A 57,671-nucleotide genomic window follows, 5' to 3' on the forward strand; every position below is an offset into this window, starting at 1 on the left:
TGCGGCATGGGTATGGTTGGCTGAAGCTCGCATGCTGGCCCGTCGGCTTACTACTTGATTTTGTCTACACCCTCTTAGATGAAGAAGTACTCCTCGATTCTCTTGTTGTCCCTCGGCCTGCTCAGTGGCGTTGCCTCGGCAGGCGGCACCACCGAAGCCGGTATTGGCGGCGCATTGGGTGGGGTATTGGGTTCGGTCGTCGGCCAGTCGATTGGCGGCAGCACCGGCTCTGCGATCGGTGCGGGCCTCGGTGGTGCAGCCGGTGGTGCTGTTGGCGCGAACAAACACAGCCGTGGCGAAGCCGCCATCGGGGGCGCACTGGGCGCTGCCGGCGGTAACGTGGTGGGTCGCAGCATGGGCGGCACCACAGGCAGCCTGATCGGTGCAGCCGCCGGTGGCGGTGCCGGTGGCGCGCTGGGTAACTACATGGGCAGAGAAGCCGACGAAGAAGACCGTGACTACCGTGGACGTGGTTACCGCGGACGCGACTACGACGACCGTCGTTACTACCGTGACCGCGGCCATCACTACGGCCACCGCAAGCACCGTCACTGGCGCCACGACGACTGATAGCCGCCGCGACAACGGCCTAAAAGCACACCGCTATCACGTCACTGGCTTAAGCCAAATACCTAACGGTTCGCTCCCCTGGCGATCCGCTGGCATCCACCCGGAGCTCACGCTCCGGGTGCGTTGCAGAAGAGCCGCCAAGCGGCCGGAACACCCCAATCCACCGCATACCCCTCTGGCCCGACCTTGCCCGATGCCAACGGCTTAAGGGGAGTCCTGATATGGGCAAACAGGGCTGGGCGCTATCATCCAACGTCCTCAGATCAGGCAGGACGCAAGGAATGCGGATAGGTAATGACGCTGAAAGCCGAACGCTTGTCGCCACTAAAGGGTTGGCAAACTTCAAACCGGCGTTACCCGACCCTACCGAGTTCCAGCAGTTGCAGACACTCGTGCATCAAAGCTGCGGCGTCGTCATCACCGACGACAAGCGCGCACTGATCGCCGCCCGCCTGAATCAGCGCCTGCGCCACCACCGCCTGGACACCTACCGCGACTACCTTCAGTTACTCGAACAGCCTCATTATCAGGCTGAGCGCAGCCTGGCCATCGACCTGCTGGTTGCCAAGGAAACCTACTTCTTTCGCGAGCACCGTCACTTCGAGTACCTCGGCCAATGGTTAGCGAAACACCAAGGCCCGGTGCGCCTCTGGAGTGCCGCCTGCTCGTCCGGTGAAGAGGCCTACAGCCTGGCCATGGTTGCCAGCGAACATGCCGCCACCGATCACTGGGAAGTACTGGCCAGCGATGTGAGTACACGCATGCTGTCGCTTGCCCAAGCAGGTATCTACGATATTGCCCAGGCCCGCTATTTTCCTGAAGGCTGGCTAGAGCGTCATGGCCTGTGTGGCATTGGTCAGATGGTCGGGCGCCTGCGCATGAGTGCATGCTTGCGCCAACGGCTAACCCTCAAGACCATCAACCTGATCCACCCATTGCCCGACGACCTGGGCCATTTCCACGCCATCTTTCTGCGCAACCTGTTGATGTACGTCGACAGCGAGCACAAGCCGAGCCTGCTCAAGGACATAGTGGCTCGCCTGCACCCTGGTGGCCTGCTGTTTATCGGACACGCTGAAAGCATCCACGAACTGGCGCTTCCCCTTCGCCCGATACTACCTTCCGTATTCGAACGCTTATGACTGCACACTCACGGCAGGCCACCCAGGCGCGACACCGACACTGATGGCGCAGCACCGCGACAGCGCTCACATGGACCGAGCAAACCTGTCGCTCCTCATCCCTTGCGAAACAGGCTCGAACCCATGCTTTGCCGAATACTCCTTGTCGATGACTCGCCCCTCTTCAGAGCAGGTCTGAGGGCATTGCTCGAACAAAAAAAAGACTATGTCATCGTTGGGGAGGCTGGCGACGGCCTGAAGGCCATCACGTTGGCTGAACAACTGAAGCCGAACATCATCGTGCTGGACATGCTCCAGCACGCACTCGACAGCGAGGAGGTTCTGGGCGAACTGCAACTGCGCGTACCGTCGAGCCGCGTACTGATCCTATCGTCCCGCTCAGAGCTGGAGTTCGTGATGAAATGCCTGCAACACGGCGCCCACGGCTTCCTGCTCAAGAGCGCAACCGTGCCGGAACTTGAGTCGGCACTGCATGCCCTAAGAAGCGGCAGTCAGTACCTGTCCGCCACCGTACTGCCGCTGGTGATCGAACAGGCGGTGAAACACAGCCGCAAGCGCCCGACGATAGGCACCACGACACAACTGACCACCCGCCAACTGGAAATCCTTCGGCTGATTGCCCGTGGTGAGTCGACCCGCTCGATTGCCGAAGGCCTGGGCCTGAGCATCAAGACCATCGAGGCCCATCGCTCGCAGATCATGCACCGCCTGCAGATCCACGACGTGCCGGGCTTGGTGCTGTTTGCCGTGCGCGAAGGCATCATTCGCCTGAACGACTGAGCCTACTGGAGCGCCTGCAAGGCCGCCTGCAAGCGCTCCGGCAGGCTTGCCGGGCGACCTGTAGCACGCTCAACGAACACCTGTACCACGCGCCCTACTGCGCAGGCTTGCGAGTCATTGGCCTTGAACAATGCCACTGCGTATTCGACGCTACTACCGGCCAGGCGGCTAACCCGCACGCCAACCGCCAACGCCTCGGGGAACGCTGCCGAAGCGAAGAAATCGCAGGACGAACTCACGACAAAACCCACCACTTCGCCGTCTTGTGGGTCCAGTTCGGCACGTTCGATCAAGTACGCCTGCAGCGCACTGTCGAAGAACGCATAAACCATTGCACCGGCGATATGACCCTGTGCATCAGTGTCCTGCCAGCGCGTCTGAACAGGGTGAAAATGAGGGTAATGATCACGCTGAACCGTCTCGGACATACGATCCCTCCTGATGATGGCATCGACAAAGTGTCAGAGAGTGCGCGGTGCCCGCATCGTTGGCAAGCCAACTCCCACAGGGGTCCGCGCAGAACGCCGCATTTCCTGTAGGAACAAGCTTGCCTGCAATGGCATCAACTCGGTGCCAGCAAGTACGCGGCGCCTGCATCGTTGGCAAGCCAACTCCCACAGGGGGCCGCGCAGCACACTGCTTTTCTGTGGGAGCAGGCTTGCCTGCGATGGTATCGGCGCGGTGTCAGTGGGTACGCAGCGCCCGCATCGTTGGCAAGCCAACTCCCACAGGGGTCCGCGCAGTAGACTGCTTTTCTGTGGGATGCAGGCTTGCCTGCGATGGTATCGGCGCAGTGTCAGTGGGTACGCAGCGCCCGCATCGTTGGCAAGCCAACTCCCACAGGGGGCCGCGCAGTAGACTGCTTTTCTGTGGGAGCTGGCTTGCCTGCGATGGTATCGGCGCAGTGTCAGTGGGTAAGCGGCGCCTGCATCGTCGGCAAGCCAACTCCCACAGGGGGCCGCGCAGTACACTGCTTTTCTGTGGGATGCAGGCTTGCCTGCGATGGTATCGGCGCGGTGTCAGTGGGTACGCAGCGCCTGCATCGTTGGCAAGTCAACTCCCACAGGGGGCCTCGCAGTACACTGCTTTTCTGTGGGAGCTGGCTTGCCTGCGATGGTATCGGCGCGGTGTCAGTGGGTACGCAGCGCCTGCATCATTGGCAAGCCAACACACAGCGATCAACGCCAGAATGTTTTGGGCCTAAAAAACAAACCCCCGCTAAATAGCGGGGGTTCGTCAGTGCGCTGGCGACAACTTACAGTTGTGGGCCGGCGTTCTTGATGGCATCGGAAACGTCGAACTTCTTGAAGTTCTCGATGAACAGCTTGGCCAGGCCTTTGGCTGCTTCATCGTACGCTGCCTTGTCAGCCCAGGTGTTACGTGGGTTGAGCAGAACGGTTTCAACGCCTTCAACGGCCTTCGGCACGTCCAGGTTGATGATGTCCAGGTGTTCGGTTTCAGCACCGATCAGCGCACCGCTCTGGATCGCTGCGATCACCGCACGGGTGGTCGGGATGTTGAAACGCTTGCCAACGCCGTAGCCACCACCGGTCCAGCCAGTGTTGACCAGGTAGACCTTGGAGTTGAAGCCACGGATACGCTTGATCAGCAGCTCAGCGTATTCACCGGCAGGACGCGGGAAGAACGGAGCGCCGAAGCAGGTGGAGAAGGTCGACTTGATGCCGGAACCCGAACCCATTTCGGTGGAGCCAACCAGTGCGGTGTAACCCGACAGGAAGTGGTAGGCCGCCTGCTCTTCGCTGAGGATCGACACTGGCGGCAGTACGCCGGTCAGGTCGCAGGTCAGGAAGATGACCGCGTTTGGCTCGCCGCCGAGGTTTTTCGGTGCACGCTTCTCGATCAGTTCGCGCGGGTAGGCCGCACGGCTGTTCTGGGTCAGGCTGTCGTCCGCGTAGTCGGCTTTCTTGGTGACCGGGTCGATGACCACGTTCTCCAGAACAGCACCGTGCTGGATCGCTTTCCAGATGACCGGCTCGTTCTTCTCGGACAGGTCGATGCACTTGGCATAGCAACCGCCTTCGATGTTGAACACCACGCCTTCGCCCCAGCCGTGCTCGTCGTCACCGATCAGGTAACGGCTTTCGTCAGCAGACAGGGTGGTTTTACCAGTGCCGGACAGGCCGAAGAACAGGGTCACGTCGCCCTCTTCGCCCATGTTGGCAGCGCAGTGCATTGGCAGCACGTCGGCCGCTGGCAGCAGGAAGTTCTGTACCGAGAACATCGCTTTCTTCATCTCGCCGGCGTAACGCATGCCTGCGATCAGCACCTTTTTGGCGGCGAAGTTGATGATCACGGTGCCGTCGGAGTTGGTGCCATCACGCTCAGGTTCGCAGACGAAGTTCGGCGCGTTGATGATCTGCCATTCCTGCTTGGCGCCCGGATTGTAGGTTTCCGGGTTGATGAACAGGCAACGGCCAAACAGGTTGTGCCAAGCCGTCTCGGTGGTCATCTTGACCGCCAGGTAGTGGGCTTCGTCGGAACCGACATGCACGTGGGAAACGAAATGCTCGCGCTCGTTGACGTAGGCCTCGACGCGGTTCCAGAGGGCATCGAACTTGTCGGCCGGGAACTTGCGGTTGATCGGGCCCCAGGCAATAGCGTCCTGAGTGGTTGGTTCTTCTACGATGAAACGGTCAACCGGCGAACGACCGGTGCGATGACCGGTTTTCACGACGAGGGCGCCAGTATCGGCCAGCTCACCTTCACCGCGGTTCAGGGCTTCTTGTACCAGCTCGTCGACACTCAGATCGGTGTACACGGCGTTGTTGGCTTGCGTCATGAGATTCCCCATCCGGCCTGAGGCCGAGTGCTCCAAACGTTTTGTAGTAGAACTTTTTAAACTACTACAGCGAAAAAAGTGGCCGGATTATGCCAGAAACGCCCAAAAAAAGTAGAGCCCTCCTGTCAGAACGGCGCTTTTCCGCCATTCGACAGGAGATTTACCTGAGGCTAAACGTTTCAGTGACGAGTATCTGACGGTGCCTCAACACCCGCGCCCACGAACAATTGCGCCACATCAGTGGCATCGAACAGGTAGCGTTCGTTGCAGAACTGGCAATCGATCTCGATATGACCGCCATGCTCGGCCAGCAGTTGCTGCGCATCTTCCTGACCCAGGCTGACCAGTGCATTCCCCGAACGTTCGCGCGAGCAACTGCAACGGAAGCGCAGCGGCTGGATGTCGAACAGGCGCACAGCCTCTTCGTGGTAGAGGCGGTGAAGGATGGTTTCGTTGTTCAGGCCAAGCAGTTCTTCATCACTCAGGGTGCTGGCCAGGGCAGTGACGTGCTGCCAGCTGGCGGCGCGATCGTCTTCATCTTTCTGGCGATCGGCAGGCAGTTGTTGAAGCAACATGCCACGGGCGTTTTTGCCATCGGCCTTGAGCCAGAAGCGCGTGCCAACCTGCTGGGACATGACGAAGTAGTTGGTGAAGCACTGCGACAGGTCCTCCCCGTCCAGGTCTACCAGGCCCTGGTAACGCTGGCCGTTGGTAGGGTCGACGGTCAGTGCGAGTACGCCGTCCGGCATTAGTTCGCTCAGCGTCGCCGTATCGCCTATCTGGCCTGCATCGTAACGCGCCAGCCCGCGGATTTCGCGCTCGCTGGAGCACTCAACCATCAACAATGGAACCGGGCCTTCAGAGCGTGCCTGAAGAATCAGCAGGCCATCAAATTTCAGCGTGCCAACCAGCAGCGCCGCTGCCGCCATCAGTTCCCCGAGCAGTTGCGCGACGGGCTCCGGATAGGTGTGCTTGGCCAGCACTTCGGCGTAACTACGCTCGAGCGCAACCAGCTCACCGCGAACATCGCTTTCGTCGAAGATGAAGCGTTGGGTGTAGTCGGTATCGGGCAAATCGTGCATGAGTTCTGGCTTTCTAAGAGGTGACAAAATAAATGGGCTGGCCATCAAGGGCCGCGTCAGGGCACCTGCGGGTACCACGGTGTGCTGCTTGAACCGGGTATTTTATGGGCAATCGGCCACTGATCCAAGCGAAGCAAGGCGGGTTCACACAGACACACTGCAACCCCACCTACTCTGTTTCCGCTTATGGCCTTTTGACCAGTGCCTCTGCCGGCCTTTCGACGAATGGCAATGCCGACCACGCAAACGCTCAATGACCCGTGTCGTGGAACTGGTGAAGCTGGCGCCGCTGCTTCTTGGTCGGCCGCCCATCGGTGGTCACACCCAGCGCGCCCGCTTTGCGCATGGCCGCCTGTTCACGGCGGGCAATACTCTGCGCTGTTTCCTCGTACAGCGCCTGGGCTTCGGGGGCACCACGGCGCACCACCGACAATGCCTTGACCACGACAGTGCGCTCGTCGAAACCGGTGCGCAAGACGAACTCATCGCCTATCCGCGGCTCCTTGCCCGGCTTGCAGCGCTCACCTCGGCAATGCACCTTGCCACTCTCGATGGCCGCCTTGGCCAACGCTCGGGTCTTGTAGAAACGTGCCGCCCACAACCATTTGTCCAGGCGAACCTTGTCGTCTTCTTCGGGCTTTTGTGCCATCTCATGTCCTCGATCGCAATCTGCAATCGAACTGTACTACCGTAACTGGCGGATGCAAAAAGTACGCGGCGTGCTTACAGTTCACCGATCATTTGAGCAGGTTTAGCAATTTGAAGACTTTTGACCATTTAACCGTGATCGGTCTACGCGAGTGGGTGGCGCTACCCGACCTCGGGGTAGCCGGCCTGCGTGCGAAAATCGACACCGGTGCCAGCACTTCAAGCCTGCATGCTACCGAAATCGAACCGTTCGAACGCGACGGCCAGCGCTGGGTCCGTTTCAACGCCCACCTGGGTTCGGTGGTGCAGTTGCGCCATCGACGCTGTGAAGCGCCATTGGTGGCGATGAAAACCATTAAAAGCTCCAACGGTCAGGCCCAGATCCGCTATGTGATCCGCACAACCCTGGCACTCGGCGACCGAGTCTGGGAGGTGGAGTTCACCCTGGCGTGCCGCAAGGCGATGCGCTATCGCCTGCTGCTGGGTTCCAAGGCCCTGGTTGACGGCCAATTGGTGGTCAACCCCGGGCTCAAGTATGTTCAGGACAAGCCGGCCTTCCCGGCCTCCCCCACCCCTTCCACAGGTGTTGCATGAAGATCGCTGTGCTGTCGCGAAACCCGCGTCTGTATTCCACTCGTCGTCTGGTCGAAGCCGGTACCCAACGCGGCCATGAGATGGTCGTGATCGACACGCTGCGCGCCTACATGAATATCGCCAGCCACAAACCGCAGATCCACTACCGTGGCAAACCACTTGAAGGCTTCGATGCGGTCATTCCACGCATCGGGGCCTCGGTGACCTTCTACGGCTGCGCGGTGCTGCGTCAGTTTGAAATGATGGGCGTGTTTCCGCTCAATGAGTCGGTGGCCATCGCCCGCTCGCGGGACAAGCTGCGCTCGCTACAGTTGCTGTCGCGGCGTGGTGTCGGCCTGCCCATCACCGGTTTCGCCCACTCGCCGGATGACATTCCCGACCTGATCCAGATGGTCAATGGCGCGCCACTGGTGATCAAGGTCCTCGAGGGCACCCAAGGCATTGGCGTGGTGTTGTGCGAAACCACCAAGGCCGCCGAATCGGTGATCGAGGCCTTCATGGGCCTGAAGCAGAACATCATGGTCCAGGAGTACATCAAGGAGGCCGGCGGTGCCGACATCCGTTGCTTCGTGGTCGGCGACAAGGTCATCGCCTCGATGAAACGCCAGGCCAAGCCGGGGGAGTTCCGCTCGAACCTGCATCGCGGAGGTACCGCCAGCCTGATCAAGATCACCCCGGAAGAGCGCATGACCGCCATCCGTGCCGCCAAGGTGATGGGCCTGTCGGTAGCCGGTGTGGATATCCTGCGCTCCAACCATGGCCCGCTGGTGATGGAGGTGAACTCCTCGCCCGGCCTGGAAGGCATTGAGGTCACCACCGGCAAGGACGTTGCCGGGATGATCATCGAACACCTGGAGAAGAATGGCGGGCCGCACCTGACCCGCACCAAGGGTAAGGGCTAAACCGCGTCCCTGGGCAGCAACAAGCCCAGGGGCAGACGCACCCGTGCTTCAAGGCCGCCACCGGAACGGTTGCGCAGCTCGACATTGCCACCGTGCTGGGCCGCGATGCGCTTGACGATCGCCAGGCCCAGCCCGGTGCCTTTGCCACTGCGGGCACGGTCGCCGCGAATGAACGGGTTGAAGATGCCCTCCAGCTCGCTTGGATCAATACCCGTACCACGGTCCAGCACGCTCAGCACCACATAGGGCGCACTGCTGTCACCCGAGACATAGGCAGCCACTTCGACGCCCTTGCCGGCGTGATACAGCGCGTTGCCAATCAGGTTGTTCAACATGCGCTTGAGCGAAACCCGACGCAGCGGGAACGGCGGAATCGGCTCCAGGCACAGGCGCACCCGCTCTTCCGGCTGATTGAAGGGTGCCACCACCTCACGCACCAGATCGCTGAGGTCGACCTCCTCCACGGGCTCGTCACGGCCATCACGGATAAAGGCCAGGAACTGGTCGAGAATGGCGTCCATGTCCTCGATGTCGCGCACCATGCCGTCAGTCAGCTCACTGTCATTGCTCATCAACGACAGTGACAGGCGCAGCCGGGTCAAGGGCGTACGCAAGTCATGGGAAACACCGGCCAGCATCAACTCACGCTCGCGCCCGGCCTGCTCGACATCCTCGGCCATCTGGTTGAACGCCCGATACACTTCGGTCATCTCGCTGGGCGTATCACTGATCGGCAAACGCACGCTACGCCCCTGCCCCAACTGCCGGGCCGCGAACACCAGACGTTTGAGCGGCTGATTGAGCTGACGCACGAAGATCCAGGCCGAGGCCGTGGACAGCAAGCCAATGGCCAGGAACCACCCCAGCACGCTCCAGATTTTCTGGCCGCGCAGCGGGTGCGGGTACAGCGGCACTTTCAGCCAGCCATCGCCCAGGCTCGGTGCGCGCACCCACAGGGCCGGAGGGGCATGGATACGCAAGCGAACCTCGGTGTCGGCGCCCAGTTCGGCCTGCATCTGCCGCTGATAAATCTCACTGTAGGGCCAATGCTGCTCACCCTCAGGCACACCGGTACCGACCACCCGGATCAGGCCAGCGGCTTCGGCGATTTTTTCACGGTCCGCCTCGTCGGCGGCCCAATAGGCGCGCAAGGTCAAGGCCACGCCATGGCTGTACTGGCGATCGACAAGCACATCTTCGTTCATCAGCAGGTAAACCAAGGTCAGCGCCTTGGAAAACAGCACAACGATCAGCACCAGCCAAAGGGTGCGGGCGAAGAAGCTTTGCGGGAACCACAGCGGCGTTTTCATGGACAACAGCTACACACCTTGCAGGAGCGAGCATGGCTCGCAGGCTTTGCGGACCTCGACACAAGCAAAAAGCAGGGCACCGTTAAGGTAGCCCCGCTTCCTGTGACGCACGTCTACAACCGAAACGTTACTTGCCGGCGTTGCCGTCCGGTACGAACACATAACCAACACCCCAAACGGTCTGGATGTAGCGCGGTTTGGACGGGTCGGGCTCGATCATGCGCCGCAGACGCGAAATCTGTACGTCGATGGAGCGCTCCAGCGCATCCCATTCACGCCCTCGGGCCAGGTTCATCAGCTTGTCACGGGTGAGCGGCTCACGGGCGTGCATGACCAGTGCCTTGAGTACGGCGAATTCACCGGTGGTGAGCATGTGTACTTCGTCGCCACGCTTGAGCTCGCGGGTGGCCAGCGACAGTTCGTAGTCGCCAAAAGTGACGGTCTCGTCTTCAGTGCCCGGCGCACCTGGCACCGAAGGCGCCTGGCGGCGCAGCACGGCCTTGACCCGTGCCACCAGTTCGTCGGGGTTGAACGGCTTGGCCAGGTAATCGTCGGCGCCCAGTTCCAGTCCCTTGATCCGGCTCAGCTCGTCACCCTTGGCGGTCAGCATGATGATCGGGACCTGGTTGTTCGCCGCCCGCAGACGGCGACAGGCCGAGAGGCCATCCTCTCCCGGCAGCATCAGATCAAGCACGACCAGATTGAAGACTTCACGGGCCAGCAGGCGGTCCATCTGTTCGACATTCGGTACAGCGCGGGCACGGAAGCCCTTGCTGGTGAAAAAACGCTCCAGCAGGCTGCTCAGCCCCGGATCGTCATCGACGATGAGGATTTTCTCGCCTTCAGCGGTTTGTGCAGTGCTGCTCATAGGTCGCTCCTTTAATCTCGGCAAGCATTATGGCCTAGCCGCCACGGGCCGTGACGTGTGCATTGTTAGCAGATTTTTCCCCCGATGCCAGTCGGACCCGGCGCCAGGCTGGCCTGCTGCTATCACCGCAAGCCGGATGTGGCGGGTATAATGCGCGCCTTTGATCCACTGCCGCCCGCGCCCCGCGTCGGCCTGCGGCCCCCGCATTCACAATTTGTCAGGTGGTTTTATGGACAGCATCAACAGCCGCATTGCCGAAGAACTCGGCGTCCGCCCGCAGCAGGTCGAGGCGGCCGTGACCCTGCTTGATGAAGGCTCCACGGTGCCTTTTATCGCCCGTTACCGCAAGGAAGTCACCGGTAGCCTGGACGACACCCAACTGCGTCACCTGGAAGAGCGCCTGCGCTACCTGCGCGAACTCGACGAACGGCGCGTGAGCATCCTGGCGAGCATCGAGGAACAAGGCAAGCTGACACCCGAACTGGCCCGCGAGATCAAGCTGGCCGACACCAAGACCCGCCTTGAAGACCTTTACCTGCCTTATAAGCAGAAGCGCCGCACCAAGGGCCAGATCGCCCTGGAAGCCGGCTTGGGCGAGCTGGCCGACGGCCTGCTGAACGACCCGCAACTGAACCCGGAAACCGAAGCCGCGCGCTTCGTCGACGCCGAGAAAGGTGTTGCCGACGTCAAGGCGGCACTGGAAGGCGCCAAGTACATCCTGATGGAACGCTTCGCCGAAGACGCCAGCCTGCTCGCCAAGCTGCGCAGTTTCCTCAAGCAGGAAGCCGTGCTCAGCGCCCGCCTGGTGGCAGGCAAGGAAGAAGAAGGGGCCAAGTTCCGCGACTATTTCGAACACGATGAACTGCTCAAGAGCGTGCCATCGCACCGCGCATTGGCCATTTTCCGCGGCCGCAACGAAGGCGTGCTGGCCGCCTCGCTGAAAATTGGCGAAGAACTGCCGGGCACCCTGCACCCATGCGAGCTGATGATCGGTGAGCACTTCGGCCTGCGTAACCAGAACCGTCCTGCCGACAAGTGGCTGGGCGAAGTGGTGCGCTGGACCTGGAAGGTCAAGCTCTACACCCACCTGGAAACCGACCTGTTCGGTGAGCTGCGCGACAACGCCGAAAGCGAGGCCATCAACGTCTTCGCCCACAACCTGCATGACCTGCTGCTGGCCGCGCCCGCCGGCCCGCGCGCGACCCTGGGCCTCGACCCGGGCCTGCGCACCGGCTGCAAGGTAGCGGTGGTCGATGCCACCGGCAAGCTGCTCGACACCGCCACGGTGTACCCGCATGTACCCAAAAACCAGTGGGACCAGACCATCGCCGTGCTGGCCGCGCTGTGCGCCAAGCACTCGGTTGAACTGATCGCCATCGGCAACGGTACTGCCAGCCGCGAAACCGACAAACTGGCCGCCGAACTGATCAAGAAGTATCCCGCCCTGAAAATGACCAAGATCATGGTCTCCGAAGCCGGCGCGTCGGTGTACTCGGCTTCGGAACTGGCTGCCCGCGAGTTCCCCGAGCTGGACGTATCCCTGCGCGGTGCGGTGTCCATTGCCCGTCGCCTGCAGGACCCGCTGGCCGAACTGGTGAAGATCGATCCGAAGTCCATCGGGGTCGGCCAGTACCAGCATGACGTGTCGCAGCTCAAGCTGGCACGTGGCCTGGATGCCGTGGTCGAGGACTGCGTGAACGCCGTCGGCGTTGACGTCAACACCGCGTCGGTAGCACTGCTGTCGCGCATTTCCGGCCTGAACAGCACCCTGGCACAGAACATTGTCGCGCACCGCGATGCCAACGGTGCCTTCAAGACCCGCGCCGCGCTGAAGAAAGTCAGCCGCCTGGGCGAGAAGACCTTCGAGCAAGCGGCAGGCTTCCTGCGCGTGATGAACGGCGACAACCCGCTGGACGCCTCGGCTGTTCACCCGGAAGCCTACCCGCTGGTACAGCGTATCGCCGCCGAGACCGATCGCGACATTCGCTCGCTGATTGGTGACAGTGGCTTCCTCAAGCGCCTGGACCCGAAAAAGTTCACCGACGAAACCTTCGGCCTGCCAACTGTCACCGACATCCTCCAGGAACTGGACAAACCAGGCCGTGACCCGCGTCCGGAATTCAAGACCGCCGAGTTCCAGGAAGGCGTCGAAGACCTCAAGGACCTGCAACCCGGCATGATTCTCGAAGGCGTCGTGACCAACGTCACCAACTTCGGTGCCTTCGTCGACATCGGCGTGCATCAGGACGGCCTGGTGCATATTTCCGCGCTGTCGGAGAAGTTCATCAAGGACCCGCGTGAAGCCGTCAAGGCCGGTGACGTGGTCAAGGTCAAGGTCATGGAAGTGGACATCCCGCGCAAACGCGTTGGCCTGTCGATGCGCATGGGTGACACACCCGGCGAGAAAGTCGACGGCGCCCGTGGCAGCCGCCCAGGCTCGGCACCTCGCCAACAGAGCGCGCCGGCACGGGCCAAGGAAACCGCCGCCCCGGCAAACAACGCCATGGCCTCGCTGTTCGCCAACGCCAAACAGCTGAAGAAACGTTGATGGAAGCACCTGAAGGTATCGTCCAGAGCGCATTCAGCCAATTGCTCGGCTGCCGCCTGCAACGCCTGGACAACGGCGTTGCGGAGGTTGCCCTGTCGCTGCAGGAGCACCTGCGCAACCGTGGCGGCAAACTGCATGGCGGCGCGCTGTTCAGCCTGGTCGACATCGCCATGGGCCTGGCCTGTTCCAGCGCCCACGGTTTCGACCAGCAAAGCGTTACCCTGGAATGCAAGATCAACTACCTGCGTGCTGTCAGCGAAGGCGACGTGCTGTGTATCGCTCGTGTACTGCATGCCGGGCGACGCACGCTGGTGGTCGACGCCGACGTGCTTCAGGGCGACAAATTGGTCGCCAAGGCACAGGGGACCTTTTCGGTCCTCTAGCCGACGCTTGCTGTTTCAGGCTATTTTCGCCAGTGCGCAGGTACTGCCGAAACCGTCTTTTGTGCCCCGAAAATCGGGGCATGAGCCTGCAGGCCCGGCCTGCGATAACCAGGCGACAACGCCAGTTCCTCTCTTCACCCTTGTAGACCGTCATCTCTACCCCCATATTGGGGCGACTGACCGTGAAGGAATCCATCTTGAGCGAACTTCTCAACCGCCGCCTGAGCCTGCTCGGCCAGCGTGACAACCTCTCCCTGCTCGAGCAGTGCCTGCATGGTATTGAGCGCGAATGCCTGCGCGTGACCGAGGACGGTCGCCTGGCACAGACCCCGCACCCCGAGGCGCTGGGCTCGGCCCTGACCCATGAACAGATCACCACGGACTATTCGGAGTCGCTGCTGGAGTTCATTACCCCAGCCCTGACCGACCCGGCAAAAACCCTGGAGAGCCTGGAGAATATCCACCGTTTCGCCTACGCCAAACTGGGCGACGAATACCTGTGGAGCCCGTCGATGCCCTGCCCGCTGCCCGCCGAGGAGGACATCCCGATCGCCTGGTATGGCACCTCCAACATCGGTCAGCTCAAGTACGTCTACCGCAAGGGCCTGGCCCTGCGCTATGGCCGCACCATGCAGTGCATCGCCGGTATTCATTACAATTTCTCGCTGCCGGAAAAACTCTGGCCACTGCTGATGCAGGCCGAAGGTGCCGAAGGCAGCGAGCGCGATTATCAGTCCGCCGCCTATATCGCCCTGATCCGTAACTTCAGGCGCTACAGCTGGCTGCTGATGTACCTGTTCGGTGCCTCGCCAGCGCTGGATGCGGGCTTCCTGCGTGGCCGCCCCCATCAGTTGGAAAGCTTTGACGCCAGTACCTTGTACCTGCCCTACGCCACCAGCCTGCGCATGAGTGACCTGGGCTACCAGAGCAATGCACAAGCCGGCCTGACGCCCTGCTGCAACGACCTGAACAGCTATACCGACAGCTTGCGCAAAGCGGTGGGTACGCCTTACCCGCCATATGTCGAAATCGGTACGCACAAGGATGGTGAGTGGGTTCAGCTCAACACCAACATCCTGCAGATCGAAAACGAGTACTACTCCAACATTCGACCCAAGCGGGTGACCTACACCGGCGAGCGGCCGATCCAGGCATTGATGGCGCGTGGCGTGCAGTACGTCGAAGCGCGTTGCCTGGATATCAACCCCTTCCTGCCAACGGGCATCGACCTGGCTGAAGCGCGTTTCCTCGACGCCTTCCTGCTGTACTGCGCGCTGGAAGAAAGCCCGTTGCTGGAAAATGGCGAATGCGGCCAATGCACCAGCAACTTCCTTACCGTCGTCAAGGAAGGGCGCCGCCCAGGCCTGACGCTGCAACGCCAAGGGCAACCGGTGACACTCACGCAGTGGGCCGAGGAACTGCTGGAGCGCATTGCGCCGCTGGCGCAATTGCTTGACCAGAGCCAGGGTGGGCATGAGCACGTCAGCGCGCTGGCCCAGCAAAAGGCCAAGGTCGACGACCCTGAATTGACGCCTTCGGCACAGGTGCTGGCGAGCATGACCGAGAACCGCGAAAGCTTCAGTGAGTTCTCCTTGCGCCAGAGCAAGGTTCACGCCGAATACTTGCGCAGCCAGGCATTGCCTGCCGAGGAACTGCAGCGTTTCGAGGCTATGGCCCGCACGTCGCTCGCCGCTCAGGCTGAACTTGAGCGCCAGGAAGTGGGGGATTTCGACCTGTTCGTCAGCGCCTACCAGGCCAGCATCCTGGCGATCAGCAACTGACATGACCCGTACCACCACTCCACGTAAACCTCGCGCCCGTAGCCAGGCCCGCATCGACTCCATTCTCGATGCGGCACGCACGCTACTGGCCAGCGAGGGTGTGGCCAGCCTGTCGATCTACAGCGTGGCCGAGCGGGCGCAGATTCCGCCGTCGTCGGTGTACCACTTCTTCGCCAGTGTTCCGGCACTGCTTGAGGCCCTCACTGCCGATGTTCACCGTGCGTTCCGGGCCTGCCTGCAGGCACCCATCGAGCCGACGCGGCTGAACACCTGGCATGACCTGTCACGGCTGGTGGAACAGCGCATGCTGAGCATCTACAACGACGATGCCGCTGCCCGCCAGTTGATCCTCGCCCAGCATGGCCTGAGCGAAGTGACCCAGGCTGATCGCCAGCACGACATCGAACTGGGCGACTTGATGCACAAGCTGTTCGAGCAGCACTTCCAGTTGCCGGTACTGCCGAATGACGTGGATGTGTTTGCACTGGCCATGGAGCTGGGCGACCGGGTCTACGCCCGCTCGATACAGCTTTACGGGCAGATCACCCCGCGCATGGCGGAAGAAGGCATGCGCGTATTCGACGCCTACCTGGGCCTCTACCTACCACCGTTCCTGCCTCGTCGCTAGTACGCCAACCCCCAGCAATATCTCCAGCAATATGTAGTGCCTCCACCACACGCGATGCGTGTGAACTGAAAGGAGCGGCAAACACGGCGCCGCTCAACTTAGTCACGGAGGGCACCCATGCCAGATTTTTTTGAAATCACATTCCCTGAGCCTACCGACCTGGAGGAGACCGTTAGCGGTACCCGCTCCGGTACAGGTAACTCGCTCCACCAAGCCAGCATGGCCCTCAACCAGATCATCCCGGCGTTGCAAGCGCTGATGGCGCAATCCCCTGGCCTGCAGCAATCCATTGCCAGCATGCTCTCCCAGCAGTGGAACATTGATCCACGCCTGTGCGGTGTGCAACACGACACGACCCAGGTGAGCCTGTTGGACATGTCGGCCTACCTGCTCGCCAGCCCGGCGTTTTCCAATCTGTTTACAGAAGACTGGACCACCTATGGGGTGGATAACAACGCCAGTGCAGCCCAAATGAGCGGTGCCGACTGGGTCCGTCGAATCAACGCCCTGACACCAGGCCGGTTGGTAGCACAGGTCTACAGCACATACTGGGCGCAACGCATGCCCGGGCATGCACACGCTCGCCTGGCGCACGGAGAAAGCCTGCTGCAACAGCATTTCACCCACAGCATCGACCTGGCTTACGGCCTCGGGAACATTGACGAACACGCCTGGTACCAAGGGCATGCGGCCAGCACCTGGGCGGCGGTTTACTGGGAACACTCGGACAAAATGCGTGAGCTGGCGCAGGCCACGCTAGTGGTTCAGCCACTGGCCGAGCAGGCCCCATGGCTGCTGTATCGCCCCGGCGATACGACAACCCTTCGCGCATACGCTGATCGTGCAGCTCTGGAGAGTGGCTTGAACGAACTGCGCGCCACCTTATGGCCAGACCTGCCAGCCACCGAGGATGACGACAATACGTCCGGGGCACCGGTCATCAGCCCGCTTGAAGAAAGCGCTTTCGGCTTTGTACTGAAGCAACTGCTGCTCGACCATGAAGAGCGCGCACTGCCGTTACTCGAGCAGGCCTGCCTGAACCAGACGCCGGACCAGAACCAGGAGCCCGGCAACCTCGACTGGCAGTCGATCAACGACTGGGAGCAACGCAGCAGCCTGCGTCTCGTGGCACCTCTGGCCGATGAAACCTCGGCCCTGATCCACAGCACCCTGCAACACGAACAGCAGCTGGCTGAAGAACAACTGCATTTCGATGCACTCAGCCCTGTACTGCCACTGCTCTGGCGAACCTCGCGCATCGCGGCCTATCAAGCAGCCCTTGAGCGCTACGTGGGCGACGATACGGCAGTCACTGCGCCAGCCATGGTTACCCTGCGCGCCCTTGAAGAAGCGCTGGAGCAACACCAGGAAAAAACCTCCAGGCACCTGGAACAGTTGCCCGACCCCCTCTCCCCTGCCGACTGGCAAGAACATGTCGAGGGCACCTCTCGCTTCGACTTCATCAGCCACCGCCTGGCTCAGGCACTGCTCGCCGAAGCGCGTCTGCAGCAGACGCTGGGTGAATTGAACGACGCGCAATTCGCGCTCATCGACGCCGTCGTGGCACAACCGGAATACACCCCAGAGCACACGGTCGAGGTTGCCAGGCTGACACTGGTCATAGGCAATCAACAGTGGCCACTGCACGGCTTTCTGACCTTTCGGCCCGCCGCAGAAACAACGACGCAGGAAAATGACGTACTGCTCTATCGGTCTGGACGCGATGGCGGGCTGAAGGCGTTTGCTGACGAAACGCTACTGACACAAGCGCTGCTCGAAAGCCTGTCCGGGCTGTGGGCCAATACCCTGATCGACAGTGTCGGGCCAACAGCGTCCCAAGCGCTGTTGACCGCGCTGGCCAGCAGCCAGGAACCGGCGCGCCTGGAAAGCACCCCGCTGATTACCCACTGCTTTGATCACTGCGTGCAGACGATCATTGACGCCATACAACCAGAAGACGCCGAACAGGTCGAGTCCAGCACTGAAGCTCACGCCTGGTTGAGCACGCTGCTGTCGATTCCCAGAAACGAAGCCCGGACGCAAGCCTTCAACGCGATTGCCGAACAGAACAGAACCGAAAACATCGTCAAGCAGTTTGACACCCGGCTAAACCGCCTGTCGGCTGAAGAGAGAAACGCCCTGACTGCCGGCTTCCAGCAGTACAGTCAGGCGATGGTAGCCTCCATCGTCTGCCTGGAACAGAGCCTGCCCGAACGCACCCAGTTCGCACGGGACAAGCTGGCGCAGCAATTGCGCAAAGATCTCGGGCTTACGACCGTCCCAACGATCACGGTAAACCTGCCGGACCAGGTCGACATGTACCAAGAGCCGATTGCCGGCTCGGGCCAAGCGCATGCGACCAGGACGGTCTTCGTACCGAGTGAAGCGCGCAGCGATATTCCCCTGGAGAACCTGCTCCTGGGGGCTATGGATGAGAACGTTCTGCAACGCATGAACTACATGCGTTTTGCCTTCGATCCTCCCGAAAGCAGCACACGCTTGAGCAATGCCTTGACCAGCACCTACCTGGCTCGCCTCGACAAGACGCTCGATCTGGCGGGTGCTTATGAAAGTGCCATCCTCGAAGCCTTCAATGGCTCGGAAGGCGACACGGAAATGGCAAAAGAGTGGCGTGACGAAGTACTCCGTCGGCCGTTTGCACTCAGCCTGGAACTCTTTGCCCTGAGCAAACCTGCAGATCTGGACGACCAAGGGCAGGCCCTGCTGCGCGATGCGGCAGCCGGTACGATTGAATGGACACCCTTGAACCTCAACCCCGGTGTTGCCGCTGACGGTTCCAGCCATGAGGTCGCGCTGTCCGGCGTGTTCCTGCTGCAAAACGCCAGCCACGACACCGTCATCCTTTACCTGCCAGAAGCACCCAACGGCCGCATTGTCAGCCAGCATCCAAACGCAACAGCGGCCTGCCAGGCGTTGGAGCAAATGGCGTTGAACAGCATCATGCTCGACTGGCTGGCAACGCGTCCCGTAGCAGGCGACCCGGAACGGCATCGCAGCTACATCAATCAGGCGCTGCTGAAGAGCTTCACAGGCTTTATTGCCCCCGGCACACGCCAAACCCTTTCGCTGGCCACGCACCTGAGCCGGCTGCAAATGGGCCGGTTGATCACTCAGCATCGAAAAACAGCCCGCAGCCAACGCGAGCTGTATCTGGAAGAAGCGGCGATCCGCCACAACCGGGTATACGACTATATCCATCTATGCCTGTCATTCGTGCCGGGTGTCGGTGTCGCGGTGGGGCTCTACGATGGCTGGAACGCCTCCACCGCTGCAGTCGAAGCCTTTATGCGCGGGCAACACAGCCAAGGCGTCGACCACTTGAATTCGGTCGTACTGTCGATCATTGATGCATTACTCGACATTGCCCCAGGTCTCGGCGCCACGCCAAGCGCACGCGTGGCCAGCGCACGCGCGTACACTCGACTGCGACAAACCCAAGCGCAGCGGACAACCCTGGGCAAGACCGTGCGCACGGTCTCACCCGACCCGTTCAAAGGCTACGAAACAGAGATGCCGATGCACACGGCGCGGTTGGACAGCGCAGGCTATACGCGCAATACGCTGGCGCTGGACGGCAAGCGCTACATCAGCCGCTACGGCCGTTACTACGAAGTGCAATGGGACGCGACCTACAACACTTGGCGCTTGAAAGGCAACGCACTCAAGCACTACAAGCAACCCATACGGCTCAGCGAAGATGGCGTCTGGGAAACCCATGGGCACCTGAGCGGCCTGCTAGTCGAGAGTGGCCTGCAGGGTGGAGGGCAGAGGTTCAGCCAGCTGTACAACAATGGCTGGGAAACCCTGCACGGCTACCTTCGCCGCCTGCGCGGCAACGCCATTGAGCAACCGGAGGATGAGCTGAGACGAATGAGGCGTGAAACCGATCAGCACAAGGAGGCGCTCACGGCTGCGATCCAGGAGGCCCGCAATACGAGCGTCATCGGAGAACCTGCCGTTCCTGCTCAAATTCGCAAAGCACATCAGGACGCGATCACGGTGTGCCAGCGTTTTGTCGAACACCATGATCACTGCCTGCAGACCCTCAACCGCTTGAAACCAAGCATCAACCGCCAGCTTTACCGCCGCTTGCTGGACGAATACCTGACAAATGGATCCAATCAAAACCTGCTACTGATCCAGCTACGCGACAGAGCAACGCGCGCAATACTCCGCAATCAAAAAATTCTCGACGCAGAGCTCGAAGCGTTCATCAACTCTCAGCCAACTGACGTGGAGGCAAACAGAGCACGCCTCCACACCCACAGAAATTCAATCCGCAATAACAGTAAACAGATGCTCGAGCAATTCGAAGAGCTTGGTCAAGCCTTCGATCGCCATCTGAATTTACGCAAAAAACTCCAAGGCCCAGCGCTGAGCGCATACGACACCAGGTTCAATTCAATTGAACTGCTGCTAGGGTCGCCACAGGCGTACAGATTGGCAAAATTGGATGTACAGAGTTCGCTACTCGTCAATTTTGACCACGAGCACGACATCGACTTCAACCTGTTCCACAACCAGTTCAAGACAAAGCGGCGCAATCTGGTACTCACGCTGCTAAGCCAGCACCAGTTACAGGAAGCTGACCTGAGCAGAGCCAGATATGGCGAGGCATTGAGAGCGCTCAGGGGACAATACACAACCTTCACCTCCTACCTTGACGCCTGGTCAAACAATTTCCCGCTGTTCATTGATACGGAAACCGTAACCAGCTTTCGTAGCATGCTGACGCAACTGATCAACGAGATCGACAATACCTTGATCAATTACCGGCTCCCAGAACGACGTGCCGGACGCCGCAGTACAGCCCGAGTATTCCAAACGGATGACCAGCAACTGCTTATAGGACGTCAGGTGAATGTTGGTGGTGAGGAACACATGGTGGTGCTGAACAATATGGACGAAAACTATGCCGAAAGTTTTCGTCGGATTGACGGAGATCGCTGGCAGAGTACGGTACCGGTCAGAAGCCGAACAATTGACCCACGCCGTATTAACGAACTGCAAAACCGGGCCCGCGAGCAACTGGCCGGCATCGCGGAGCAAAAAAACCGCTGGCAAGGCTATATGGCTACTGACATGGCGCCAGCCAGCCTGCAAAACATCGCCGAGCACTACGCGACCAACTTGCGCGAACGGGCACTCGATCTCCAGGATGCCCTGGGGGATCGGGCCACCAGCGACCAGCGTCAGTTGATGCAACGCCTGAGGGATGCAGCCAGGAATCTGGACCTGCATGGCAAGGAACTGCGCATCTCTAAAATCAAGACCACCCGACAACCGAATATCGGTCAGCTGCAGTTTCTTCACGAGCAGAATGCCGTCGAGGCGCGGTGGGGACGCATCCTGGAACCGAAAAAAGACAGCAAAGGTCGGCCGATCGAGTACCTGGAAGAGTATGAAGTGATAGATCTGGCGGCCAACACCGTGCTTTGGTACGCCCACTTCCACTTTCCACAGCGCCCCGGCAGCGGTTTCCGCAAATTAAGTGCGGGCCATTTGAAGGTGCGCAGTGAGCGCAATGTATCAAACGCCTGGCACGGACCTATCAACGAGGAAGAGGCGATGAAACTGTTTGGCGGGCTACGCCCGGCAGCCGAGTAAACCGGCGCAACCACGCCCCGGCGGGTCAAGGCTGGCCCGTCGGGGTGTTGTGTCGCACCCTGCTCACAGCTTGGCGATCGACACCTCGGTGGATTTAACGAAGGCAATCACTTCACTACCAATGGTCAGCTCCAGCTCCTTGACCGAACGGGTGGTGATCACCGAGGTGACGATACCCGAGGCGGTCTGTACATCGATTTCCGACAGTACCGGGCCTTCGAGGATTTCCTTCACGGTGCCTTTGAACTGGTTACGTACGTTGATCGCTTTAATAGTCATCTGCTTGATTCCTTATGGGACGAGAGGTCAATGCGCCCAACGCAGTTGCGTGGGCAAAGGGGCTACAGGTTCCGGCTCGGGCGCAATGCCCGGCACCGACAGAACACGGTTCAGTACTTCACTTTCCAGGGTTGCCAGGCGATGTGAACCACGCGCCCTTGGCCGTGGCAGGTCAACCAGCAGGTCGAGGCCAATCTCGCCGTCCTCGATCAGAATCACCCGATCCGCGACCGCAACGGCTTCGCTGACATCGTGGGTGACCAACAACACGGTGAAACCGTGCTGACGCCATAGCGTTTCAATCAGTTGCTGCATCTCGATACGGGTCAGGGCATCCAATGCACCCAGTGGCTCGTCAAGCAACAGCAAGCGCGGTTGATGGATCAGTGCTCGCGCCAACGCCACCCGTTGCTTCTGCCCACCCGACAGCGCTGCCGGCCATTCATTGGCCCGCTCAGCCAGGCCAACTGCCGCCAAGGCCTCCAGCGCGCGAGGGCGCCAGTCACCGGAAAGCCCCAGGCCTACGTTGTCGATGACCGTTTTCCAGGGCAGCAAACGTGCTTCCTGGAACATCAGCCGGGTGTCTTCACGGGCTTCGCTCAACGCTGCCGGGCCGGCCAGCAACTCACCCGCGCTGGGCTGGTCGAGGCCCGCCAGCAAGCGCAACAGCGTGCTCTTGCCACAGCCACTGCGACCGACGATGGCGACGAACTGCCCCGCCGGGATATGCAGGTCGATGTTGCGCAACACCTGGCGCTCGCCGAAGGTTTTCTGCAAGTTGCGCGCAGCCAGCGGAATACCGCGCAACAGCCGTGCGGGTGACGCGTTCAACAGGCTCATGGGCGATCTCCCTTGGCAACTTGATACGCCGGGTGCCAACGCAACCAGACCCGCTCTAGTGCACGCGCGGCAAGGTCTGCGAGCTTGCCCAGCACGGCGTACAAGACAATGGCCAGCACCACCACGTCGGTCTGCAGGAACTCCCGGGCATTCATCGCCAGGTAGCCGATACCGGCATTGGCCGAGATGGTTTCAGCCACGATCAACGTCAACCACATAAAGCCCAGGGCAAAGCGCACACCGACCAGAATCGAAGGCAAAGCACCCGGCAAGATCACCTGACGGAACAGCGCAAAACCGGACAGGCCATAGCTGCGCGCCATTTCCACCAAGGCCGGGTCAACATTGCGAATACCGTGATACGTGTTCAGGTAAATCGGGAACAAGGTGCCCAGGGCCACCAGGAAAATCTTTGCCGACTCATCAATACCAAACCAGAGAATCACCAGCGGAATCAGCGCCAGGTGCGGCACGTTGCGGATCATCTGCACCGAACTGTCGAGCAGACGCTCACCCCAACGTGACAACCCGGTGATGAAGCCCAGTGCCAGGCCAAGGCTGCCGCCGATGACAAAACCGACACCGGCGCGCCAGCCACTGATCGCCAGGTGCTTCCAGATATCACCGCTGCGCACCAGTTCGACACCGGCGCTGATGACCGCACTCGGTGCCGGCAGGATTCGCGTCGACAGCCAGCCGGCACTTACCGCCAGTTGCCAGACAGCCAGCAACAGCAGCGGCAAGGCCCAAGGGGCAAGCCTGTGTGACAAGGGCGCGTTAGCACGACTCATGGCCCGGTCCTCAGCGCTGCGCTGCAGATTTTGGCAAGATGTCGTTAGCGACCATCTCGCCGAACGGGCTGACATAGCCTGCGCTTTTTGGCGGTTCAGGACGCTGCACATCCAGGTGCGGGAACAGCAGTTCGGCTACCCGATACGACTCTTCCAGGTGCGGGTAACCGGAGAAGATAAAAGTGTCGATGCCCAGTGCCGCATACTCCTTGACCCGCTCGGCCACGGTTGGGCCATCGCCGACCAGCGCCGTGCCAGCACCGCCGCGCACCAGGCCAACCCCGGCCCAGAGGTTCGGGCTGACTTCCAGGTTGTCGCGCTTGCCGCCATGCAGTGCAGCCATGCGCTGCTGGCCGACCGAATCGAAGCGCGCCAGGGATGCCTGGGCACGGGCAATCGTGTCGTCGTCCAGGTGCGAGATCAGTCGCTCGGCGGCCTGCCAGGCTTCGGCGTTGGTTTCACGCACGATCACATGCAGGCGAATGCCGAAGCGCACCGTGCGCCCCTGTTTCGCCGCCTTGGCCCGCACCTGCTCGATTTTCTCGGCAACGGCAGCCGGCGGCTCGCCCCAGGTCAGGTACAGTTCAACCTGCTCGGCGGCCAGGTCCTGGGCTGCCTCGGACGAGCCACCAAAGTACAGCGGCGGACGTGGCTGCTGGATCGGCGGGTAAAGCAACTTGGCGCCTTTGACCTGAATATGCTGGCCGTCGTAATCGACCGTCTCGCCTTCGAGCACGCGACGCCAGATGCGGGTGAACTCCACCGAGGCCTGATAACGTTCTTCATGACTGAGGAACAGGCCATCCCCGGACAGCTCTTCCGGGTCGCCACCGGTGACCAGGTTGAACAGCGCGCGGCCACCCGAGAGCCGATCAAGGGTTGCGGCCTGACGTGCAGCGACCGTTGGCGAGATGATTCCGGGGCGCAGAGCCACCAGGAACTTCAGGCGCTGGGTTACCGGGATCAGTGAAGCGGCGACCAGCCAGGAGTCCTCGCAGGAGCGCCCGGTGGGGATCAGCACGCCGCCAAAACCGAGGCGATCCGCCGCTTGGGCGATCTGTTGCAGGTAACCGTGATCGACTGCTCGCGCGCCATCGGCGGTGCCAAGGTAATGACCGTCGCCATGGGTAGGCAGAAACCAGAAAACATTAAGGCTCATTGGAGTTGTCTCCTAAGGGTGGCTCAGACCGGGGCGACGCCCCGGCGCAGGCAATGCTTCAAGGCGCGCTGGCGACCTTGGCCGGGGGTGTCCAGATCACATCCTTGATGCTCAAGGGCTTGGGAATCAGCTTCAGCGCCTGGAAGGTGTCGGCGATCTTTTGCTGCGCGGCGACCACCTCTGGCGTCAGGAATGTCGCACCGTAGCCTTGGCGTTTAACCGAGGTCAGGGTGATGTCGGCGGGCAGGCCGAGCAGCGGCGCCACCTGATCGGTCACCTCCTGCGGATTGGCCTTGGACCACTCACCCACCGCGCGAACCTCGTCCACCAAGGCGCTGATCACCTCAGGGTGTTTCTGTGCGTAAGGCTTGGTCGCCAGGTAGAACTGATGGTTGTCGACGATGCCTTTGCCATCGCGCAGGGTGCGCGCTTGCAGTTGTTTCTCGGCCGCCGCCTGGTAAGGGTCCCAGATCACCCAGGCATCGACACTGCCACGCTCGAAGGCGGCACGGGCATCGGCGGGCGGCAGGAACACCGGCTGAATGTCGCTGTATTTCAGGCCGGCATCTTCCAGGGCCCGAACCAGCAGGTAGTGAACGTTGGAGCCCTTGTTCAGGGCAACCTTCTTGCCCTTGAGCGCCTTCACCGAGTCGATTGGCGAGTCCTTGGGTACCAGGATCGCTTCGCTGTGCGGCGCCGGTGGCTCATAGGCGACGTACAACAGATCCGCGCCAGCAGCCTGGGCAAATACCGGCGGGGTCTCGCCGGTGACACCGAAGTCGATTGAGCCGACGTTCAGCCCTTCAAGCAGTTGCGGGCCACCCGGAAACTCCGTCCACTGGACCTGCACGCCCTGCGCCGCCAGGCGCTTCTCCAGCGTACCCTTGGCTTTGAGCAGCACCAGGGTGCCGTACTTTTGATAACCGATACGCAGGCTTTCTGCCTGGGCTTGAGTAATGGCGCCGAAGGACACAGCCGCAGCAAACAGAGCGACCAGACCACGACGCAAAATGACAGTGCGCATAGCGCTCTCCTTTTGCGATTAGGGTTCAGGCTGCACCTGCTTGCCCGTTGGCGGGCGAGTAAGGTGGGACGTGCGAGTAATGCGTTACGTGTTGCGTGTTGCGGCTCAGATGCTCCAGCGAGCACTGAGCAAACGTTCGTTCAACAGCCCCGGTGCAACGGGTTTTGGCCGACGGGCCAGGGCAGTGTGAAACTGTTCCAGCGATTCGTTCAGGCGCAGCTCCAACGCAGGAAGCAACTGCGCGGCAGCACTGCCTTCGCCATAAGCGATCTGGCTGTCGTCAGCGAAGATCCCTTGCAGGGTCTCTTGCGCCTTGAGTGCCGACAGCACCGGCTTGAGCGCGTAATCAACCGCCAGCATGTGGGCGATACTGCCGCCGGTAGCGATGGGCAATACCACCTTGTGGCTCAGCGCTCGCTCAGGCAGCAAATCCAGCAGGGTCTTCAGCGCACCGGAGAACGACGCCTTGTACACCGGTGTCGCGACGATCAGGCCATCGGCCTGCTCGACCAGTTGCAGGAAGTGCTGAACCTTAGGGCTGTCGAAGCGCGCATGCAGCAGATCGTCTGCCGGGAAGTCGCGCACCTGGAATGTCACCACTTCCACACCCTGGCCTTGCAACCAGTGCCGGGCGCGTTCGAGCAACACACCAGAGCGTGAACGCACGCTGGGACTGCCACCGAGAGAGACAACCAACATTGAAGCGTATCCTTTAGCGGTTTCGAGACGGGTGCGAGCAGCAGATCTCGCGTTGATGGAGTGACCTTAACAGCTGTTTTATATATCTATAAATCATATTTTTTCATTTGGTTATTCAGTATAGGAATATTGAATAACCCGTACGCCGCGCAAAAAAAAGGGCCGTCGAAACGGCCCGAAAATCCCTGCTGTGGCTAAAGCAATGCGTCACACACTCAACGGTTTGGCTGCGGGGTCAGGCGCAGGTAGGGCTTGACCGCCCGGTAACCTTTGGGAAAGCGCCGTTTGATTTCGTCCTCATCCTTGAGTGACGGCACGATCACCACCTCGTCACCGTCCTGCCAGTTGGCCGGGGTGGCGACCTTGTGGTTGTCGGTCAGTTGCAGTGAGTCGATCACCCGCAGAATCTCGTGGAAATTGCGCCCGGTGCTGGCGGGGTAAGTGATGGTCAGGCGGATCTTCTTGTTCGGGTCGATCACGAACAAGGAACGCACGGTCAGGGTGTCGCTGGCATTGGGGTGGATCAGGTCATAGAGGTCAGACACCTTGCGATCGGCGTCGGCCAGGATCGGAAAGTTGACGACGGTGTTCTGGGTTTCGTTGATATCTTCGATCCAGCGCAGATGAGACTCGACCGGGTCGACCGAAAGGGCAATGGCCTTGACCCCGCGTTCGGCGAACTGCTCCTTGAGCTTGGCAGTGAACCCCAGTTCGGTGGTGCAGACTGGCGTAAAATCCGCTGGGTGCGAAAACAGCACACCCCAGCTGTCGCCCAGCCACTCATGGAAACGAATTGTGCCGGCGCTGGAATCCTGTTCGAAATCGGGGGCGATATCGCCGAGTCTGAGGCTCATGGTGGGGCTCCTTGAAATACGTTCTGGTGGAGCCACTGTGCATCGACCTGAAGCAAATTAAAAAGAATAAATAATGATTTATTTATAACTTTACGAGCTATTAATTTCAGGTCGAAAAAAAGCCCCGCACCAAGGCGAGGCTTTCTCTACTGACACTTACATGAAGGTGTAGGTGTAGTTGAAGATCAGGCGGGTTTGGTCCTGATCGGCGCTGCTTTCACCGCTGCCACGATACATACCGTGGCGCAGGCTAGCGCCCAGCCCCTTGAGGGTACCTTCCTGAATCACGTAGTCGATACGTGCATCACGTTCCCACTCGTTGTAGCTGCCATTTCCGCTCTTGTTACGAATGTCATCGCCACGCAGGTAGGCAATCGAGGTCTTCAGGCCTGGAACTCCCAGGCGAGCGAAGTCATAAGAGTACTGACCGAAGGTGGTATTTTCACCGGCACGCGCAAACTGGTTGATCATGCTGTCAGTGAACAGGTAGAAGCTGGAGCCGCCGGCACCTTCGTAACTACCATTGCCATCAACGACGTCCCCCTGGTTCAGCCAGACAAAACCACCGTCGTCGCTAACTTGTTGGTGGCCGAGCATGAGCGCGTGTCCGCCCAGGGTGTAGGTGAACATGGCGCTCCAGGTCTTGTTATCGACCTCGTTGTTCTTACCGTAACCACCGTTGTTCTTGAACTCGTAACCGGCCTGACCGTTCTTGCCATCCGAGCTGCTGTCGAAGTAGCGCAAGTCGGTCTTGAACGACTGATCGTTCGCGATCGGGTAGACGTGGACCAGGCCCAGGAAGTGCTGTTTGTAGAAGTCTTCCAGGTTCGAGTAGTAGTACTGCAGGGTCAGGTCTTTGGTGACTTTCCAGTCGGCGCCGCCGAACTGGAACTTGTTGCTGTCCTGCGTCGCGCCCGCAACCGACAGGCCGGTCCTGTTGCTCGAAGCACGGCCCATGGCGTGCTCAATCTGACCACCAGTCAGGGTGACGTTGTCGATTTCCTTGGAGGTGACAATGCCGCCCTCAAAGGTTTGTGGCAACAGACGGCCGTCGTTGGCCACCAGGATTGGCAGGTTTGGCGCCAGTGCGCTACCGAGGTGGGCTTCGGTCTTGGAGAAACGCGCCTTGGCGTTGCCACCGATACGCGCCCACTGATCTACAGCCGAGCCATCAGAGTCACTTGGGAAGAAGTTGCTCTTAGCCGGGTGGTGGCCTTTACCACCATCCAGGTGAATACCCCAAACAGCCTGAGCATCAAAACCAAAACCCACCGTACCCTCGGTGAAGCCCGATTGGTAGTCGAGCTTGAAGCCCTGGCCTGATTCGCGCTGGTCTTTATTGTGCTCTTCACGGTTGTCGTTATCGAAATACATGGTGCGCGAGCTGACAGACAGCTTGCTGTCTTCAACGAAACCGGCAGCACCTGCTTGCTGAGCCAGAACCCCAAGGGCCACGGCAAGTGCCAAGGTGGACTTGTACATATTTTTGCTCCTTTCATTTCTAATTCTTGTGATTCTCCGTCGGCGGGGTCTTTTGCCTCGCTCGACGTCGATAGCCGATTAGCACCAAAGGGTGTGGTTCGAGTCAATCGTAACCATTCATTTCAAGACTTTGGTCTAATGCGTCCGGTTTGCGCCGAAGAATAATGACTATCCTATAAATCTAAAAAGAATTATTTATGACGTTTTAAGATTTTTCTGACATAAAAATAGAATTTTTCTCTCCCTGCCTTTCCGTGCAGCCATTTCAATCCTCTCCCACCCGTGCAGTGGCGAGGTTGACCGTAGTCACCCCATCGCCAAAGCAACGCCCCCTCCCCCAGCCACGCAAACGCCTTACAGCAATTGGCTCCTAAGCTAATTCCTAAAAGTTATTTATTTTAATTTTCTTAGATCATTTAGCCTTCTTCTCAATCGCCCATCACCCTCCGCCTGAGAAGGAGTTTTCCATGACCCTGCATACGCCGCTGCGCCTGTTCGCCGCACTGACCCTGGCCAGTGCCAGCTGGTTCACCCAGGCAGCCGACCTGACCGTGGCCTACCAGACCACCGTTGACCCGGCGAAAGTCGCCCAGGTTGACGGCGACTATGAAAAAGCCAGCAAGGCCAGCATTGACTGGCGCAAGTTCGACAGCGGCGCCGACGTGATCACCGCCGTAGCCTCGGGTGATGTACAGATCGGCTACCTGGGCTCAAGCCCTCTGGCGGCGGCCGCGACCCGCAAGCTGCCGGTGGAAACCTTCCTGATCGCCACCCAGATTGGCGCCGCCGAAGCACTGGTAGCTCGCGACGGTGCGGGGATCAATTCGCCGCAAGACCTGGTCGGCAAGAAAATCGCCGTGCCGTTTGTCTCCACCGGGCACTACAGCCTGTTGGCCGCGCTGAAGCAGTGGAACATCGACCCGGCCAAGGTACAGATCCTCAACCTGGCGCCGCCCGCCATCATTGCTGCCTGGAAACGTGGTGACATCGACGCCACCTACGTCTGGGACCCGGCACTGGGTGTGGCCAAGGAAAACGGCAAGGTGCTGATCACCTCCGGCGAACTGGCCAAGACCGGTGCACCCACCTTCGACGCCTGGATCGTGCGCAAGGACTTTGCCGCCAAACACCCAGAAATCGTCAAAGCCTTCGCCAAGGTCACCCTGGACGCCTACGCCGAGTACCGCAAAGACCCACAAGCCTGGCTTGCCGACCAAAGCAACGTCGACAAGCTGGTGAAACTGTCCGGGGCCAAGGCTACCGATATCCCGGCGCTGCTTCAGGGCAACGTTTTCCCGCTGGCCAATGACCAGATCGCAGCCCTCGGCGCACCGACCACCCAGGCCATCACCGACACCGCCACCTTCCTCAAGGCGCAAGGCAAGGTCGAGGCGGTACTGCCGGACTACTCGCCCTACGTCAGCGCCAAATTCATCGCCAACTGATCGGAGCCTGTCATGGCATTGCTTGAGCTGGAGCGCATCAGCGCACAGTACCCCGGTGCGGCCGAGCCGGTACTGGCCGACATCTCCCTGAGCCTGGGCCCACAGCAGTTGCTGGTGGCCCTAGGCCCTTCCGGCAGCGGCAAGACCTCGCTGCTGAACCTGATCGCCGGCTTCGTTGCGCCCAGTGCCGGGCGCATCACCCTCGACGGCAAGCCGGTGCAAGGCCCTGGCGCCGAGCGCGGGGTGGTGTTCCAGGACGACGCGCTACTGCCTTGGCAGGACGTGCTGAGCAACGTTGCCTTCGGCCTGGAGCTGGCCGGTGTGCCACGTGCACAACGGGAACAAAAGGCCCGCGAAATGCTCGCCCTGGTTGACCTTGCCGGGTTTGGCAGCCGGCGTATCTGGCAGCTGTCCGGTGGGCAGAAGCAGCGTGTGGGCCTGGCCCGTGCGCTGGCCGCAGACCCGCGGGTGCTGCTGATGGATGAACCCTTCGGCGCACTGGATGCCTTCACCCGCGAGCAGATGCAGGAGTTGCTCCTGCAGGTGTGGCAGCGTACCGCCAAGCCGGTATTCCTGATTACCCACGACATTGAGGAAGCAGTGTTCCTGGCTACCGAGCTCGTGCTGCTGGCCCCCCATCCGGGGCGGATTGTCGAGCGCCTGCCGCTGGACTTCGGGCGACGTTACGCCGCCGGTGAATCGGCCCGGGCGATCAAATCCGATCCACGCTTTATCGAAACCCGCGAGCATGTGCTGGCGCGGGTGTTCTCACAACGCAGCGCCGCCACGCGGCAGGAGTCCGCATGAGCAGCCTGGACGTTTCGTTGGCCGCAAAAGCCGCCAAACCCTTGGCCCACACAACGGCAGCGCGCCGCAGCCTGAGCACCCGCTGGATCAGCGGCCTGACCCTGATCAGCCTGCTGGCCATCTGGTGGGCCGTCACGGCAGCCGAGTGGATCGAACCGCTGTTCCTGCCCTCGCCTGCCGCGGTGTTGTCCAAAGCCTGGTTACTGCTGACCCAGGGCTACATGGAGTCGACCCTCTGGCAACATTTGGGCGCCAGCCTCGGACGTATCGGCCTGGCCCTGGGTGCGGCGATTGTCAGCGCCATTCCGATCGGCATCGCCATCGGCCACAACCGGATTGCACGGGGCATTCTCGACCCACTGATCGAGTTCTACCGGCCCATTCCTCCGCTGGCCTATTTGCCCCTGATTGTGATCTGGTGCGGTATTGGCGAACTGTCGAAAGTGCTGCTGATCTACCTGGCGATCTTCGCCCCGATTGCCATCGCCACCGCAACGGGCGTGCGCACGGTCGACCCGACCAAGTTGCGCGCTGCACAGTCGCTGGGTGCTACACGGGCACAGCTGATTCGCCATGTGATTCTGCCCAGCGCACTGCCGGACATTCTTACCGGCGTGCGTATTGGCCTGGGTGTCGGCTGGTCGACCCTGGTTGCCGCCGAACTGATCGCCGCCACCAGCGGCCTGGGCTTCATGGTGCAATCAGCGGCACAGTTTCTGGTCACCGATGTGGTGGTACTGGGCATTCTGGTTATCGCCCTGATCGCCTTCGCCCTTGAGATGAGCCTGCGTGCACTGCAACGCAAACTGGTGCCTTGGCACGGCCAGAGCCATTGATCGCGCACCGACACTGACCACGCCGACAGCTCGGCGCCGAACCGAACGAGACCCCTATGAGCCTGACCATTACCCCATTGAGCCCGGCACTGGGCGCACAGATCAGCGGCATTGACCTGAGTGTTGAGATCAATGCCGAGCAACGTGACGCCATCGAGCAGGCGTTGCTCAAGCACCAGGTACTGTTCTTCCGTGATCAACCGCTGACGCCTGCCCAGCAAGCACGCTTCGCTGCGCACTTTGGCGACCTGCACATTCACCCGATCTACCCTAATGTCCCTGAGACATCAGAGGTGCTGGTGCTCGACACGGCGGTCACCGACGTGCGCGACAACGCCGTCTGGCACACCGACGTGACCTTCCTGGCAACCCCGGCGATGGGCGCGGTGCTCAGTGCCAAGCAGTTGCCGGCTTATGGGGGAGACACCCTGTGGGCCAGCGGCATCGCCGCCTTTGAGGCCCTTTCGGCACCCTTGCGGCAGATGCTCGACGGCCTCACCGCGACCCATGACTTCACCCAGTCGTTTCCGTTGGAACGTTTTGGCACGACCGCCGAAGACCGCGAACGCTGGGAGGCGACCCGCCGCGCCAACCCGCCGCTTTCACATCCAGTGGTCAGAACCCATCCGGTCAGCGGGCGCAAGGCACTGTTTGTCAGCGAAGGTTTCACGACCCGCATCAACGAGCTCAGCGAGGCAGAGAGCAAGGCGCTGCTCGCCCTGTTGTTTGCCCACGCCACCCGCCCCGAATTCACCATTCGCTGGCGCTGGCAGGAAAACGACGTGGCATTCTGGGACAACCGCGTCACCCAGCATTACGCGGTAGACGACTACCGTCCGCAGCGACGCGTGATGCACCGGGCGACGATTCTGGGCGACGCACCGTTCTGAACCTCGCGGCAGCCATCTCCCGGTAAAAGGGCAAGATGGCTGCCACCTGTCCAGCAGGTTGCAGGCAGCGGGCTCAGCGCACCAGGTGCAGGTACTGCAGGTGCCGTTCGTACTGGTCGAGGATGTCGTTGATGATCTGCTCCTTGCTATAGCCCACCAGGTCATAATCCTGGCTGCCTTCACTCAGGTGCACTTCCGCACGGTAGTAGCGACGGTTCTTCAACTCTTGCGTACCCAGCCCTGCCAACGCGAAGGACGGTGTGAAATAGCCGCGCATCTGCACCTGATAGATAAACGGCTGCTCTTCACCATGGCCGATCTTCAGGCTGACATTGTCGTGGCTCGGGTCTTCCTGGGAAATCACCGCCAGGCCTTTCTCGGCAAACACTTCGGTGACCTCGGCAATCGCCGGGCGCACCACGTCATCCATGAACCGATAGACCTCATCCCGCGACGGGAAGTGAATGGCCTGGCTCAAACGTTGACGCCAGCCACCGCGACCACGTCGTGAAGTGGCGAATGGGGCCAGGGAATGCAGTTGGGCAATCTGCCGCTGCGACTCCAGGTAAAACGCCTTGTGCAGCCCCCACATCATGGCCAGCAGAATCACCGAGAAGGGCAACGAGGTCAGTACCACCGCTGACTTGAGCGAGTCGATACTGCCCGCGAACAGCAGGCCAATGGTGATCAGCCCGGTCATGGCGCCCCAGAACACCCGCAGCCAGTTCGGCCCATCTTCATCGGCGTTGCCATCACGGGCGGACAAGGTCGACAGCACCACAGTGCCGGAGTCGGCCGAGGTGACGAAGAAGACAAAGCTGATGAACACCGTGATGGCGATCACCGCCTTGCTCCACGGGTAGGTTTCCAGCAACAGGTAGAGGGTCATCGACGGGTTGTCGAGGGCCGACTGGGCCAGGCTGGTCATGCCATGATCAAGCACCTGGGTCAGGGCGCTATTGCCGAAGATCGACATCCAGGCCAGGGTGAAGCCCAGTGGAATCAGCAGCACGCCAAAGACGAATTCACGGATCGTCCTGCCCCGCGAGATACGCGCAATGAACAGGCCGACAAAGGGCGCCCAGGCAATCCACCAGGCCCAGTAGAACACCGTCCAGTTACCCAACCAGTCGTTGGCCTGAGTGTAGGCATAGACATCGAAACTCTTGCGCGGCAAAGCACCGAGGTAATCACCCAGGTTCTGGATCAGCGTGTTGAACAGGTGCTGTGTCGGGCCGGCGAACAGCACGAACAACAGCAACCCACAGGCCAGGAGCATGTTGATGTCGGACATCACCCGCACGCCCTTGTCCACACCGGCCACGGCAACAGCCACTGCGGCGCCCATCATCAGCGTGATCAGCGCAACTTGCACCCAATGGCTATGGGAAATACCGAACAGGTAATCCAGGCCGGCGTTCAGGTGCAGGACACCAAAGCCCATGTCGGCTCCCAGGCCGAACACCGTGGCGATGATGCCGAAGCCATCCACTGCATAGCCAATCGGCCCGTTGATGCGCTTGCCAATCAGCGGGTACAGCGCCGAACGCAGGGCCAATGGCAGGTTGTGCCGGTAGGCGAAATACGCCAGGGCCATACCGACAAAGGCAAAAACACCCCAGCCATGCAGGCCCCAATGCAGGAACAGCAACTGCATGGCCTGGCGCCCGGCCTCGACCGTGCCGGCCTCGCCTTGAGGTGGCTGAAGCAAGTGGGTGAGCGGTTCGGAGACGCAGAAGAAGAACAGGGTAATGCTGATACCGGCGGCGAACAGCATGCCGGCCCATGACAGGTAGCTGAACTCGGGCTCGTCGTGGTCGGCACCGAGCTTGATCTTGCCGTAGCCAGACAAGGCGGTGACCACCACGAAGACCAGGTACAGCGTCATCGCCAACATGTAGTACCAGCCAACCGTATTGGCGGCCCAGTTTTGCGCGGCCAACAGCCACTCACCGGCGGCCGTGGGGTTGGCGATCACCACCAGGCCAAACAACAGAATGAAGCTTGCCGCGAAGTAGAACACCGGCGGGTTCATGCGGATCTTGCTGGTCGGGACAGGCGTGGATGCACTCATAGGCTGTGCACCTCACGACGCGTGGAAAGGGTTGGATTGAACGGGTTCAGCAAAGGGTTTCCTCCTGTTGAACACCGGCAGCGGACCACCGTTTAACTTGAACGAGCGTTCAAGTTAAACATGGATGGCGCTCAGATGCGACCCAACCGGCCTGGAAGCCCGCCTACTTCTGCGTCCCGTCATCATGCTGCAGATTGGCCTGGGTCAGGTTGCTGCCCGGTGCCACGCTGCGGGTCAACCAGACGTTGCCGCCAATGGTCGAGCCCTTGCCGATGGTGATTCGGCCAAGGATGGTGGCGCCGGCATAGATCACCACATCGTCCTCGACGATCGGGTGGCGCGGCTGGCCCTTTTGCAGTTGGCCTGACTCGTCGGCCGGGAAGCGTTTGGCACCCAGGGTCACGGCCTGATAGATCCGTACCCGCTCACCGATGATTGCGGTTTCACCGATGACCACACCGGTACCGTGATCGATGAAGAAGCTCGGGCCGATCTGCGCACCGGGGTGGATGTCGATACCCGTGGCCGAGTGGGCGATTTCCGAGCTGATCCGCGCCAGCAGCGGCAAGCCTGCACGGTACAGGTGGTGCGCCAAACGGTGATGAATCACTGCAAGGATACCGGGGTAGCACAGCAGGACTTCATCGACACTGCGGGCCGCCGGATCGCCGTGGTACGCCGCCAACACGTCGGTGTCGAGCAGGCTGCGCAGGCCGGGCAAGGCCGCGGCGAAATCCTGGATCAGACGCAAGGCGGTAGCATCGACCTGTGCCGGGTCCGCCTTGCCCTGACGCGCAACATAGCGCAGCTCCAGACGGGCCTGCGCGAGCAGCGCGGTCAGGGCTGTGTCGAGGGTATGCCCCACGTAAAAGTCTTCGCTCTCTTCACGCAGGTCGACCGGGCCCAGGCGCATCGGGAACAACGCGCCACACAACTGCTCAAGGATCTGCCGCATGGCTTCACGCGAGGGTAATTCGCGCCCGCCCTGCTCCCCACTGCTGCGGCCATTGCGGCTGCGCCACTGATCACGGGCAGCACGTAGCTGGCCGACGATACCCTGCAATTGCCATTGCCCTGTTTGCGCGTTCTCGCTCACGGTTGCTCTCCTGCCACGCGGCAGCTGCTGGATTGGAATGCTCGCCTGATAGCTGACCACTTTACGGCAATTGGCGTCGCTGGAAAAAATAACCCTTTATTCCAATCCGCTATACCGGGGGCATAAGCCGAGCTATTCGCCGAACGCCAGCGGCTGCCTATACTCGATTTTTTGTCAGGCACAACTTCCCATGACCGAACTCGAACGCCAGCTCGCTCGCTTCAACCGCCTTGAACTGCTGAGCGGGCCCACGCCACTGGAAAAACTCGAGCGGCTGTCCACGTGGGCAGGCCGCGACATCTACGTCAAACGCGATGACCTGACGCCGCTGGCATTCGGTGGCAACAAACTGCGCAAGCTTGAATACCTGGCCGCCGATGCCCTGGCCAAAGGTGCCGACACCCTGATCACCGCGGGCGCGATCCAGTCCAACCACGTGCGCCAGACCGCTGCCCTGGCCGCACGCCTGGGGCTGGGCTGTGTCGCCCTGCTGGAAAACCCCATCGGTACCGATTCAGCCAGTTACCTGGGCAACGGCAACCGCCTGTTGCTGGACCTGTTCGGGGCCAAGGTCGAGATGGTCGACAACCTCGATAACGCCGATGAGCAGTTGCAGTCCTTGGCGGTGCGCCTGCATGCCAGTGGCCGCAAACCCTATCAGGTACCCATCGGCGGCTCCAATGCCCTCGGCGCCCTGGGCTATGTGCGCGCAGGCCTGGAACTGGCCGCGCAGATCCAGCACAGCGGCGAAACCTTTGCCGGGGTGGTGCTGGCCTCTGGCAGTGCCGGCACCCACAGCGGCCTGGCCCTGGGATTGGCCTCGGTGCTGCCGCAATTGCCGGTCATCGGCGTCACCGTGTCGCGTACCGACGAAGCCCAGCGACCCAAGGTACAAGGGCTCGCCGAGCGCACTGCCGAGCTGCTCGGTGTGCAACTGCCGGAGCGCTTCAAGGTCACCCTCTGGGATGAATACTTCGCCCCACGCTATGGCGAACCAAACGCAGGCACACTCGCGGCGATACGCGAACTGGCCAGCCACGAGGGCCTGCTGCTCGACCCGGTCTACACCGGCAAGGCCATGGCAGGCCTGCTTGACGGTATTACCCGCCAGCGTTTCGAGGCCGGCCCGCTGATTTTTCTGCACACCGGTGGGGCACCGGCGTTATTCGCCTACCCTGAAGTCTGGAACCCATGAACGGGTGGCATCCAAATAGAATTTAAAGGAATAAATAAACAAATTAATATTATTTAATGATCTATTAGTGCCACCCCTATAGTCACCGCCACACCCATAACAACAGAGGGGCTAGCCATGAAGATTTCCGTTCTGACGAAACGGTTCTCGGTGCCAGTCTGGGCCTGCTACTCGGTGCCAGCCTGCTGGGCCAGGCCATCGCCGGGGAGCAACTGCAACAGATCAAGGACAGCGGCACACTCAAGGTCGGCCTGGAAGGCACCTACCCACCGTTCAGTTTCGTCGACAACGACGGCAAGCTCGCCGGCTTTGAAGTGGACTTCTCCGAAGCCCTGGCCAAGGAGCTTGGGGTAAAAGCCAAGCTGCAGCCAACCAAGTGGGACGGCATCCTCGCGGCCCTTGAGTCCAAGCGCCTGGACGTGGTGATCAACCAGGTGACCATCTCCGAGGAGCGCAAGAAGAAGTACGACTTCTCGACCCCGTACACCATCTCCGGCATTCAGGCCCTGACCCTGAAAAAGAACGAAGGCAGCATCAAGACCGCCGCCGATCTGGCCGGCAAGAAAGTCGGTGTAGGCCTGGGTACCAACTACGAGCAATGGCTCAAGGACAACGTACCGAAAGCCATCATCAAGACCTACGACGACGACCCCACCAAATACCAGGACCTGCGGGTCGGCCGTATCGACGCCATTCTGGTAGACCGCCTGGCCGCATTCGAGCTGGTCGCCAAGGCCAAGGACACCGCCGTCACCGGCGAAGCCTTCTCCCGCCAGGAATCCGGTGTTGCATTGCGCAAAGGTGAGCCAGAACTGCTTGAGGCGATCAACAAGGCCATCGACACGCTTCGGGCCAACGGCACCCTGGCCAAGCTGTCGCAGAAATGGTTCAACGCTGACGTCACAAAATGATTGCCGACAGCCTCCAGCTGGCGCTGGATTCCGCGCCCTTTCTGCTCAAGGGCGCGTACTTCACCGTAGGCCTGAGCCTGGGCGGCATGTTCTTCGGCTTGCTGCTGGGGTTCGGCCTGGCGCTGATGCGGCTGTCATCGCTGAAAGTGCTTAGCTGGACTGCCCGCGTCTACGTGTCGTTCTTTCGCGGCACACCGCTGCTGGTCCAACTGTTCGTGATCTATTACGGCCTGCCGCAACTGGGCCTGGAACTCGACCCACTGCCGGCGGCACTGATCGGCTTGTCGCTGAACATGGCCGCCTATGCCTGCGAAATCCTGCGGGCGGCCATCAGCTCCATCGACCGCGGCCAATGGGAAGCCGCCGCCAGCATCGGCATGACCCGCAGCCAGGCCATGCGCCGAGCGATCCTGCCACAGGCGGCGCGCACCGCCTTGCCACCACTGGGCAATAGCTTCATCTCCCTGGTCAAGGACACGGCGCTGGCCGCGACCATCCAGGTGCCGGAGCTGTTTCGTCAGGCGCAGTTGATTACCGCACGCACCTTCGAGGTGTTCACCCTGTACCTGGCGGCAGCACTGATCTACTGGGTACTGTCCAGCCTCCTCGCCCACCTGCAGCACCGCCTTGAAGCGCGGGTCAACCGGCACGACCTGGAGTCCTGAGCGCATGATCGTCGTAGAGCACCTGACCAAGCAGTTCAACGGCCAGACCGTACTGGCCGGTATCAACCTCACCGTCAACGCCGGTGAAGTGATTGCCATCATCGGCCCCAGCGGCTCGGGCAAGACCACCTTCCTGCGCTGCCTGAACCTGCTGGAAACCCCCAGCAGCGGTCGAATTCGCGTCGGCGACATCGAGATTGACGGCAACCGTCCGCTGAAACAGCAACAGGGCCTGATCCGCCAGCTGCGCCAGCACGTCGGTTTCGTGTTCCAGAACTTCAACCTGTTTCCCCACCGCACGGCGCTGGAAAACGTTATCGAAGGCCCCATCGTGGTCAAGAAAACCCCACGCAATGCGGCCATCACCCTGGGCCGTGCCTTGTTGCAGAAAGTCGGTCTGGGCGACAAGGAAAATGCTTATCCGAGACGCTTGTCCGGCGGCCAGCAACAGCGGGTAGCCATTGCTCGGGCACTGGCCATGGAGCCCGAAGTGATTCTGTTCGACGAGCCGACCTCGGCCCTCGACCCGGAACTGGTTGGCGAAGTGCTGGCCACCATCCGCAGCCTGGCCGAAGAAAAGCGCACGATGATCATCGTCACCCACGAAATGGGCTTTGCCCGCGACGTCGCCAATCGGGTGATTTTTTTCGACAAGGGGGTCATCGTCGAGCAGGGTGAAGCCAAGGCACTCTTTGCCAATCCCAGGGAAGAACGCACCCGGCAATTCCTTGGCAAGTTCCTCGGTATGCACGCCTCGCAGCCCTGAGCCAGGACGACGACTTTTGCACCCGACGAACACCCTGGTTTCCCCCTCGAAGTAGGACGTCTCCGAAGATCCTGCACCCAGCCCAAGGCGGCGCCCGCATGCCTTGACTCGCTTCCCGTACTCGCCAATAAACCTGAGCAACGTCGTCCTCGACCACTCATTTACTTCGTACGGGAACATCACCATGCACTGTGCAGCCAAAGGAACTGAACTGCCCCCTCCTGCCCTCCCCGACGTTGCCCATGAGGGCATTGGCCTGGCCGCTGCCAGCAACCTGCGTGCCTGCATCCACACCAATGCGGCCATGCAAACGGGTGACGTGCTGGAACTGTTCTGGGGCAGTTGCTTCGTTGCCGCACACCAGCTTTCGGCCAACGACCTCGACCAGCACATCAGTTTCCAGGTACCCCGCACGCTGCTGCGCCCAGGCGCGAACCGCGTGCACTATCGCCTGCTCAAGCCCGGGTGCCGGCCTGTAAAGTCACCGTCACTGCAGGTGCTCATCAAACTGGCCTGCCCTGGTGGTGAGACCCTGTGCGAGACCACCGAAAACCCGGCACTTGCCCCGCTGAGCCTGGCCCCTGCGGTTGTTCGCCATGGTCTCGACCTGCAGCGCCTGGGGCCGACGCTGCCCTTTCGCATCGCCCCTTACCTGAACATGGCCGAAGGCGATGAAATCACCCTTCGCTGGGGTGACGTGCGCCTCGACCTGCCTGCACTCGGCGCTGACGCTATCGGCCTCGCCGTGCATGGCGAAATCCCCAGGGCGCTGGTCATCGAAGCCGGAGCGGACGACTTTCTCGACATCAGTTACTGCGTCCTTGACCGCGTGGGTAACAGCTCGCAATGGGCGGCTCCCCTGCAGGTGAAGGTTTACAACAGCCGCCCCTGACCTCCCTTCTATGTATATTCCCAAAAGTTCGTTCATTTAATTTTTACAAACAATTAAGGTATATAAACCGGACCACCGGACCCACGCTTGTTCCGTCGCCGCACCCGCGGCGACTTTCCCATCAGTGAGGTAGGTATGGTCAGGAACACAATCACCCCAGTGCGTAACGCCAGGGCATTGAGTGCAGCCAAGGAGCGGTACTGAAATGTCCAGTCTGGCAATCACCACAGTCCACAGCGACCTGGACAGCGCCCCATTACTCTTGCCGGCCAAGGTTCTGCGCACTGACGCCGAAGCCTTGCAGGCAGCCCACGAACTGGCCGCAGTCGCCCGCACCCAGGCAGCCAAACGCGATCAGCAACGCAAGCTGCCCTGGAGTGAAATCGAACTTTTCACCCACAGCGGCCTGGGCAGTATCACGATCCCCCGGGCCTATGGTGGCCCGCAGGTCTCGTTTCAGACCGTGGCCGAGGTGTTTCGCATCATCAGCGCCGCCGACCCTGCGCTCGGGCAGATCCCGCAAAATCAGGTCGGCATCCTGCAACTGCTGCAAGGCGCAGCAACCGAGCCGCAGAAAGCCCTGCTGTTCACCAGCGTGCTGAATGGCTGGCGCATCGGCAATGCCGGCCCGGAGCGCGGCACCAAGAACACCCTGGAGCTCAAGGCGCGCATTACCCGCCAAGGCGACGGTTACGTTATCAGCGGGCAGAAGTTCTACTCGACCGGCGCCCTGTACGCCCATTGGGTCGCGGTCAAAGCGCTGAATGATGAAGGCCGTCAGGTCATGGCGTTTGTACGCCGGGGCAGCCCGGGGCTGCGCATTGTCGATGACTGGTCTGGCTTCGGCCAACGCACCACCGCCAGCGGCACCGTCCTGCTGGACAAGGTTCCGGTCGACGCGGAGCTGGTCGTCGATAACTGGCGGATCGGTGAAAGCCCGAATATTCAGGGCGCCGTCTCGCAATTGATCCAGGCCGCCATCGATGCCGGGATCGCCGAAGCGGCGCTCGCCGACACCATCGCCTTTGTGCGCGAACGTGCTCGCCCATGGATCGATGCCAAGGTCGAACGCGCAAGCGACGACCCCTACGTGATCGCCGACATTGGTCGCCTGCAGCTTGAACTGCACGCGGCCCAGGCGCTGCTGAGCAAGGCCGCCCGCGTGCTGGATGCAGTGAGTGCCGCACCGATTGACGCCGAGGCGGCCGCTCGGGCCTCCATCGCCGTGGCCGAGGCCAAGGTGTTGACCACGGAAATTTCCCTGCAGGCCAGCGAGAAACTCTTCGAGCTCTCCGGTAGCCGGGCCAGCCTGACCGAGTTCAACCTCGACCGGCATTGGCGCAATGCCCGTGTGCATACCCTGCATGACCCGGTGCGCTGGAAATACCACGCCGTCGGCGCCTATTACCTCAACGGTACCCTGCCTGCCCGGCATTCCTGGATCTGACCAGACCACTGGAGCCTCTATGAGCCTTTTGTCACCACCGCACGCCAGCGTTGCGGTTATCCACACTGATGCCCAGGCCTTGCAGATCGCCGAGGATATCGCCCAACAATTGCGTCAGGACAGCATCCTGCGCGACCGCGAGCGGCAGTTGCCGCATGCCGAACTGGCGTTGTTCTCGCGCTCTGGCCTATGGGGTATCACGGTCCCGAAAGCCTACGGTGGTGCCGGGGTGTCCAACGTCACCCTGGCCAAGGTTATCAGCCGTATTGCCCAGGCCGACGCGTCGCTCGGCCAGATCCCGCAGAACCACTTCTATGCACTGGAAGTGCTGCGCGTCAACGGCAGCCCTGAGCAACAGCAGCGCCTGTATGCCGAGGTACTCGCAGGCCTGCGCTTCGGCAATGCCCTGGCTGAGTTGGGCACCAAAACCGCCCATGACCGCACCACCGCACTAAGCCGTGAAGGCGAACACTGGCGCATCAATGGCCGCAAGTTCTACGCCACCGGTGCGCTGTATGCTCAACGAATTCCGACCTCGGTGGTCGACGAGCACGGTGAACAGCACCTGGCCTTCGTTCCAGCCAACAGCCCGGGCCTGAATGTCATCGACGACTGGAGTGGTTTCGGCCAACGCACTACCGGCAGTGGTTCGGTGGTGTTCGACAACGTGCAGGTAGCGGCCGACGATATCGTGCCGTTTCAAAGCGCCTTCGAGCGGCCAACACCCGTCGGGCCACTGGCGCAGATTCTCCACGCTGCGATCGACACGGGCATCGCCCGCGCCGCTTACGAAGATGCCCTGCAGTTCGTGCGTACACGCACACGGCCCTGGATCGACTCGGGTATCGAAAAAGCCACCGACGACCCGTTGAGCCTGAAGGCCTTCGGGCACCTGGCAATTCGTCTGCACGCCGCCGAGGCACTGCTCGAGCGCGCGGGTGAATACCTCGACAGGGCGCAGGCCGAAACCAATGCCGACACCGTTGCCGCCGCCTCCATTGCAGTTGCCGAAGCACGAGCCATCAGCACCGAAATCTCGCTGGCCGCCGGCAGCACCTTGTTTGAGCTGGCAGGCAGCCAGGCCACACTGGCCGAACATGGCCTTGACCGGCACTGGCGCAACGCCCGCACCCATACCCTGCACGATCCGGTGCGCTGGAAGTACCACGCCATCGGCAACTACTACCTCAACGATGAAAACCCACCACTGCGGGGGACCATCTGATGGCGAAGAAAAAGATCCTGCTCAATGCCTTCAACATGAACTGCATCGGGCACATCAACCATGGGCTGTGGACACACCCACGGGATACCTCCACCCAGTTCAACACACTGGAGTACTGGACCGACCTGGCCAAACTGCTTGAGCGCGGACTGTTCGACGGGCTATTCATCGCTGACATCGTTGGCGTCTATGACGTGTACCAGCAATCGCTGGACGTCACGCTCAAGGAGGCCATCCAGTTGCCGGTCAATGACCCGCTGCTGCTGGTGTCCGCCATGGCCGCAGTGACCCGTAACCTGGGCTTTGGCCTGACGGCCAACCTGACCTACGAGCCCCCCTACCTGTTTGCTCGACGGCTCTCCACGCTCGACCACCTGAGCCGCGGCCGGGTTGGCTGGAACATTGTCACCGGCTACCTCGACAGCGCGGCAAAAGCCATGGGCCTGGACGCCCAACCGGAGCATGACCGCCGCTACGACCAGGCCGATGAGTACCTGCAGGTGCTCTACAAGCTCTGGGAGGGCAGTTGGGAAGACGATGCGGTGGTCAACGATCCACAGCAACGGGTCTATGCCCGGCCAGACAAAGTGCACAAGGTGCAGCACCACGGCGAGTTCTATCGCGTCGAGGGCTATCACCTCTGCGAGCCCTCTCCGCAACGGACCCCGGTGCTGTTCCAGGCCGGTAGTTCCGAACGCGGCCTGAGCTTTGCCGGGCAGCACGCCGAGTGCGTGTTCATCAGTGGCCAGAACAAAGCCGCGACGCGGGCCCAGGTCGACAAGGTGCGGGCCGCAGCGGTCGCCGCCGGGCGCGACCCGCGGTCGATCAAGGTGTTCATGGGCCTGACGGTCATCGTTGCCGAGAGCGAGCAGAAAGCACGGGCCAAGCAGGCTGAGTACCTGCGCTACGCCAGCGCCGAAGCCGGGGTTGCGCACTTTGCCAGCTCAACCGGAATCGACTTTGCCAAGTACGACTTGGACGAACCGATCCAGTACGAAAAAAACAACGCCATCCAGTCGGCCACGAAAAACCTGCAGAACAACGACTGGACCCGCCGCAAGCTGCTCGAGCAACACGCCCTCGGCGGGCGCTACATCACCCTGGTCGGCTCACCAACCCAGGTTGCCGATGAGCTGGAAGCCTGGATCGACGAAACCGGCCTGGACGGTTTCAACCTGGCGCGCACGGTCACCCCGGAAAGCTATGTCGACTTCATCGACCTGGTCATACCCGAGCTGCAATGCCGTGGCTCGTACAAAACCGCCTACGACGACGGCAGCCTGCGGGAAAAACTCTTTGGCGGCAGCGCCCGACTGCCTGACCAGCACACCGGGGCCAGCTACCGCAGCCCTTCTGAAACAACCGTCCAACCAATTGGAGCGCTACAGCATGCTTAAGACCGTTCTGGCCCGCCCTGTTGCGGCCATCGCCCTGACCCTCGGCCTGTTTGGTGCGGCACAGGCAAACGACGCCCCGCTGAAAGTCGGCACCACTGCGGCCTTCGCTCCGCCGTTGGAAGCCGCCGTCAGCGAAGCCAAGAAACAGGGGCTCAAGGTGGAACTGATCGAGTTCAGCGACTGGATCGCACCGAACGTCAGCCTCGCCAACGGTGACATCGACGTTAACTATTACCAACATGTCCCGTTCCTGGAAAACGCCAAGCACGCGGCGGGTTTCGACCTGGTGCCGTATGCACCCGGGATCATCAACAACGTGGGGCTGTACTCGAAGCGCTACAAAAGCCTCGACGAACTGCCTGAAGGCGCCAGCGTCGCGATTGCCAACGACCCGATCAACAGCGGACGCGGCCTGCAGTTGCTGGCCAAGGCAGGCTTGATCACCCTCAAGCCAGGTGTCGGCTACAAGGCGACTGAAGATGACATCGTCGCCAACCCGAAGAAGCTGAAGATTCTTCAGGTCGAAGCGGTGCAACTGGTACGGGCTTACGATGATGCCGACCTGGTGCAGGGTTATCCGCACTACATTCGCCTGGCAAACACCTTCGATGCCAACTCCGCGTTGCTGTTCGACGGCCTGGATCACAAGGAATACGTGATTCAATTCGTGATCAAACCACAGAGCAAAGATGACCCGCGCCTGGCCAGGTTCATTGATATCTACCAGCACTCGCCGGTCGTTCATAACGCATTGGACAAGGCCTACGGCAAGCTCTATCAGCCTGGCTGGGAGCGTTGAGATGAGTGCCGCCAACGCCCGCCTGGCGCTGGACGCGCAACCGTTCGCGCCGCCTCAAAACGCTCAGCAAAGGGCCCTGCACCCGGAGCTGAGCACAGCCCATATCCGTTTCATCGGCCTGAACAAGACCTACCCGGGGCAAGCCGCCCCGGCGCTGTCGGGCATCGACCTGAACATCCAGCGTGGCGAGATCTTCGGCATCATCGGCCGCAGCGGCGCGGGCAAGTCGTCGCTGATCCGCACCATCAATCGCCTGGAGCAACCGAGCAGCGGGCGGGTACTGATCGACCAGGTCGACATCGGTGAGTTCGACGAAGACCGTCTGGTGAACCTGCGTCGTCGCATCGGCATGATCTTCCAGCACTTCAACCTGATGTCGGCCAAAACCGTCTGGCAGAACGTCGAGCTGCCGCTGAAGGTAGCCGGCGTGCCAAAGGATCAACGCCAGCGCAAGGTCGCTGCGTTGCTGGAGCTGGTCGGTTTGCAGGAAAAACACCATGTCTATCCGGCACAGTTGTCCGGTGGGCAAAAGCAGCGCGTCGGCATTGCCCGGGCGCTGGTCCATGACCCCGAAATCCTGCTCTGCGACGAAGCAACCTCGGCACTGGACCCGGAGACCACCGAGTCGATCCTTGGCCTGCTGCGCGATATCAACCAGCGCCTGGGCCTGACCATCGTGCTGATTACCCATGAGATGGCCGTGATCCGCGAGATCTGCCACCGCGTGGTGGTGCTGGAAAGGGGCCATGTCGTCGAGCAGGGCGCCGTCTGGCAAGTGTTTGGCGAGCCACAGCACGACGTCAGCAAGACCTTGCTGGCGCCACTGCAACCGGCCCTCCCCGCGCACCTGCAAGCCCGCCTCCAGGCACAAGCACCCGGCCCTGAGGCGGCGCTGGTACTGCGCCTGCGGGTCAGTGGCCGGGACAAGCATGCACCGCAGTTGTCGACACTGTTCAGTGCGCTGGGTGGCCGGGTCAGCCTCTTGCAGGGTGGCATTGAGTCGATTCAGGGAAGGCCCCTGGGCCAGTTGGTGATTTCGGTGGAGCAATCACCGCATAGCCACGACAACGTGATCGAACGCGCCCAAGGCTGGGCCGCACAGGTGGAGGTACTCGGATATGTGGTTTGATCGTCTGCTACAGGGTGTACTCGATACCTTGCTGATGGTGGGTGTGTCTTCGCTGATCGCCCTGCTTGCCGGCATCCCGTTGGCGGTGATTCTGGTCACCAGCGGCAAGGGTGGGATCTTCGAGGCACCGACCGTCAACCGGGTGCTCGGCGCCTTCGTCAACCTGTTCCGCTCGATACCGTTTCTGATTCTGATGGTGGCGTTGATCCCCTTCACCCGCCTGATCGTCGGCACCACCTACGGCGTTTGGGCAGCAGTGGTACCGCTGACCATTGCCGCAACCCCCTTCTTCGCACGGATCGCCGAGGTGAGCCTGCGCGAGGTCGATCATGGTTTGATCGAGGCGGCGCAGGCGATGGGTTGCCGACGCTGGCACATTGTCTGGCATGTACTGTTGCCTGAAGCCCTGCCCGGCATCGTCGGCGGTTTTACCATCACCCTGGTCACCATGATCAACTCCTCGGCGATGGCCGGGGCCATCGGCGCGGGCGGCCTGGGCGACATCGCCTACCGTTACGGCTACCAGCGTTTCGACAGCCAGATCATGCTGACCGTCATCGTCATGCTGGTGGTGCTGGTGGCACTGATCCAGTTGGGCGGCGACCGCCTGGCCAAGGGCCTGAACAAACGCTGACCCCCTGTGGGAGCGGGCTTGCCCGAGATACAGTCGCCGCGTACTACTGTACCTGCCACGCGCGCCGCACCTCCGTACAGTCAAGCGTGTTTCGGCTCCTTGATCTTGAACCAGGCCACATACAGCGCCGGCAGGAACAGCAACGTCAGCAAGGTTGCGATGATGATCCCGCCGATCATCGCGTAGGCCATCGGCCCCCAGAACACTTCTCGCGCAATCGGGAGCATGCCCAGACTCGCCGCGGCGGCCGTCAGCAGGATCGGCCGACGTCGGTGATCGGTCGCCTGCATGACGGCCTCCCACGGGCCATAGCCTTGGGCTTCATACTCATCAATCTGCGTCACCAAAATCACCGAGTTACGGATGATGATACCGATCAACGCCAAGATCCCCAGGATCGCCACGAAGCCCATCGGCGTACCGGTCGGCACCAACGCCAGCACCACGCCAATCAACCCCAACGGGGCGACGCTGACGACCAGGAAGAGCTTCTGCACGCTGTGCAGCTGGATCATCAGAAAGGTCGCCATCAGGAACAGCATCAGTGGCACAACCTTGGCAATTGGCGCCTGGGCCTTGGCGCTGGACTCCACCGTACCGCCGGTGGCCACCTGATAGCCCGCTGGCAACTTGCCGGCGAATTCATCGATCTGCGGCTTGAGCTGCTTGACCAGATCGGTGGGCTGAATCTCACTGCTGACCGCTGCCTTCACGGTAATGGTCGGTTTGCGGTCGCGACGCCAGACCAGCGGCTGCTCCAGCTCATAGCGCACGGTCGCGAACGCCAGCAGTGGGATCGAGGTGCCATTAGGGCTGAGGATCTGCAGGTTCTGCAGGGTCTGTGGCGAGGCGCGCTCATTGTCATCGGCGCGGGAGATCACGTCGATCAGGTAGATGTTGTCACGCACCTGTGTCACCGCCGCACCGCTGACAATACCATTCATGATGCTGGCAACATCTTCGGAAGACAGCCCCAACTGCCGGGCCTTGTCCTGAGCAATGTCGATACGCATGACCTTGCCCGGTTCGTTCCAGTCGTAAATGATCTCGCCGATGTTCGGGTTGCTATCAAGCAAGGTCGCCAGCCCGATGGCATGCCGCCGAACCTGATCGATGTCCGAACCACTGACCCGGTACTGGATCGGCCAGCCCACAGGTGGCCCCATCTCAAGCGACTGGAGGTAGGTACTGATGCCGACGAAATCGGTTTTCAGCCGTTCCCGCAAGCGGGCCATCAACGCCCCTCGCTCCTCAAAGCCCTTGCTGACAATGACAAACTGGGCAAAGTAGGGGTTGACCAGTTGTTGGTCCAGCGGCAAGTAGAAACGGATCGCGCCCTGGCCAATGTAACTGCTCCAGTGAACGATATCCGGATCACCCTTGAGCGTTGCTTCAAAGCGGTCAACCGCCTTTCGGGTCTCTTCGATCGAGGCATTCTGCGGCAGGTTGAAGTCGATAAGAAACTCAGGGCGGTCCGAGGCCGGAAAGAACTGGTTCTGCACGAATCGCATGGCGAACAACGACAGCGCAAACAGCAGCACCGTGGCAATGATCGTTAGCCAATGATGGCGCATGCACCAAAGCAAACCGTTCTGGAACGCCTTGTCAAAGCGCCCGGCTTTCTTGTCGTGGGCCTTCACCTTGGCATTGAGGATATGCACACCCAGCACCGGGGCAAACAGCACGGCAACCACCCATGACACCAGCAGGGATGCGGCAATCACCGCAAACAAGGTATAGGTGTACTCACCCGCCGAGCTGGCGTTAAGGCCAATGGGCACGAAACCGGCAACCGTCACCAGCGTGCCGGTCAACATCGGGAACGCCGTCGAGGTGTAGGCGAAGGTCGCCGCTTGCTCTTTGGTCTCGCCCATTTCCAGGCGGGTGACCATCACCTCGACGGTAATCATGGCATCGTCAACCAACAACCCCAGAGCAATGATCAACGCCCCCAGAGAGATCCGCTGCATGGTGATACCGCTGTACTCCATGAACACGAAGACCATGGCCAATACCAGCGGGATCGAACACGCCACCACCAACCCGGCACGGATGCCAAGGCTGATGAAACTCACCACCAGCACGATCACCACCGCCTCGAACAGCGCACTGGTAAAACCACCAACGGCTTCTTCGACCACCACCGCCTGATCCGAGACGGTATGTACCCCGACGCCCACCGGCAGGTCGGCGATCACTTCCTCCATCTTCTTGTGCAGGGCCTCACCGAATACCTGCATGTTACCGCCGGACTTCATACCGACGCCCAGGCCAATCGCCGTCTGACCATTGAAGCGGAACATCGGCGTCGGCGGGTCGACGTAACCGCGGCTGATATCGGCAATGTCAGCCAACCGGTAAAAGCGATCGTTGAGACGCAGGCTCACCTGTTCCAGGTCTTTCTCGGAGGCAAACTGGCCTGTGGTGCGCACCGAAATCCGCTCAGGCCCCGCCTCGATGATGCCTGCAGGCGTTACAGCGTTCTGCGCTTGCAGAGCCTGCAATACCTGACGCCGGTCTATGCCCAATGCGGCCATCTTGCGGGTGGAGAAATTCAGGTAAAGCACTTCGTCCTGCGCGCCGATCATCAACACCTTGCCCAGATTCGGTACCGCACGAATCTCGGCACGCACTTGCTCGACATAGTCGCGCAACTGCCGCATGGTCAGCCCATCAGCAGTAAAGGCGTAGATGGAGCCATACACGTCGCCAAACTCGTCGTTGAAACCCGGCCCCTGAACCCCCTTGGGAAAATCGGCCTTGATGTCCTGGATCTTCTTGCGAACCTGGTACCAGATATCCGGGATGTCCTCGGCCTTGGTGGTGTCGAGCAGGTTGACGTACACCGTCGACTCACCCGGGCGGGTGTAACTTTTCACATAATCGAGAGAGTCCAGTTCTTCGAGCTTCTTTTCGATCCGGTCAGTGATCTGATTGAGGGTCTCATCCTGGGTCGCACCCGGCCAACTGGTCTGGATGACCATGGTCTTGATGGCAAAGGAAGGGTCTTCTTCCCGGCCCAGGTTCAGGTAGGAGAACACGCCCATCAACAGGGATACGAACATCAGGTACCAGACGAACGACTGGTGTTTGAGCGCCCATTCGGACAGGTTGAAGCTCCCTTTCATGGGCCCACCTCATCAAGTTTGACCTTTTGCCCCGGCTTCAGGCTGTGTACCCCGGCACTGACCACTCGCTCACCAACCTGCACCCCCGAGGCCAACGCGACCCTATCGTCGTTACGCTCAAGTACCTTGACCTCACGGGGCGAGACGGTCTGCTGCTGCTCGTCGACCACCCATACCCGGCTCTGGCCGTCAGCCTCTTGCACAGCGCTGACGGGTAGCTCCACACGTGGCGCCACGGCCGAACTCAGGGAGACACTGATCGCCGTCCCCAGACGGAAGCCGATCGGCGCCTCGGCCAGGGTCAGACGGGCGCGACGGGTTCGGGTCGCCGCATCGGCCTGCGGCTCAAGCTCACGCAGCGAAGCGGACGTTTGGGTACTGGGGTCAAGCTGCGCCTCGACATGAAAGCGCAAGCCCTTGGGCAACTGTTCAGCCAGTGTTGTCGGCAGGTCGATGACCGCCTCCTTGACGTCAGGACGGGCCAAGGTGACCACGGGTTGGCCGGCGGTAACGGTCTGTCCGGCTTCGGCTTGCCAGGCCGTCACAACGCCCCCATGGTCGGTGTGCAGCTCGGTGTAGCCGAGCTGGTCACGCGCCTGCCTGAACGCCGCACTGGCCTGGTCCAGGGCAGCCTTGGTGGTCTTCAGGTTGGTCTGGGCAATATCCAACTGGGCCAGCGCGCCGGCCCCCCGGTCGTACAACTGCTGCTGGCGTCGGGCATTGGCCTGGGCATTGATCAATTGGGCCTGGATCTTGGCGAGGTCACCCTCGGCGGCACGCAACTGGTTACGCTGATCGGTCGGGTCAAGCGTCGCCAGCAAGGCATCCTTGGCCACCTCGGTGCCAACATCCACATGACGCTGAGCGATTCGTCCACCCACCCGAAAACCCAGGTTGGTTTCATAGCGGGCCTGGATGCTCCCGGCATAGCGCCCCCATTGTTGAGTGTCCTGTGTCGTGACCCGCAACGTCAGTACAGGGCGCACAGGCTCCTCACTGTGTTCCTCGGTGCAGGCAACCAGGCACAGGCAGGTGCTGATAAGGATCGCAACAGATTTCATGGCGCCACCCCTTCAGCACTTGCCGGAACCACCTCGACCACTGCACCAGGGTGCAAGGTCTGGCCACCGGCCACGACCACCGTCTCGCCGCCCTTCAGCCCCTCCGCGATCACCACCTTGCCGGTCAGGTAGCGGCTGACGGTCACCAACTGCAAGTTGACCTTGCCGTCCTTGTCGACCACCCAGACAGCTGGATCATGCAGCGCCTTGGTCAAGGCCGCCCAAGGCAGCTCGACACTTGTTTTACCCGCAGCATTCACGCTGGCACTGACCACGGAGCCCAGCTCCATGCCCTTGGGAGTCGAGTCCAGCCCGACTTTTACCTGCACAGTACCGCTCTGCGCCGAGACGGTCGGGTTAACCTCACGCACCCGCCCCGAGGCCTGCACCTGCGGGTTATCGACCATACGAACGGTCACACGCCGGTCATTACGTGGGTCAACCGACAGCGACTCATACACGTTGAACACCGCGTCGCGCGGGCCATCGGCAGCCAGGCTGAAAATGGGCATTGTCGCTTGAACCACCTGCCCGACTTCGGCCTGACCCGCGGTGATGACGCCTGCGGTATCGGCTACAAGTGCGGCATAACTCAACTGCTCACGAGCACTGGCCAACTGCGCCTCGGCAGCCTTCAGTGCGCTGCGGCTGCTGAGCAGGGCGGCTTCGGCGGTGTCGTATTCGCTCTGGCTGGTGTAGCCCTTTGGCAGCAGCTTTTGCTGCCGTGCAAACGCCTTACTGGCCTGGGTGACACGTGCCTGCTCGGCAAACACCTGTGCAGCGGCCGAATCGACGGCGGTCTGCAGGTCCTTGGGGTCAAGCCTTGCCAGCACCTGCTTGGCCGTCACCCGGTCACCGACATCGACACTGCGGGAAATGATCTGGCCGCCCACCCGGAACGACAACTCAGTCTGTACACGTGCCTGGATATCGCCCGTCAGCGTCGCTGCGGCAGCGTAATCATTGGTTTCGGCAACCTGAACCACAACACGCGGGCGTTGCGACTCAATGGTTTCTTTCTCGCCACAGGCACCCAGTAGCAACGTTAGTCCCAGGCAGACGATCAGGTTTGGACGCGACACCGGCATGCGAGCTCCTTGCGATACCCAGTCGAAGAGAGGATGCGAGTGTTAGCGTAGATCAGGGTTACAAGCGCCGCTTGCGAAGCCAGCGAAGGAATGCAGGAATCGACGCTACATTGCGTAGGTCAAAAGGAAATGTTGATTCAGATCAGAGAGACAGAAAAGGCCGCCCGGGTGAGGGGCGGCCTTTTCGGCGATACCACCATTGCGCAAGCGCATACGCCAGCTGACGTATGCGCTTGCTTGCACTTACACCGAAACGGCAGCAGGTGCCGGCGCGCGACGCACGTCCGGCTGCTTCCACGAGTCGGCTGCACTTTCCTCGATGGCTTGCTGGATAGCCCGACGGCGGCGCTCTTCGGCCCGACGGCTGAAGTACCAGACCAGGAAGGTCACCAACGACACCGACAGCAGAATCAAGCTGGCCACCGCGTTGATTTCCGGCTTCACGCCCAGACGCACAGCCGAGAAAACTTCCATCGGCAGGGTGGTCGAGCCCGGGCCGGAGACGAAGCTGGCCAATACCAGGTCGTCCAGCGACAGGGCAAAGGACATCATGCCGCCCGCTGCCAGCGAAGGCGCGATCATCGGAATGGTGATCAGGAAGAACACCTTCCATGGCCGCGCACCCAGGTCCATTGCAGCCTCTTCGATGGACAGGTCCAGCTCGCGCAGGCGTGCCGACACCACCACCGCTACATAGGCAGAGCAAAAGGTGGTGTGCGCAATCCAGATGGTGAGGATACCGCGCTCCTGCGGCCAGCCGATCATCTGTGCCATTGCCACGAACAGCAGCAGCAGCGACAGGCCGGTAATCACCTCAGGCATGACCAACGGCGCAGTGACCAGGCCACCAAACAGGGTACGGCCCTTGAAGCGGGTTACCCGTGTCAGCACGAAGGCCGCCAGGGTACCGAGGACGACGGCGGCAATCGCGGTGTAGCAGGCGATTTCCAGCGAGCGCGCCACCGAGCCCATCAACTGGCTGTTGTCGAGCAGGCCAACGTACCACTTCACCGACCAGCCGCCCCAGACCGTCACCAGCTTGGAGGCGTTGAACGAGTAGATCACCAGGATCAGCATCGGCAGGTAGATGAACAGCAAGCCCACTACCAGCATCAGCTTGGAGAAACTGAAACGCTTCATGCCCGACCCTCCATCTCTTTGGCCTGACTACGGTTGAAGAGCAGGATCGGTACGATCAGGATCGCCAGCATCACTACCGCCAGTGCCGAAGCCACTGGCCAGTCACGGTTGTTGAAGAACTCTTGCCACAGCACTTTACCGATCATCAGGGTTTCCGGGCCGCCGAGCAGTTCTGGGATAACGAACTCACCCACCACCGGAATGAACACCAGCATGCAGCCGGCGATGATCCCGTTCTTGGACAGCGGCACGGTGATTTTCCAGAAGCTGTTGAAGGTGCTGGAACCCAGGTCGGAAGCAGCCTCAAGCAGGCTTGGGTCGTGCTTCACCAGGTTGGCATACAGCGGCAGGATCATGAACGGCAGGTACGAGTACACCACACCGATGTAAACCGCCAGGTTGGTGTTGAGGATCTGCAACGGCTCGTCGATAAAGCCCATGGTCATCAAGAAGCCGTTAAGCAGACCGTTGTTGCTGAGGATGCCCATCCAGGCATAGACCCGAATCAGGATCGCGGTCCAGGTCGGCATCATGATCAACAGCAGCAGGACCGTCTGGGTTTCCTTGCGCGCATTGGCAATGGCGTAGGCCATCGGAAAGCCGATCAACAAGCACAGCAGCGTGCTGATGAAGGCCATCTTCAACGAGCCCAGGTAGGCCGACAGGTACAGCTCGTCGTCGGTCAACATGGCGTAGTTGCCGAGGTTCAGCACCAGTTCGAGTTTCTGCTCGACGAAGGTGTAGATCTCGGTGTACGGCGGAATAGCGACGTCCGCTTCGGCAAAGCTGATCTTCAGAACGATGAAGAACGGCAGCATGAAGAACAGGAAAAGCCACAGGAATGGCGCACCAATGACCAGGTGACGCCCCTCGGGAACCAGGCGCTGGAAAGCGCGCTTCAGTTTTCGAATTTTCATGAGCGCAATACCACACCGGAGTCGTCTTCCCAGCACACATAGACCTGGTCACCCCAGGTCGGCCGGGTTCCTTGGCGTTCGGCGTTGGCAACGAACGACTGCACCACCTTGCCGCTCGGCAACTCGACGTAGAACACCGAATGGCCACCCAGGTAGGCAATATCGTGAACCTTGCCGCGCGACCAGTTGTGCTCACATGACGGTTGCTCGGTGGTTACCAGCAGCTTCTCTGGGCGCAGCGCATAGGTGATGTGCTTGTCTTCCACCGAGGTAGTGACGCCGTGGCCAACGTAGATGCCGCGCTCAAGCTCGGGGCTGGAGATCAGGGCATAGCTTTCGGCGTCATCCACCACTTCGCCTTCGAACAGGTTGACGTTGCCGATGAACTCACAGACCAGGCGGCTGGTCGGGGTCTCGTAGACGTCGATCGGGCTACCGATCTGGGCGATCCAGCCCAGGTGCATGATCGCAATGCGCTCGGCCATGGTCATGGCCTCTTCCTGGTCGTGGGTCACCATCACGCAGGTCACCCCCACGCGCTCAATGATCTGCACCAGTTCCAGTTGCATCTGCGAACGCAACTTCTTGTCCAGTGCGCCCATTGGCTCGTCGAGCAACAGCAGTTTTGGCCGTTTGGCCAAGGAGCGGGCCAGGGCCACACGCTGACGCTGACCGCCGGAAAGCTGGTGCGGCTTGCGCTTGGCATACTGGGTCATGTGCACCAGCTTGAGCATCTCGGCCACACGGGCGTCGATCTCGGCAGCCGGCATGCGGTCCTGCTTCAGGCCGAACGCGATATTCTGCGCAACGGTCATGTGCGGGAACAACGCATAGGACTGGAACATCATGTTGATCGGCCGTTCATAAGGCGGCATATCGGTGATGTCGACACCATCAAGGAAGATGCGGCCTTCGGTCGGACGCTCGAAACCGGCCAACATCCGCAGCAATGTGGATTTACCCGAGCCGGAGCCACCCAGCAGAGCGAAGATCTCGCCCTTGCGGATTTCCAGGGACACATCGTCCACGGCGACCGTTTCGTCGAACTTTTTTGTAACCCGATCGATTTTCACCAGCACCTGTTTAGGTTGCTGGCCGCCATCGAGGGCTTTTTTATAGGCACCGGAGGCAACAGCCATGTGTGAAACTCCCAACAAGAATTTTTGCAGCCCGCCCCTGCCGTGACGGGCCCTGGATACTCATTTGCCCGACTTGACCTTGGTCCAGCTACGGGTCATCAAACGTTGCACCTTGGGTGGCAACTCAGCATTGACGTACAACTTGTCCAGCACCTCTTGCGGTGGATAAACCGCTGCGTCGGTTCTAACGCTCTGGTCCATCAGATCGCCAGCCTTTGGATTCGGGTTGGCATAACCGACGTAATCGCTGACCTGGGCAATAACCTCAGGCTTGAGCAAATAGTTGATGAAAGCGTGCGCCTCTTTGAGATTGCCGGCGTCCTTGGGAATCGCCAGCATGTCAAACCAGAGGTTGCCGCCCTCCTTGGGAATGGCATACGCCACCTGCACGCCCTTGCCCGCCTCTTCAGCGCGGGACTTGGCCTGGAATACATCGCCGGAGAAGCCAGCAGCCACACAGATGTCGCCGTTGGCCAGGTCCGAGATGTACTTGGACGAGTGGAAATAGGTCACGTAAGGGCGCACCGCCATCAGCTTGGCCTCGGCCTTTTTATAGTCGGCCGGGTTGGTACTGTTGGGGTCCAGGCCCATGTAATTGAGCACTGCCGGGAGCATCTCGTCCGGGGAGTCGAGGAACGCGACACCGCACGCGGACAGCTTCTTGATGTTTTCCGGCTCGAACAGCATGGCCCACGAGTCGATCTTGTCAGTACCCAGCACGGCCTTGACCTTGTCGACGTTGTAACCAATGCCGTTGGTGCCCCACAGGTAAGGCACCGCATACTGGTTGCCCGGGTCGTTCTTGTTCAGACGCTTGAGCAGAGCAGGATCGAGGTTCTGCCAGTTCGGCAGCAGCGATTTGTCGAGTTTCTGGAACGCACCCGCCTTGATCTGCTTGCCGAGGAAATGGTTGGACGGCACGACCACGTCATAGCCGGAACGACCGGCCAGTAGTTTGCCTTCCAGGGTTTCATTGGAATCAAACACGTCATACAACGGCTTGATACCGGTTTCTTTCTCAAAATCCGCCAGCGTGGTCTGGCCGATATAGTCCGACCAGTTGTAAATGTGCACCGTGGGCGCCGCTTGGACGCTGATCGCCAGCGTCAGACCCGCTCCAGCCATCAAGGCCTTGCGAAATACAGAAATAGACAAGTGGAAGGTCCTCTCAATAGTGCCCGAGCTAAACGACAGAATGCTCTGCCGGATAACCAAACCGGCGCGCAACTTACCTTCGATACACCCAACCGGCAAAAAATATTTGCCCTCACCTCCCGCGAGAGCGCTGCCCTAGAGCTTCCGGGCAGCGCTCAGCGGGTCAAACCGGGCTTATTTGCCCGACTTGATCTTGGTCCAGCTGCGCGTCAGGATCCGCTGAGTAGCCGGCGGCAGGTCGCTGATTGCATACAGCTTGGCCTTCACTTCATCCGACGGGTAAATGCTCGGATCGCCAGAGATGTCCTTGTCCACCAGCGGCGTTGCCGCTTTGTTGCCGTTCGGGAAGCGTACGGCGTTGGTGATCTCGGCCATGATTTCCGGCTGCATCAGGAAGTTCATGAACTGATAGGCTGCGTCGAGGTTCTCGGCATCCTTTGGAATCGCAACCATGTCATAGAAGCTGCCCGCGCCTTCTTTCGGAATGGCGTAGCTGATCTTGACCTTGTCGCCAGCTTCATGAGCACGCGCCTTGGACTGTTCCAGGTCACCCGAGTAACCCACGGCGACGCAGATGTTGCCGTTGGCCAGGTCCGAGATGTACTTGGAGGAGTGGAAGTAGGCGATCGAAGGACGGATTTTCAGGAACAGCGCTTCGGCTTCAGCCAACTGCTTCTTGTCCTGGGAATCGGTCGGGTAGCCGAGGTAGTGCAGCGCCACCGGAATCATCTCGGTCGGCGAATCGAGGAAGCTCACGCCGCAGCTCTTGAGCTTGGCGATGTTCTCCGGCTTGAGCACCACGTCCCAGGAATCGATCTTGTCGACGCCCAGCGCAGCCTTGACCTTCTCCGGGTTGTAGCCGATGCCGATCGTGCCCCACATGTAAGGGAAGGCGTGCACGTTGCCCTTGTCGCTGGCATTGCCAACGGCGTTGAGCAGGTCCGTATCGAGGTTCTTCCAGTTCGGCAGCTTGGACTTGTCCAGCTCCTGGTAAACCCCGGCCTTGATCTGCTTGGCCAGGAAGTTGTTCGAAGGTACGACCA

The 57,671-nt window shown here is 60.8% G+C and carries 48 protein-coding genes and 1 pseudogene (1 of these 49 running past the window's edge); 25 read left to right on the forward strand and 24 right to left on the reverse strand.

The annotated features are described in order from the left end of the window. Positions 1-78: 78 nt before the first annotated feature. The 3 genes from CYD26_RS09455 to CYD26_RS09465 all read left to right on the forward strand — a co-directional run bounded on the left by CYD26_RS09455 (position 79) and on the right by CYD26_RS09465 (position 2,492). Positions 79-570 carry a glycine zipper domain-containing protein gene (locus CYD26_RS09455; RefSeq protein ID WP_102052450.1) on the forward strand — a complete coding sequence of 164 codons (492 nt, stop codon included), beginning with the start codon at positions 79-81 and terminating at the stop codon, positions 568-570. A gap of 281 nt (positions 571-851) precedes the next feature. Then, entirely contained in the window at positions 852-1,712 is an 861-nt protein-coding gene (locus CYD26_RS09460) for a protein-glutamate O-methyltransferase CheR (RefSeq protein WP_083199865.1), read from the forward strand. Positions 1,713-1,835: 123 nt separating this feature from the next. Next, complete coding sequence (locus tag CYD26_RS09465) at positions 1,836-2,492, forward strand: response regulator transcription factor (protein ID WP_065761089.1); 657 nt, start codon at positions 1,836-1,838, stop codon at positions 2,490-2,492. Positions 2,493-2,494: 2 nt separating this feature from the next. Here CYD26_RS09465 and CYD26_RS09470 read toward each other — a convergent pair whose 3' ends face one another. The 4 genes from CYD26_RS09470 to CYD26_RS09485 all read right to left on the reverse strand — a co-directional run bounded on the left by CYD26_RS09470 (position 2,495) and on the right by CYD26_RS09485 (position 7,023). Beyond that, a complete protein-coding gene (locus CYD26_RS09470) occupies positions 2,495-2,920 on the reverse strand; it encodes a thioesterase family protein (protein WP_102052451.1) in 426 nt (141 codons plus the stop codon). Positions 2,921-3,747: 827 nt separating this feature from the next. Further along, entirely contained in the window at positions 3,748-5,292 is a 1,545-nt protein-coding gene (locus CYD26_RS09475) for a phosphoenolpyruvate carboxykinase (protein ID WP_065760105.1), read from the reverse strand. Positions 5,293-5,471: 179 nt separating this feature from the next. Continuing rightward, the gene (hslO, locus tag CYD26_RS09480; RefSeq protein ID WP_102052452.1) at positions 5,472-6,374 is read right to left on the reverse strand and encodes an Hsp33 family molecular chaperone HslO; all 903 of its coding nucleotides are present in this window, start codon (positions 6,372-6,374) and stop codon (positions 5,472-5,474) included. A gap of 250 nt (positions 6,375-6,624) precedes the next feature. Then, positions 6,625-7,023, reverse strand: a complete 399-nt coding sequence (locus CYD26_RS09485; RefSeq protein ID WP_102052453.1) for an RNA-binding S4 domain-containing protein — start codon at positions 7,021-7,023, stop codon at positions 6,625-6,627. A gap of 110 nt (positions 7,024-7,133) precedes the next feature. Between CYD26_RS09485 and CYD26_RS09490 the strand changes: the two genes are divergently transcribed. Beyond that, positions 7,134-7,616, forward strand: coding sequence for an ATP-dependent zinc protease (locus CYD26_RS09490; RefSeq protein ID WP_102052454.1), 483 nt, complete (start codon positions 7,134-7,136; stop codon positions 7,614-7,616). Next, a complete protein-coding gene (gene rimK / locus CYD26_RS09495) occupies positions 7,613-8,518 on the forward strand; it encodes a 30S ribosomal protein S6--L-glutamate ligase (protein ID WP_065760101.1) in 906 nt (301 codons plus the stop codon). Before CYD26_RS09490 ends, rimK begins: the two co-directional genes overlap by 4 nt. Here rimK and CYD26_RS09500 read toward each other — a convergent pair. After that, positions 8,515-9,828, reverse strand: a complete 1,314-nt coding sequence (locus tag CYD26_RS09500) for an ATP-binding protein (protein ID WP_065760100.1) — start codon at positions 9,826-9,828, stop codon at positions 8,515-8,517. The genes rimK and CYD26_RS09500 overlap by 4 nt on opposite strands. Positions 9,829-9,955: 127 nt before the next feature. Continuing rightward, the gene (gene ompR, locus CYD26_RS09505; protein WP_065760099.1) at positions 9,956-10,696 is read right to left on the reverse strand and encodes a two-component system response regulator OmpR; all 741 of its coding nucleotides are present in this window, start codon (positions 10,694-10,696) and stop codon (positions 9,956-9,958) included. Positions 10,697-10,925: 229 nt separating this feature from the next. Between ompR and CYD26_RS09510 the strand changes: the two genes are divergently transcribed. The 5 genes from CYD26_RS09510 (at position 10,926) to CYD26_RS09530 (ending at position 21,664) form a co-directional block, all read left to right on the forward strand. Beyond that, on the forward strand, positions 10,926-13,244 hold the full coding sequence (locus CYD26_RS09510) for a Tex family protein (RefSeq protein ID WP_065760098.1): 2,319 nt from the start codon (positions 10,926-10,928) through the stop codon (positions 13,242-13,244). Continuing rightward, positions 13,244-13,627 carry a PaaI family thioesterase gene (locus CYD26_RS09515; RefSeq protein ID WP_099776217.1) on the forward strand — a complete coding sequence of 128 codons (384 nt, stop codon included), beginning with the start codon at positions 13,244-13,246 and terminating at the stop codon, positions 13,625-13,627. Before CYD26_RS09510 ends, CYD26_RS09515 begins: the two co-directional genes overlap by 1 nt. 197 nt (positions 13,628-13,824) lie before the next feature. Then, a complete protein-coding gene (gene gshA / locus CYD26_RS09520; protein ID WP_102052455.1) occupies positions 13,825-15,408 on the forward strand; it encodes a glutamate--cysteine ligase in 1,584 nt (527 codons plus the stop codon). A gap of 1 nt (position 15,409) precedes the next feature. Beyond that, positions 15,410-16,036, forward strand: coding sequence for a TetR/AcrR family transcriptional regulator (locus CYD26_RS09525; protein ID WP_065760095.1), 627 nt, complete (start codon positions 15,410-15,412; stop codon positions 16,034-16,036). Positions 16,037-16,153: 117 nt separating this feature from the next. Continuing rightward, positions 16,154-21,664: a dermonecrotic toxin domain-containing protein gene (locus CYD26_RS09530; RefSeq protein ID WP_102052456.1), complete on the forward strand. Its 5,511-nt coding sequence runs from the start codon at positions 16,154-16,156 to the stop codon at positions 21,662-21,664. Positions 21,665-21,727: 63 nt separating this feature from the next. Here CYD26_RS09530 and CYD26_RS09535 read toward each other — a convergent pair whose 3' ends face one another. The 8 genes from CYD26_RS09535 to CYD26_RS09570 form a co-directional block, all read right to left on the reverse strand. Beyond that, positions 21,728-21,943, reverse strand: a complete 216-nt coding sequence (locus CYD26_RS09535; protein ID WP_009400132.1) for a molybdopterin-binding protein — start codon at positions 21,941-21,943, stop codon at positions 21,728-21,730. A gap of 27 nt (positions 21,944-21,970) precedes the next feature. After that, on the reverse strand, positions 21,971-22,783 hold the full coding sequence (gene ssuB, locus CYD26_RS09540; protein WP_065760093.1) for an aliphatic sulfonates ABC transporter ATP-binding protein: 813 nt from the start codon (positions 22,781-22,783) through the stop codon (positions 21,971-21,973). Continuing rightward, the gene (ssuC, locus tag CYD26_RS09545) at positions 22,780-23,574 is read right to left on the reverse strand and encodes an aliphatic sulfonate ABC transporter permease SsuC (protein WP_065760092.1); all 795 of its coding nucleotides are present in this window, start codon (positions 23,572-23,574) and stop codon (positions 22,780-22,782) included. The genes ssuB and ssuC overlap by 4 nt, the downstream gene beginning before the upstream one ends. A 10-nt stretch (positions 23,575-23,584) precedes the next feature. After that, positions 23,585-24,733: an FMNH2-dependent alkanesulfonate monooxygenase gene (gene ssuD, locus CYD26_RS09550; protein WP_102052457.1), complete on the reverse strand. Its 1,149-nt coding sequence runs from the start codon at positions 24,731-24,733 to the stop codon at positions 23,585-23,587. 58 nt (positions 24,734-24,791) lie between these two features. Then, the gene (locus tag CYD26_RS09555) at positions 24,792-25,757 is read right to left on the reverse strand and encodes a sulfonate ABC transporter substrate-binding protein (RefSeq protein ID WP_065760090.1); all 966 of its coding nucleotides are present in this window, start codon (positions 25,755-25,757) and stop codon (positions 24,792-24,794) included. 105 nt (positions 25,758-25,862) lie between these two features. Continuing rightward, entirely contained in the window at positions 25,863-26,456 is a 594-nt protein-coding gene (ssuE, locus tag CYD26_RS09560) for an NADPH-dependent FMN reductase (protein ID WP_102052458.1), read from the reverse strand. A 215-nt stretch (positions 26,457-26,671) separates the two neighbouring features. Then, complete coding sequence (locus CYD26_RS09565; RefSeq protein WP_099776225.1) at positions 26,672-27,310, reverse strand: peroxiredoxin; 639 nt, start codon at positions 27,308-27,310, stop codon at positions 26,672-26,674. Between the two features lie 156 nt (positions 27,311-27,466). Then, positions 27,467-28,792 carry an OprD family porin gene (locus CYD26_RS09570; protein ID WP_102052459.1) on the reverse strand — a complete coding sequence of 442 codons (1,326 nt, stop codon included), beginning with the start codon at positions 28,790-28,792 and terminating at the stop codon, positions 27,467-27,469. 467 nt (positions 28,793-29,259) lie between these two features. Here CYD26_RS09570 and tauA point away from each other — a divergent pair, with 467 nt between their 5' ends. The 4 genes from tauA to tauD are packed head-to-tail and all read left to right on the forward strand — an operon-like array spanning position 29,260 to position 32,770. Then, the gene (tauA, locus tag CYD26_RS09575) at positions 29,260-30,237 is read left to right on the forward strand and encodes a taurine ABC transporter substrate-binding protein (protein WP_102052460.1); all 978 of its coding nucleotides are present in this window, start codon (positions 29,260-29,262) and stop codon (positions 30,235-30,237) included. Positions 30,238-30,249: 12 nt separating this feature from the next. Continuing rightward, positions 30,250-31,044 carry a taurine ABC transporter ATP-binding subunit gene (tauB, locus tag CYD26_RS09580; protein WP_099776229.1) on the forward strand — a complete coding sequence of 265 codons (795 nt, stop codon included), beginning with the start codon at positions 30,250-30,252 and terminating at the stop codon, positions 31,042-31,044. Continuing rightward, positions 31,041-31,880, forward strand: coding sequence for a taurine ABC transporter permease TauC (gene tauC / locus CYD26_RS09585; RefSeq protein WP_102052461.1), 840 nt, complete (start codon positions 31,041-31,043; stop codon positions 31,878-31,880). The genes tauB and tauC overlap by 4 nt, the downstream gene beginning before the upstream one ends. Before the next feature lie 56 nt (positions 31,881-31,936). Beyond that, complete coding sequence (tauD, locus tag CYD26_RS09590; RefSeq protein WP_102052462.1) at positions 31,937-32,770, forward strand: taurine dioxygenase; 834 nt, start codon at positions 31,937-31,939, stop codon at positions 32,768-32,770. A 73-nt stretch (positions 32,771-32,843) separates the two neighbouring features. Here tauD and betT read toward each other — a convergent pair whose 3' ends face one another. After that, positions 32,844-34,805, reverse strand: coding sequence for a choline transporter BetT (gene betT / locus CYD26_RS09595; protein ID WP_178081704.1), 1,962 nt, complete (start codon positions 34,803-34,805; stop codon positions 32,844-32,846). A gap of 202 nt (positions 34,806-35,007) precedes the next feature. Then, positions 35,008-35,940 (reverse strand): serine O-acetyltransferase EpsC, encoded by a 933-nt coding sequence (epsC, locus tag CYD26_RS09600; RefSeq protein WP_102052464.1) that lies wholly within the window; start codon positions 35,938-35,940, stop codon positions 35,008-35,010. A gap of 190 nt (positions 35,941-36,130) precedes the next feature. Here epsC and CYD26_RS09605 point away from each other — a divergent pair, with 190 nt between their 5' ends. The 11 genes and pseudogenes from CYD26_RS09605 to CYD26_RS09655 all read left to right on the forward strand — a co-directional run bounded on the left by CYD26_RS09605 (position 36,131) and on the right by CYD26_RS09655 (position 47,000). Further along, positions 36,131-37,135, forward strand: a complete 1,005-nt coding sequence (locus tag CYD26_RS09605) for a D-cysteine desulfhydrase (protein ID WP_102052465.1) — start codon at positions 36,131-36,133, stop codon at positions 37,133-37,135. Between the two features lie 117 nt (positions 37,136-37,252). After that, positions 37,253-38,046: pseudogene (gene tcyJ / locus CYD26_RS09610) on the forward strand (cystine ABC transporter substrate-binding protein). After that, on the forward strand, positions 38,043-38,711 hold the full coding sequence (gene tcyL / locus CYD26_RS09615; protein WP_102052467.1) for a cystine ABC transporter permease: 669 nt from the start codon (positions 38,043-38,045) through the stop codon (positions 38,709-38,711). Before tcyJ ends, tcyL begins: the two are co-directional and overlap by 4 nt. 4 nt (positions 38,712-38,715) lie before the next feature. Continuing rightward, positions 38,716-39,477: an L-cystine ABC transporter ATP-binding protein TcyN gene (gene tcyN / locus CYD26_RS09620; protein ID WP_102052468.1), complete on the forward strand. Its 762-nt coding sequence runs from the start codon at positions 38,716-38,718 to the stop codon at positions 39,475-39,477. A 184-nt stretch (positions 39,478-39,661) separates the two neighbouring features. Then, the gene (locus tag CYD26_RS09625; protein WP_102052469.1) at positions 39,662-40,369 is read left to right on the forward strand and encodes a hypothetical protein; all 708 of its coding nucleotides are present in this window, start codon (positions 39,662-39,664) and stop codon (positions 40,367-40,369) included. Between the two features lie 205 nt (positions 40,370-40,574). After that, positions 40,575-41,816, forward strand: coding sequence for an SfnB family sulfur acquisition oxidoreductase (locus tag CYD26_RS09630; protein ID WP_102052470.1), 1,242 nt, complete (start codon positions 40,575-40,577; stop codon positions 41,814-41,816). A 19-nt stretch (positions 41,817-41,835) separates the two neighbouring features. Then, positions 41,836-43,041: an SfnB family sulfur acquisition oxidoreductase gene (locus CYD26_RS09635; RefSeq protein WP_102052471.1), complete on the forward strand. Its 1,206-nt coding sequence runs from the start codon at positions 41,836-41,838 to the stop codon at positions 43,039-43,041. After that, positions 43,041-44,438 (forward strand): LLM class flavin-dependent oxidoreductase, encoded by a 1,398-nt coding sequence (locus tag CYD26_RS09640; protein WP_102052472.1) that lies wholly within the window; start codon positions 43,041-43,043, stop codon positions 44,436-44,438. Before CYD26_RS09635 ends, CYD26_RS09640 begins: the two co-directional genes overlap by 1 nt. Next, positions 44,431-45,237, forward strand: a complete 807-nt coding sequence (locus CYD26_RS09645) for a MetQ/NlpA family ABC transporter substrate-binding protein (RefSeq protein WP_102052473.1) — start codon at positions 44,431-44,433, stop codon at positions 45,235-45,237. Before CYD26_RS09640 ends, CYD26_RS09645 begins: the two co-directional genes overlap by 8 nt. 1 nt (position 45,238) lies before the next feature. After that, positions 45,239-46,366, forward strand: a complete 1,128-nt coding sequence (locus CYD26_RS09650; RefSeq protein ID WP_102052474.1) for a methionine ABC transporter ATP-binding protein — start codon at positions 45,239-45,241, stop codon at positions 46,364-46,366. Beyond that, entirely contained in the window at positions 46,356-47,000 is a 645-nt protein-coding gene (locus tag CYD26_RS09655; protein ID WP_099776246.1) for a methionine ABC transporter permease, read from the forward strand. The genes CYD26_RS09650 and CYD26_RS09655 overlap by 11 nt, the downstream gene beginning before the upstream one ends. Positions 47,001-47,080: 80 nt before the next feature. Here CYD26_RS09655 and CYD26_RS09660 read toward each other — a convergent pair whose 3' ends face one another. The 8 genes from CYD26_RS09660 to CYD26_RS09695 form a co-directional block, all read right to left on the reverse strand. Further along, a complete protein-coding gene (locus tag CYD26_RS09660) occupies positions 47,081-50,128 on the reverse strand; it encodes an efflux RND transporter permease subunit (RefSeq protein ID WP_102052475.1) in 3,048 nt (1,015 codons plus the stop codon). After that, positions 50,125-51,189, reverse strand: coding sequence for an efflux RND transporter periplasmic adaptor subunit (locus CYD26_RS09665; RefSeq protein ID WP_102052476.1), 1,065 nt, complete (start codon positions 51,187-51,189; stop codon positions 50,125-50,127). The genes CYD26_RS09660 and CYD26_RS09665 overlap by 4 nt, the downstream gene beginning before the upstream one ends. Further along, positions 51,186-52,277: an efflux RND transporter periplasmic adaptor subunit gene (locus CYD26_RS09670; protein ID WP_102052477.1), complete on the reverse strand. Its 1,092-nt coding sequence runs from the start codon at positions 52,275-52,277 to the stop codon at positions 51,186-51,188. The genes CYD26_RS09665 and CYD26_RS09670 overlap by 4 nt, the downstream gene beginning before the upstream one ends. Positions 52,278-52,520: 243 nt before the next feature. After that, positions 52,521-53,417: an ABC transporter permease subunit gene (locus CYD26_RS09675; protein WP_099776250.1), complete on the reverse strand. Its 897-nt coding sequence runs from the start codon at positions 53,415-53,417 to the stop codon at positions 52,521-52,523. Continuing rightward, positions 53,414-54,334 (reverse strand): ABC transporter permease subunit, encoded by a 921-nt coding sequence (locus tag CYD26_RS09680; protein WP_102052478.1) that lies wholly within the window; start codon positions 54,332-54,334, stop codon positions 53,414-53,416. The genes CYD26_RS09675 and CYD26_RS09680 overlap by 4 nt, the downstream gene beginning before the upstream one ends. Continuing rightward, positions 54,331-55,473: a polyamine ABC transporter ATP-binding protein gene (gene potA, locus CYD26_RS09685; protein ID WP_065760073.1), complete on the reverse strand. Its 1,143-nt coding sequence runs from the start codon at positions 55,471-55,473 to the stop codon at positions 54,331-54,333. The genes CYD26_RS09680 and potA overlap by 4 nt, the downstream gene beginning before the upstream one ends. Positions 55,474-55,533: 60 nt before the next feature. Then, positions 55,534-56,628 carry a polyamine ABC transporter substrate-binding protein gene (locus CYD26_RS09690; RefSeq protein ID WP_102052479.1) on the reverse strand — a complete coding sequence of 365 codons (1,095 nt, stop codon included), beginning with the start codon at positions 56,626-56,628 and terminating at the stop codon, positions 55,534-55,536. 174 nt (positions 56,629-56,802) lie between these two features. Next, positions 56,803-57,671: the 3' portion of a polyamine ABC transporter substrate-binding protein gene (locus tag CYD26_RS09695; RefSeq protein ID WP_102052480.1), read on the reverse strand. 229 nt of this gene lie beyond the right edge of the window; only the last 869 of its 1,098 coding nucleotides appear in the window; its start codon lies off the right edge, out of view — the gene reads right to left on this strand; its stop codon occupies positions 56,803-56,805.

The organism is Pseudomonas sp. FFUP_PS_473 (assembly GCF_002858665.1).
Taxonomy (GTDB): Bacteria; Pseudomonadota; Gammaproteobacteria; order Pseudomonadales; family Pseudomonadaceae; genus Aquipseudomonas; species Aquipseudomonas defluvii.

Coding starts and splice junctions, on each gene's coding strand:
- CYD26_RS09455 (WP_102052450.1), top strand. CDS start 79: ATGAAGAAGTACTCCTCGATTCTCTTGTTGTCCCTCGGCCTGCTCAGT.
- CYD26_RS09460 (WP_083199865.1), top strand. CDS start 852: ATGCGGATAGGTAATGACGCTGAAAGCCGAACGCTTGTCGCCACTAAA.
- CYD26_RS09465 (WP_065761089.1), top strand. CDS start 1,836: ATGCTTTGCCGAATACTCCTTGTCGATGACTCGCCCCTCTTCAGAGCA.
- CYD26_RS09470 (WP_102052451.1), bottom strand. CDS start 2,920: ATGTCCGAGACGGTTCAGCGTGATCATTACCCTCATTTTCACCCTGTT.
- CYD26_RS09475 (WP_065760105.1), bottom strand. CDS start 5,292: ATGACGCAAGCCAACAACGCCGTGTACACCGATCTGAGTGTCGACGAG.
- hslO (WP_102052452.1), bottom strand. CDS start 6,374: ATGCACGATTTGCCCGATACCGACTACACCCAACGCTTCATCTTCGAC.
- CYD26_RS09485 (WP_102052453.1), bottom strand. CDS start 7,023: ATGGCACAAAAGCCCGAAGAAGACGACAAGGTTCGCCTGGACAAATGG.
- rimK (WP_065760101.1), top strand. CDS start 7,613: ATGAAGATCGCTGTGCTGTCGCGAAACCCGCGTCTGTATTCCACTCGT.
- CYD26_RS09500 (WP_065760100.1), bottom strand. CDS start 9,828: ATGAAAACGCCGCTGTGGTTCCCGCAAAGCTTCTTCGCCCGCACCCTT.
- ompR (WP_065760099.1), bottom strand. CDS start 10,696: ATGAGCAGCACTGCACAAACCGCTGAAGGCGAGAAAATCCTCATCGTC.
- CYD26_RS09510 (WP_065760098.1), top strand. CDS start 10,926: ATGGACAGCATCAACAGCCGCATTGCCGAAGAACTCGGCGTCCGCCCG.
- CYD26_RS09515 (WP_099776217.1), top strand. CDS start 13,244: ATGGAAGCACCTGAAGGTATCGTCCAGAGCGCATTCAGCCAATTGCTC.
- CYD26_RS09525 (WP_065760095.1), top strand. CDS start 15,410: ATGACCCGTACCACCACTCCACGTAAACCTCGCGCCCGTAGCCAGGCC.
- CYD26_RS09530 (WP_102052456.1), top strand. CDS start 16,154: ATGCCAGATTTTTTTGAAATCACATTCCCTGAGCCTACCGACCTGGAG.
- CYD26_RS09535 (WP_009400132.1), bottom strand. CDS start 21,943: ATGACTATTAAAGCGATCAACGTACGTAACCAGTTCAAAGGCACCGTG.
- ssuB (WP_065760093.1), bottom strand. CDS start 22,783: ATGAGCCTGTTGAACGCGTCACCCGCACGGCTGTTGCGCGGTATTCCG.
- ssuC (WP_065760092.1), bottom strand. CDS start 23,574: ATGAGTCGTGCTAACGCGCCCTTGTCACACAGGCTTGCCCCTTGGGCC.
- ssuD (WP_102052457.1), bottom strand. CDS start 24,733: ATGAGCCTTAATGTTTTCTGGTTTCTGCCTACCCATGGCGACGGTCAT.
- CYD26_RS09555 (WP_065760090.1), bottom strand. CDS start 25,757: ATGCGCACTGTCATTTTGCGTCGTGGTCTGGTCGCTCTGTTTGCTGCG.
- ssuE (WP_102052458.1), bottom strand. CDS start 26,456: ATGTTGGTTGTCTCTCTCGGTGGCAGTCCCAGCGTGCGTTCACGCTCT.
- CYD26_RS09565 (WP_099776225.1), bottom strand. CDS start 27,310: ATGAGCCTCAGACTCGGCGATATCGCCCCCGATTTCGAACAGGATTCC.
- CYD26_RS09570 (WP_102052459.1), bottom strand. CDS start 28,792: ATGTACAAGTCCACCTTGGCACTTGCCGTGGCCCTTGGGGTTCTGGCT.
- tauA (WP_102052460.1), top strand. CDS start 29,260: ATGACCCTGCATACGCCGCTGCGCCTGTTCGCCGCACTGACCCTGGCC.
- tauB (WP_099776229.1), top strand. CDS start 30,250: ATGGCATTGCTTGAGCTGGAGCGCATCAGCGCACAGTACCCCGGTGCG.
- tauC (WP_102052461.1), top strand. CDS start 31,041: ATGAGCAGCCTGGACGTTTCGTTGGCCGCAAAAGCCGCCAAACCCTTG.
- tauD (WP_102052462.1), top strand. CDS start 31,937: ATGAGCCTGACCATTACCCCATTGAGCCCGGCACTGGGCGCACAGATC.
- betT (WP_178081704.1), bottom strand. CDS start 34,805: ATGAACCCGCCGGTGTTCTACTTCGCGGCAAGCTTCATTCTGTTGTTT.
- CYD26_RS09605 (WP_102052465.1), top strand. CDS start 36,131: ATGACCGAACTCGAACGCCAGCTCGCTCGCTTCAACCGCCTTGAACTG.
- tcyL (WP_102052467.1), top strand. CDS start 38,043: ATGATTGCCGACAGCCTCCAGCTGGCGCTGGATTCCGCGCCCTTTCTG.
- tcyN (WP_102052468.1), top strand. CDS start 38,716: ATGATCGTCGTAGAGCACCTGACCAAGCAGTTCAACGGCCAGACCGTA.
- CYD26_RS09625 (WP_102052469.1), top strand. CDS start 39,662: ATGCACTGTGCAGCCAAAGGAACTGAACTGCCCCCTCCTGCCCTCCCC.
- CYD26_RS09630 (WP_102052470.1), top strand. CDS start 40,575: ATGTCCAGTCTGGCAATCACCACAGTCCACAGCGACCTGGACAGCGCC.
- CYD26_RS09635 (WP_102052471.1), top strand. CDS start 41,836: ATGAGCCTTTTGTCACCACCGCACGCCAGCGTTGCGGTTATCCACACT.
- CYD26_RS09640 (WP_102052472.1), top strand. CDS start 43,041: ATGGCGAAGAAAAAGATCCTGCTCAATGCCTTCAACATGAACTGCATC.
- CYD26_RS09645 (WP_102052473.1), top strand. CDS start 44,431: ATGCTTAAGACCGTTCTGGCCCGCCCTGTTGCGGCCATCGCCCTGACC.
- CYD26_RS09650 (WP_102052474.1), top strand. CDS start 45,239: ATGAGTGCCGCCAACGCCCGCCTGGCGCTGGACGCGCAACCGTTCGCG.
- CYD26_RS09655 (WP_099776246.1), top strand. CDS start 46,356: ATGTGGTTTGATCGTCTGCTACAGGGTGTACTCGATACCTTGCTGATG.
- CYD26_RS09660 (WP_102052475.1), bottom strand. CDS start 50,128: ATGAAAGGGAGCTTCAACCTGTCCGAATGGGCGCTCAAACACCAGTCG.
- CYD26_RS09665 (WP_102052476.1), bottom strand. CDS start 51,189: ATGAAATCTGTTGCGATCCTTATCAGCACCTGCCTGTGCCTGGTTGCC.
- CYD26_RS09670 (WP_102052477.1), bottom strand. CDS start 52,277: ATGCCGGTGTCGCGTCCAAACCTGATCGTCTGCCTGGGACTAACGTTG.
- CYD26_RS09675 (WP_099776250.1), bottom strand. CDS start 53,417: ATGAAGCGTTTCAGTTTCTCCAAGCTGATGCTGGTAGTGGGCTTGCTG.
- CYD26_RS09680 (WP_102052478.1), bottom strand. CDS start 54,334: ATGAAAATTCGAAAACTGAAGCGCGCTTTCCAGCGCCTGGTTCCCGAG.
- potA (WP_065760073.1), bottom strand. CDS start 55,473: ATGGCTGTTGCCTCCGGTGCCTATAAAAAAGCCCTCGATGGCGGCCAG.